53 protein-coding genes and 1 pseudogene (1 of these 54 only partly in view) are annotated in these 55,903 nt (G+C 71.7%); 24 read left to right on the top strand and 30 right to left on the bottom strand.

The window, feature by feature from the left end:
• The 7 genes from ACZ4QV_RS00520 to ACZ4QV_RS00490 all read left to right on the top strand — a co-directional run.
• On the top strand, window positions 1–9 hold the final stretch of the coding sequence (locus ACZ4QV_RS00520) for a type II toxin-antitoxin system antitoxin (protein ID WP_467762546.1). Its footprint begins 234 nt before the window's first position; 9 of the gene's 243 nt are visible here — the last part of the coding sequence; its start codon lies off the left edge, out of view; its stop codon occupies window positions 7–9.
• Window positions 10–226: 217 nt separating this feature from the next.
• Entirely contained in the window at window positions 227–913 is a 687-nt protein-coding gene (locus ACZ4QV_RS00515; protein ID WP_361147196.1) for an ABC transporter ATP-binding protein, read from the top strand.
• A complete protein-coding gene (locus ACZ4QV_RS00510; protein WP_361147199.1) occupies window positions 910–3,327 on the top strand; it encodes an ABC transporter permease in 2,418 nt (805 codons plus the stop codon). The genes ACZ4QV_RS00515 and ACZ4QV_RS00510 overlap by 4 nt, the downstream gene beginning before the upstream one ends.
• A gap of 108 nt (window positions 3,328–3,435) precedes the next feature.
• Window positions 3,436–3,960 (top strand): PadR family transcriptional regulator, encoded by a 525-nt coding sequence (locus tag ACZ4QV_RS00505; RefSeq protein WP_030020700.1) that lies wholly within the window; start codon window positions 3,436–3,438, stop codon window positions 3,958–3,960.
• Window positions 3,957–4,646, top strand: a complete 690-nt coding sequence (locus ACZ4QV_RS00500; RefSeq protein ID WP_361618386.1) for an ABC transporter ATP-binding protein — start codon at window positions 3,957–3,959, stop codon at window positions 4,644–4,646. Before ACZ4QV_RS00505 ends, ACZ4QV_RS00500 begins: the two co-directional genes overlap by 4 nt.
• 64 nt (window positions 4,647–4,710) lie before the next feature.
• The gene (locus ACZ4QV_RS00495) at window positions 4,711–7,158 is read left to right on the top strand and encodes an ABC transporter permease (protein WP_361618383.1); all 2,448 of its coding nucleotides are present in this window, start codon (window positions 4,711–4,713) and stop codon (window positions 7,156–7,158) included.
• Window positions 7,159–7,164: 6 nt separating this feature from the next.
• Window positions 7,165–9,612: an FtsX-like permease family protein gene (locus tag ACZ4QV_RS00490; RefSeq protein ID WP_361618380.1), complete on the top strand. Its 2,448-nt coding sequence runs from the start codon at window positions 7,165–7,167 to the stop codon at window positions 9,610–9,612.
• Between the two features lie 63 nt (window positions 9,613–9,675).
• On the opposite strand, the gene ACZ4QV_RS00485 is transcribed toward ACZ4QV_RS00490, so the two are convergent.
• A complete protein-coding gene (locus tag ACZ4QV_RS00485) occupies window positions 9,676–10,632 on the bottom strand; it encodes a LysR substrate-binding domain-containing protein (protein WP_361147209.1) in 957 nt (318 codons plus the stop codon).
• A gap of 583 nt (window positions 10,633–11,215) precedes the next feature.
• On the bottom strand, window positions 11,216–11,566 hold the full coding sequence (locus tag ACZ4QV_RS00480; protein ID WP_361147212.1) for a histone-like nucleoid-structuring protein Lsr2: 351 nt from the start codon (window positions 11,564–11,566) through the stop codon (window positions 11,216–11,218).
• Between the two features lie 362 nt (window positions 11,567–11,928).
• Here ACZ4QV_RS00480 and ACZ4QV_RS00475 point away from each other — a divergent pair, with 362 nt between their 5' ends.
• From ACZ4QV_RS00475 to ACZ4QV_RS00465, 3 genes are all read left to right on the top strand, one after another.
• Window positions 11,929–12,483, top strand: a complete 555-nt coding sequence (locus ACZ4QV_RS00475; RefSeq protein WP_030020693.1) for a peroxiredoxin — start codon at window positions 11,929–11,931, stop codon at window positions 12,481–12,483.
• A 35-nt stretch (window positions 12,484–12,518) separates the two neighbouring features.
• Window positions 12,519–13,052, top strand: a complete 534-nt coding sequence (locus ACZ4QV_RS00470; RefSeq protein WP_125054480.1) for an alkyl hydroperoxide reductase — start codon at window positions 12,519–12,521, stop codon at window positions 13,050–13,052.
• A gap of 88 nt (window positions 13,053–13,140) precedes the next feature.
• Window positions 13,141–14,856 carry an alpha/beta hydrolase gene (locus tag ACZ4QV_RS00465; protein ID WP_361583085.1) on the top strand — a complete coding sequence of 572 codons (1,716 nt, stop codon included), beginning with the start codon at window positions 13,141–13,143 and terminating at the stop codon, window positions 14,854–14,856.
• Window positions 14,857–14,894: 38 nt separating this feature from the next.
• On the opposite strand, the gene ACZ4QV_RS00460 is transcribed toward ACZ4QV_RS00465, so the two are convergent.
• From ACZ4QV_RS00460 to ACZ4QV_RS00445, 4 genes are all read right to left on the bottom strand, one after another.
• The gene (locus tag ACZ4QV_RS00460; protein WP_361583082.1) at window positions 14,895–16,358 is read right to left on the bottom strand and encodes an AI-2E family transporter; all 1,464 of its coding nucleotides are present in this window, start codon (window positions 16,356–16,358) and stop codon (window positions 14,895–14,897) included.
• A gap of 150 nt (window positions 16,359–16,508) precedes the next feature.
• A complete protein-coding gene (locus ACZ4QV_RS00455; RefSeq protein WP_361147221.1) occupies window positions 16,509–17,210 on the bottom strand; it encodes an aggregation-promoting factor C-terminal-like domain-containing protein in 702 nt (233 codons plus the stop codon).
• Window positions 17,211–17,614: 404 nt separating this feature from the next.
• A complete protein-coding gene (locus tag ACZ4QV_RS00450) occupies window positions 17,615–18,937 on the bottom strand; it encodes a PhoH family protein (RefSeq protein WP_361147224.1) in 1,323 nt (440 codons plus the stop codon).
• Window positions 18,938–19,307: 370 nt separating this feature from the next.
• Window positions 19,308–20,105 (bottom strand): isoprenyl transferase, encoded by a 798-nt coding sequence (locus tag ACZ4QV_RS00445; RefSeq protein ID WP_125045201.1) that lies wholly within the window; start codon window positions 20,103–20,105, stop codon window positions 19,308–19,310.
• A 117-nt stretch (window positions 20,106–20,222) separates the two neighbouring features.
• Here ACZ4QV_RS00445 and mgrA point away from each other — a divergent pair, with 117 nt between their 5' ends.
• Window positions 20,223–21,266: an L-glyceraldehyde 3-phosphate reductase gene (gene mgrA / locus ACZ4QV_RS00440; protein WP_467762428.1), complete on the top strand. Its 1,044-nt coding sequence runs from the start codon at window positions 20,223–20,225 to the stop codon at window positions 21,264–21,266.
• A gap of 235 nt (window positions 21,267–21,501) precedes the next feature.
• Here the strand turns inward: mgrA and ACZ4QV_RS00435 are convergent, their stop codons facing one another.
• Complete coding sequence (locus tag ACZ4QV_RS00435) at window positions 21,502–22,050, bottom strand: A24 family peptidase (protein WP_361147233.1); 549 nt, start codon at window positions 22,048–22,050, stop codon at window positions 21,502–21,504.
• Between the two features lie 239 nt (window positions 22,051–22,289).
• Here ACZ4QV_RS00435 and ACZ4QV_RS00430 point away from each other — a divergent pair, with 239 nt between their 5' ends.
• Window positions 22,290–22,715 carry a DUF192 domain-containing protein gene (locus ACZ4QV_RS00430; protein WP_467762427.1) on the top strand — a complete coding sequence of 142 codons (426 nt, stop codon included), beginning with the start codon at window positions 22,290–22,292 and terminating at the stop codon, window positions 22,713–22,715.
• 413 nt (window positions 22,716–23,128) lie between these two features.
• Here ACZ4QV_RS00430 and ACZ4QV_RS00425 read toward each other — a convergent pair whose 3' ends face one another.
• The 3 genes from ACZ4QV_RS00425 to ACZ4QV_RS00415 are packed head-to-tail and all read right to left on the bottom strand — an operon-like array spanning window position 23,129 to window position 24,381.
• On the bottom strand, window positions 23,129–23,317 hold the full coding sequence (locus ACZ4QV_RS00425) for a DUF397 domain-containing protein (protein WP_361583076.1): 189 nt from the start codon (window positions 23,315–23,317) through the stop codon (window positions 23,129–23,131).
• An 11-nt stretch (window positions 23,318–23,328) separates the two neighbouring features.
• Complete coding sequence (locus ACZ4QV_RS00420) at window positions 23,329–23,517, bottom strand: DUF397 domain-containing protein (protein ID WP_361583073.1); 189 nt, start codon at window positions 23,515–23,517, stop codon at window positions 23,329–23,331.
• Window positions 23,518–23,529: 12 nt separating this feature from the next.
• Entirely contained in the window at window positions 23,530–24,381 is an 852-nt protein-coding gene (locus ACZ4QV_RS00415; protein WP_361583070.1) for a helix-turn-helix domain-containing protein, read from the bottom strand.
• A 264-nt stretch (window positions 24,382–24,645) separates the two neighbouring features.
• Here ACZ4QV_RS00415 and ACZ4QV_RS00410 point away from each other — a divergent pair, with 264 nt between their 5' ends.
• On the top strand, window positions 24,646–24,966 hold the full coding sequence (locus ACZ4QV_RS00410) for an ATP-binding protein (protein ID WP_361583067.1): 321 nt from the start codon (window positions 24,646–24,648) through the stop codon (window positions 24,964–24,966).
• 9 nt (window positions 24,967–24,975) lie between these two features.
• Here the strand turns inward: ACZ4QV_RS00410 and ACZ4QV_RS00405 are convergent, their stop codons facing one another.
• The 14 genes from ACZ4QV_RS00405 to ACZ4QV_RS00340 all read right to left on the bottom strand — a co-directional run bounded on the left by ACZ4QV_RS00405 (window position 24,976) and on the right by ACZ4QV_RS00340 (window position 37,169).
• Entirely contained in the window at window positions 24,976–26,199 is a 1,224-nt protein-coding gene (locus ACZ4QV_RS00405; protein ID WP_361618377.1) for a Cmx/CmrA family chloramphenicol efflux MFS transporter, read from the bottom strand.
• A gap of 95 nt (window positions 26,200–26,294) precedes the next feature.
• Window positions 26,295–26,876 (bottom strand): TetR/AcrR family transcriptional regulator, encoded by a 582-nt coding sequence (locus ACZ4QV_RS00400; protein ID WP_361147248.1) that lies wholly within the window; start codon window positions 26,874–26,876, stop codon window positions 26,295–26,297.
• Window positions 26,877–26,982: 106 nt separating this feature from the next.
• Window positions 26,983–27,612 (bottom strand): OmpA family protein, encoded by a 630-nt coding sequence (locus ACZ4QV_RS00395; protein ID WP_361618374.1) that lies wholly within the window; start codon window positions 27,610–27,612, stop codon window positions 26,983–26,985.
• A 3-nt stretch (window positions 27,613–27,615) separates the two neighbouring features.
• Window positions 27,616–28,197 (bottom strand): hypothetical protein, encoded by a 582-nt coding sequence (locus ACZ4QV_RS00390; RefSeq protein ID WP_361583056.1) that lies wholly within the window; start codon window positions 28,195–28,197, stop codon window positions 27,616–27,618.
• A gap of 32 nt (window positions 28,198–28,229) precedes the next feature.
• On the bottom strand, window positions 28,230–28,940 hold the full coding sequence (locus ACZ4QV_RS00385) for a pilus assembly protein TadG-related protein (protein ID WP_361147427.1): 711 nt from the start codon (window positions 28,938–28,940) through the stop codon (window positions 28,230–28,232).
• Window positions 28,937–29,107: a membrane protein gene (locus ACZ4QV_RS00380; RefSeq protein WP_030020674.1), complete on the bottom strand. Its 171-nt coding sequence runs from the start codon at window positions 29,105–29,107 to the stop codon at window positions 28,937–28,939. Before ACZ4QV_RS00380 ends, ACZ4QV_RS00385 begins: the two co-directional genes overlap by 4 nt.
• A gap of 699 nt (window positions 29,108–29,806) precedes the next feature.
• Entirely contained in the window at window positions 29,807–30,709 is a 903-nt protein-coding gene (locus ACZ4QV_RS00375) for a DUF5936 domain-containing protein (protein WP_361147257.1), read from the bottom strand.
• 57 nt (window positions 30,710–30,766) lie between these two features.
• Window positions 30,767–31,711 carry a type II secretion system F family protein gene (locus tag ACZ4QV_RS00370; RefSeq protein WP_361147259.1) on the bottom strand — a complete coding sequence of 315 codons (945 nt, stop codon included), beginning with the start codon at window positions 31,709–31,711 and terminating at the stop codon, window positions 30,767–30,769.
• A gap of 31 nt (window positions 31,712–31,742) precedes the next feature.
• Window positions 31,743–33,080 carry a CpaF family protein gene (locus ACZ4QV_RS00365; RefSeq protein ID WP_361147262.1) on the bottom strand — a complete coding sequence of 446 codons (1,338 nt, stop codon included), beginning with the start codon at window positions 33,078–33,080 and terminating at the stop codon, window positions 31,743–31,745.
• Window positions 33,077–33,502 (bottom strand): TadE/TadG family type IV pilus assembly protein, encoded by a 426-nt coding sequence (locus ACZ4QV_RS00360; RefSeq protein ID WP_361583051.1) that lies wholly within the window; start codon window positions 33,500–33,502, stop codon window positions 33,077–33,079. The genes ACZ4QV_RS00365 and ACZ4QV_RS00360 overlap by 4 nt, the downstream gene beginning before the upstream one ends.
• On the bottom strand, window positions 33,499–33,882 hold the full coding sequence (locus tag ACZ4QV_RS00355) for a TadE family protein (RefSeq protein WP_361147268.1): 384 nt from the start codon (window positions 33,880–33,882) through the stop codon (window positions 33,499–33,501). Before ACZ4QV_RS00355 ends, ACZ4QV_RS00360 begins: the two co-directional genes overlap by 4 nt.
• Before the next feature lie 3 nt (window positions 33,883–33,885).
• Entirely contained in the window at window positions 33,886–35,253 is a 1,368-nt protein-coding gene (locus ACZ4QV_RS00350; RefSeq protein ID WP_361583048.1) for a CpaE/TadZ family protein, read from the bottom strand.
• A gap of 13 nt (window positions 35,254–35,266) precedes the next feature.
• Window positions 35,267–35,989: a Flp pilus assembly protein CpaB gene (cpaB, locus tag ACZ4QV_RS00345; protein ID WP_361147274.1), complete on the bottom strand. Its 723-nt coding sequence runs from the start codon at window positions 35,987–35,989 to the stop codon at window positions 35,267–35,269.
• Between the two features lie 148 nt (window positions 35,990–36,137).
• A complete protein-coding gene (locus ACZ4QV_RS00340) occupies window positions 36,138–37,169 on the bottom strand; it encodes a hypothetical protein (RefSeq protein ID WP_361618359.1) in 1,032 nt (343 codons plus the stop codon).
• 336 nt (window positions 37,170–37,505) lie between these two features.
• Here ACZ4QV_RS00340 and ACZ4QV_RS00335 point away from each other — a divergent pair.
• A pseudogene (locus ACZ4QV_RS00335) lies at window positions 37,506–38,514 on the top strand (chitinase).
• A gap of 131 nt (window positions 38,515–38,645) precedes the next feature.
• On the opposite strand, the gene ACZ4QV_RS00330 reads toward ACZ4QV_RS00335, so the two are convergent.
• The gene (locus ACZ4QV_RS00330) at window positions 38,646–39,566 is read right to left on the bottom strand and encodes a S1 family peptidase (protein ID WP_361638071.1); all 921 of its coding nucleotides are present in this window, start codon (window positions 39,564–39,566) and stop codon (window positions 38,646–38,648) included.
• Between the two features lie 204 nt (window positions 39,567–39,770).
• On the opposite strand from ACZ4QV_RS00330, the gene ACZ4QV_RS00325 reads away from it, so the two are divergent.
• From ACZ4QV_RS00325 to ACZ4QV_RS00300, 6 genes are all read left to right on the top strand, one after another.
• The gene (locus ACZ4QV_RS00325) at window positions 39,771–41,123 is read left to right on the top strand and encodes a M14 family metallopeptidase (RefSeq protein WP_361618929.1); all 1,353 of its coding nucleotides are present in this window, start codon (window positions 39,771–39,773) and stop codon (window positions 41,121–41,123) included.
• Between the two features lie 368 nt (window positions 41,124–41,491).
• Entirely contained in the window at window positions 41,492–41,824 is a 333-nt protein-coding gene (locus tag ACZ4QV_RS00320) for a hypothetical protein (RefSeq protein ID WP_467762426.1), read from the top strand.
• Window positions 41,824–42,456 (top strand): putative T7SS-secreted protein, encoded by a 633-nt coding sequence (locus tag ACZ4QV_RS00315; RefSeq protein WP_467762425.1) that lies wholly within the window; start codon window positions 41,824–41,826, stop codon window positions 42,454–42,456. Before ACZ4QV_RS00320 ends, ACZ4QV_RS00315 begins: the two co-directional genes overlap by 1 nt.
• A gap of 161 nt (window positions 42,457–42,617) precedes the next feature.
• A complete protein-coding gene (locus tag ACZ4QV_RS00310) occupies window positions 42,618–43,103 on the top strand; it encodes a hypothetical protein (RefSeq protein ID WP_467762424.1) in 486 nt (161 codons plus the stop codon).
• Between the two features lie 34 nt (window positions 43,104–43,137).
• Window positions 43,138–43,842, top strand: a complete 705-nt coding sequence (locus ACZ4QV_RS00305) for a hypothetical protein (protein WP_467762423.1) — start codon at window positions 43,138–43,140, stop codon at window positions 43,840–43,842.
• A gap of 29 nt (window positions 43,843–43,871) precedes the next feature.
• On the top strand, window positions 43,872–44,501 hold the full coding sequence (locus tag ACZ4QV_RS00300) for a hypothetical protein (protein ID WP_467762422.1): 630 nt from the start codon (window positions 43,872–43,874) through the stop codon (window positions 44,499–44,501).
• Window positions 44,502–44,565: 64 nt separating this feature from the next.
• On the opposite strand, the gene ACZ4QV_RS00295 is transcribed toward ACZ4QV_RS00300, so the two are convergent.
• The 4 genes from ACZ4QV_RS00295 to ACZ4QV_RS00280 all read right to left on the bottom strand — a co-directional run bounded on the left by ACZ4QV_RS00295 (window position 44,566) and on the right by ACZ4QV_RS00280 (window position 48,432).
• A complete protein-coding gene (locus tag ACZ4QV_RS00295; RefSeq protein WP_361160127.1) occupies window positions 44,566–46,056 on the bottom strand; it encodes a GntP family permease in 1,491 nt (496 codons plus the stop codon).
• 125 nt (window positions 46,057–46,181) lie between these two features.
• Entirely contained in the window at window positions 46,182–46,592 is a 411-nt protein-coding gene (locus ACZ4QV_RS00290; protein ID WP_467762421.1) for a RidA family protein, read from the bottom strand.
• Window positions 46,589–47,371, bottom strand: a complete 783-nt coding sequence (locus tag ACZ4QV_RS00285) for an IclR family transcriptional regulator (protein ID WP_361583034.1) — start codon at window positions 47,369–47,371, stop codon at window positions 46,589–46,591. Before ACZ4QV_RS00285 ends, ACZ4QV_RS00290 begins: the two co-directional genes overlap by 4 nt.
• Entirely contained in the window at window positions 47,368–48,432 is a 1,065-nt protein-coding gene (locus ACZ4QV_RS00280) for a sugar kinase (RefSeq protein WP_467762545.1), read from the bottom strand. The genes ACZ4QV_RS00285 and ACZ4QV_RS00280 overlap by 4 nt, the downstream gene beginning before the upstream one ends.
• Before the next feature lie 319 nt (window positions 48,433–48,751).
• Here ACZ4QV_RS00280 and ACZ4QV_RS00275 point away from each other — a divergent pair, with 319 nt between their 5' ends.
• Together ACZ4QV_RS00275 and ACZ4QV_RS00270 are read left to right on the top strand one after the other, a co-directional pair.
• Window positions 48,752–50,092 (top strand): amino acid deaminase, encoded by a 1,341-nt coding sequence (locus ACZ4QV_RS00275; protein WP_467762420.1) that lies wholly within the window; start codon window positions 48,752–48,754, stop codon window positions 50,090–50,092.
• 239 nt (window positions 50,093–50,331) lie between these two features.
• Window positions 50,332–51,948 (top strand): N-acyl-D-amino-acid deacylase family protein, encoded by a 1,617-nt coding sequence (locus ACZ4QV_RS00270; protein ID WP_361160140.1) that lies wholly within the window; start codon window positions 50,332–50,334, stop codon window positions 51,946–51,948.
• Here ACZ4QV_RS00270 and ACZ4QV_RS00265 read toward each other — a convergent pair.
• Window positions 51,884–53,743 carry a P-loop NTPase fold protein gene (locus ACZ4QV_RS00265; protein ID WP_361638080.1) on the bottom strand — a complete coding sequence of 620 codons (1,860 nt, stop codon included), beginning with the start codon at window positions 53,741–53,743 and terminating at the stop codon, window positions 51,884–51,886. The two genes, ACZ4QV_RS00270 and ACZ4QV_RS00265, sit on opposite strands and share 65 nt — an antisense overlap.
• A gap of 198 nt (window positions 53,744–53,941) precedes the next feature.
• Between ACZ4QV_RS00265 and ACZ4QV_RS00260 the strand changes: the two genes are divergently transcribed.
• Together ACZ4QV_RS00260 and ACZ4QV_RS00255 are read left to right on the top strand one after the other, a co-directional pair.
• Window positions 53,942–55,153 carry a pyridoxal phosphate-dependent aminotransferase gene (locus ACZ4QV_RS00260; protein ID WP_361160146.1) on the top strand — a complete coding sequence of 404 codons (1,212 nt, stop codon included), beginning with the start codon at window positions 53,942–53,944 and terminating at the stop codon, window positions 55,151–55,153.
• Window positions 55,154–55,276: 123 nt separating this feature from the next.
• On the top strand, window positions 55,277–55,702 hold the full coding sequence (locus ACZ4QV_RS00255; RefSeq protein WP_361583026.1) for an SCO4983 family protein: 426 nt from the start codon (window positions 55,277–55,279) through the stop codon (window positions 55,700–55,702).
• Window positions 55,703–55,903 lie beyond the last annotated feature (201 nt).

Genomic DNA, 55,903 nt, shown 5'->3' with positions numbered 1-55,903 from the left:
GGCGGGTGAGAACGGGGAGCGCCGGAGGTCCGGTCCGCACGCGGGCCGGGCCTCCGGCTGCTCATCGCGTCGGTATACACCACAGGTATACACGCCATGTAGAGTGGCGCTGACGTCCTGCGGGAGCGCCCTGGGAGCCGTGTCCGGCACCCGCCCGCTCCCCGTCGGCGGTGCCCCGGCCCCGCCGCCCGCACCACCCCCTGTCCGCACTTCCGGAGGCCCTCGTATGACCCCGGCCGGTTCCCTGCTCAAGGCCAGCGCGCTGTACAAGGCGTACGGCTCGACCAACGCGCTCGACGGCGCCGAGTTCTCCATCCACCCCGGCGAGGTCGTCGCCGTCATGGGCCCCTCCGGCTCCGGCAAGTCGACCCTGCTGCACTGCCTGGCCGGGATCGTCCGCCCGGACTCCGGCAGCGTCCTCTACGGCTCGCGCGACCTGACGCAGATGAGCGACGCCCAGCGCAGTGCCCTGCGGCGCGCCGACTTCGGCTTCGTCTTCCAGTTCGGACAGCTCGTCCCCGAACTGACCTGCCTGGAGAACGTGGCCCTGCCGCTGCGCCTGAACGGCACCAAGCGCAAGGAGGCCGAGCAGCGGTCCCAGGAGTGGCTGGAGCGGCTGGAGGTCGGCGCGGTGGCGGCCAAGCGGCCCGGCGAGGTCTCCGGCGGCCAGGGCCAGCGCGTCGCGGTGGCCCGCGCACTCGCCGCCCGGCCGCGGGTGATCTTCGCCGACGAGCCCACCGGCGCCCTCGACTCCCTCAACGGCGAACGCGTGATGACCCTGCTGACCGACGCCGCCCGGGACACCAACGCCGCCGTCGTCCTGGTCACCCACGAGGCCCGGGTCGCCGCCTACTCCGACCGCGAGATCGTCGTCCGCGACGGCCAGGCCCGGGAAATGGCGGGCACCGTATGACCGCCGTCGACCACCGCCCCGGCCCCACGGGCCAGGAGGAGTCCCGGGCCAAGGCCCCGGCCGGGCTCGCCGTCTGGTTCCGCGACCTCGTCATGGGGATGCGCTTCGCCGTCGGCAGCGGCCGCGAGGGCTGGACCCGTACGCTGCTGACCGCCGTCGGCGTCGGCCTGGGTGTGGCCCTGCTGCTGGGCGCCTCCTCCGTACCGAGCCTGCTGGGCAACCGCTCCGAGCGGAGCAACGCGCGCAACATCGAATTCAGGGAGCAGCAGGCGCAGCGCTCCGACAGCTCCTTCCTGTTCCACCGCGTGGGCTCCAAGTTCCGCGACAAGAGTGTGGACGGCGTCCTGCTGCGTCCGGAGGGCAGCCACCCCGCACTGCCGCCCGGCGTGGACAAGGTGCCCGGGCCGGGCGAGATGGTCGTCTCCCCCTCGCTGAAGGAGCTGCTGGACTCCCCGGACGGCAAGCTGCTGGACGACCGGCTCCCGTACCGCGTGGTCGGCACCATCGGCGAAGCGGGCCTGATCGGCCCCAGCGAGCACTTCTACTACGCGGGCAGCGACCGGCTCTCCCCGAAGGACAGCGGTACCAACCGCGCCTCCGCCTACGGATGGCAGATCCAGTCCCCCGGCATGGGCCCTATCCTGCTGGTCCTGATCCTGATCGGCTGCGTCGTCCTGCTGATGCCGGTGGCCATCTTCATCGCCACCGCCGTCCGCTTCGGCGGCGAGCGCCGCGACCGGCGGCTGGCCGCGCTGCGCCTGGTGGGCGCGGACAACCACATGGCGCGCCGGATCGCCGCCGGGGAGGCCCTGCTCGGCTCGCTGTTCGGGCTGGCCGTCGGCGCCGGGCTCTTCCTGTTCGGCCGGCAGTTCATCGGCGCGGTCGACATCAGCAGCCTCAACGCCTTCCCCACCGACCTGTCGCCGGTCCCCGCCCTGGCCGTCCTGATCCTGCTGGCCGTACCGGCGTCGGCGGTCGTCGTCACGCTCCTGGCGCTGCGCGGCATCGCCATCGAGCCGCTGGGCGTCGTCCGCAGCGCGGTGCCGCGCCGTCGGCGCCTGTGGTGGCGGCTGCCGATCCCGCTCGTCGGGCTGGCCCTGCTGGCGGTGTTCGGGACGGTCGACAAGAAGACGGAGTCCATCAACTCGTACGCGATCGGCGGCGGCGCGGCGCTGACGCTGCTGGGCCTGACCATGCTGCTGCCCTGGCTGGTGGAGGCGGTCGTGGCGCGTTTCAAGGGCGGCCCGGTCCCCTGGCAGCTTGCCGCCCGCCGGCTCCAGCTGAGCAGCAGCAGCGCGGCCCGCGCGGTCAGCGGCATCACGGTCGCCGTGGCCGGTGCCATCGCCCTGCAGTTGCTCTTCACCGCGGTCGGGGACGACTACACCAAGGAAACCGGACAGGACACCTCCCGTGCGCAGATGCAGGTCATGCTGCCCGCCCGGGACGGTGCCACGACGCAGAAGATGATCGCCGCGTTCGAGCGGACCGAGGGCGTCAGCGGTGTCATCGCCACCGTCGGATCGCGGGTCGCCAGCCCCGGCCCGGAGCGCGGGGAGGGCGGCTATCCGCTGAACACCTCGCTCACGGTCGGCACCTGCGAGACGTTGCAGGAGGTCAGCCGACCGGGCCCGTGCAAGGACGGTGACGTCTTCGTGATCAAGGGCACCGGCCCCGGCGCGTTCGAGGACGAGGACCTGCCCAAGGTCGTCCGTCCCGGTGCCCAGGTGCTGCTCAACGGCTTCGACGACGACGGCAAGATCAAGGGGAAGCCCCGCCGGTGGGCCCTGCCCCGGACGATCCGCCCCGTCCAGGGCCGGCCCGACCCGACGGGCGAGCACGCCACCGGTCTGTTCGCCACCATGGGCGCGGTCGACATCAAGAAGCTGGACGAGCCCACGGCCAGGGCCATGGTGCGGCTGGACCCGTCCGTCCCGGACGCCGCCGAGTACGTCCGGAACACCGCGGCCCGTTTCGACGTGACGGCCAACGTCTTCCAGCTCATGGAGACCACCGACGACCGGCGCTTCGTCAGCGTGCGCAACGGCCTGCTGATCGCCTCCGTCGCCACCATGACGCTGATCGCCGCCAGCATGCTGGTCACCTCTCTGGAGCAGTTGCGCGAACGCCGCCGCCTGCTCTCGGTCCTGGTGGCCTTCGGCACCCGGCGCGGCACCCTCGCCTGGTCCGTGCTGTGGCAGACCGCCGTCCCGATGGTCCTCGGTCTGGCACTCGCGGTGGCCGGCGGCCTCGGGCTCGGTCTGGTGCTGCAGGGCCTGGCGGACAAGACCGGCGTCGCGTGGTCGACGGTATGGCCGCTGCCCCTGTTCGGTGCCGGTCTGATCCTGCTCGTGACGCTGCTCAGCATGCCGCCGCTGTGGCGCATGATGCGCGCGGACGGGCTGCGTACGGAGTGATACGGCGCCACCGGCGTCCCGGGGTCCGCGCGACGGGCCCCGGGGCACCGGCGGCCTGTACACGACGCGTATACACCACGGCTGTAGCGACGAAGTAAGGTGGTCGGCATGTCAATCGGTCATACGCTTCTGGGCCTCCTGGAGTCCGGGCCCCGCCATGGCTACGACCTGAAGCGGGCGTTCGACGAGCACTTCGGCCACGACCGCCCGCTGCACTACGGACAGGTCTACTCGACCATGTCCCGCCTGCTGAAGAACGGCCTCGTCGAGGTCGACGGCGTCGAGGCGGGCGCGGGCCCGGAGCGCAAGCGCTACGCCATCACGGACGCCGGCGTCACCGACGTCGCCCAGTGGCTGGCCCGCCCCGAGAAGCCCGAACCGTACCTCCAGTCCACGCTCTACACGAAGGTGGTGCTGGCCCTGCTCACCGAGCGGGACGCCGCCGAGCTGCTCGACACCCAGCGCACCGAGCACCTGCGCCTGATGCGCGGCCTGACCGAGCGCAAGCGCAAGGGCGACCTCGCCGACCAGCTCATCTGCGACCACGCCCTGTTCCACCTGGAGGCCGACCTGCGCTGGCTGGAGCTGACGGCCGCCCGCCTGGACAAGCTCGCCGCGGTGATCGGCCGGTGACGCCCGCGGGTTCGCTGCTGGCCGCCGAGGCCCTGCACAAGTCGTTCGGACAGACCCAGGCGCTGGACGGGGTGGACTTCTCCATCCACCCCGGCGAGGTCGTCGCCGTCATGGGCCCCTCCGGCTCCGGCAAGTCGACCCTGCTGCACTGCCTGGCGGGCATCGTCCTGCCGGACTCCGGCAGTGTCCGCTACGGCGACCACGAGGTGACGGAGATGAACGACGCCCAGCGCAGCGCCCTGCGCCGCGCCGACTTCGGCTTCGTCTTCCAGTTCGGACAGCTCGTCCCCGAACTGACCTGCCGGGAGAACGTCGCCCTGCCGCTGCGCCTGAACGGCGTCAAGCGCAAGGAGGCCGAGCGGCACGCCCGCGAGTGGCTGGAGCGCCTGGAGGTCGAGGACACCGAGGGCAAGCGGCCCGGCGAGGTCTCCGGCGGCCAGGGCCAGCGCGTCGCGGTGGCCCGCGCACTCGCCGCCCGCCCCCGGGTGATCTTCGCCGACGAACCCACCGGCGCCCTCGACTCCCTCAACGGCGAACGCGTGATGACCCTGCTGACCGACGCCGCCCGGGACACCAACGCCGCCGTCGTCCTGGTCACCCACGAATCCCGGGTCGCCGCCTACTCCGACCGCGAGATCGTCGTCCGCGACGGCAAGGTGAAGGACATGCTGGCGGGCCTGCGGTGAGTTCGCCCGACGCCCCCGCCCCGCCCGGTCCGGGCAGGACCGCGGCCCCGATCGGCACCGCCGGATGACGCTGCTCGGCCCGCGTACCAAGAACGGCGCCGCAGGGTCCGGCGGGCGCGGCGGTCCGTCCGCCGCCCCCGGGGAGCGGGCCGTACCCGGTTCACCTCCCGCCGGGCTCGCCGTCTGGGCCCGCGACCTGGTCACCGGGCTGCGCTTCGCCGCGAGCGGCGGCCGGGAGGGCTGGATCCGTACGGCGCTGACCGCGGTCGGCGTCGGCCTCGGCGTCGCCGTCCTGCTGCTCGGCTCGTCCGTGCCGTCCCTGATCGACTCCTGGCACGGCCGGGAGAAGGCCCGCGAGAACCTGGGCCAGGCCAACCCGCCGCGCCCCGCCGACGACACGCTGCTCTACGCCCACGCCGACACCCGGTACCACCACCGGAACATCCGCGGCCGGCTCGTCGAACCCGACGGGACGCACCCGCCGAAACCGCCGGGCGTCGCCGCGCTCCCCGCCCCGGGGACCATGCTCGTCTCCCCCGGCCTCAAGGAGCTGCTGGACTCGCCCGACGGCGCGGCGCTGCGCGAACGGCTCCCGTACCGCGTCGTGGGCACCATCGGCGACGCCGGACTCCAGGGGCCGGCCGAACTGACCTTCCTCGCGGGCAGCTCCGCGCTGGACGAACGGCTCGGCGCGGAGCGCATCGACCACTTCGGGCTGGAATTCGTCCAGCGCCCGATGCGGGCCCCCGCGGTGGTGCTGGTCATCATGACGTGTGTGGCGCTGCTGACGCCGGTCATGGTCTTCATCGGCACCTCCGTACGGTTCGGCAACGAACGCCGCGAACTGCGGCTCGCCGCGCTGCGCCTGGTCGGCGCCGACATCCGCACGACCCGGCGGATCGCCGCCGGGGAGGCGCTGCTCGGCTCGCTGGCGGGCCTGGTGCTGGGCGCCGGGTTCTTCCTCGGGGGGCGGCAGTTCGCCTCGCTGGTGACCCTGTGGGACATCAACGTCTTCCCGTCGGACATCACCCCGGACCCGGTGCTGGCCGCGCTGATCGCGGTGCTGGTGCCGTCCGCAGCCGTCCTGGTGACGCTGTTCGCGCAGCGCGGGGTGACGGTCGAACCGCTGGGTGTCGTGCGCAGCCGGCCGCCCGTCCGGCGCCGGCTGTGGTGGCGTCCGCTGGTGCCGCTGGCCGGGGCCGGGCTGCTGGTCTCCGTCTCCCGGGACGTCGAGGGGGTGGACAGCCCGCTGAACACCATCCGGCTCGCCACCGGCGCGACCCTGCTGCTGCTCGGCGTCACGGCGCTGCTGCCGTGGCTGGTCGACGCGGTGGTACGGCGGCTGCACGGCGGCCCGGTGCCCTGGCAACTCGCCACCCGGCGGCTCCAGCTCCACAGCGGGGCGGCCACCCGCGCGGTCGCCGGTATCACCGTCGCGGTCGCCGGGGCCATCGCCGTCCACATGACCTTCACCGGCATGCAGGCCGGATTCGCCGAGACCTACGCCCGCAACGGCCGCCCGGTGGTCGAGATGACCGGCGGCACGGAAGGCTGGGAGCAGACCCGGCAGGCGCTCACGGTGCTGCGCGGCACCGAAGGGGTCAGCCGGGTGGACGGCGCGCTCGAATCCTCGGTGTCGGCCGCGGGCGACCGGGGCCGGCTGATGGAGGGCAGCGACTTCCGCATGGTGGACGGCGTGTTCGCCACCGTCGCCGACTGCGCCGGACTGGCCCGGCTCGCCGAGCTCGGCTCCTGCCGGGACGGTGACGTCTTCCGCACCGACAACCTGCCGGACGACACCTTCGCCACGCCGGGCGCCCGGCTCAACCTCGACCCGCCCGAGGGCTTCCGCCCCACCCGCCCGCCGCAGTTGTGGACGCTGCCCGCCACGACCCGTACCGTGCGCGCGAAGCCCGCCGACGACGGCCTGCCCGCCCGCGGCATCCTGATCACCCCGGCCGCGGTGGACGTGCACCGGATGTACCGTCCCCTGCTGCACCTGACGGTCCGCTACGACCCCGCCGCACCGGACGCGGTGGAGCACATCCGTACCGCGGCGGCGCGCATCAACCCGTCGATGGCCGTGGTCTCGCTGGCCGAGAACCGGCACGACGGGCAGTACGACAGCCTGCGCACCGGCCTGTTCCTCGGCGCGGTGGTCACCCTGCTGCTGATCGGCGCGGGCCTGGTGATCTCCACCGTGGAGCAGTTGCACGAGCACCGGCGGCTGCTGTCGGTGCTGGACGCGTTCGGCACCCGGCGCCGCACGCTGGGCTGGTCCGTCCTGTGGCAGACCGCGATCCCCGTCGCGCTGGGCCTGGTGCTCGCCGTCGGGGGCGGGCTGGCGCTGGGCACGCTGCTGCTCTGGATGATCGACAGCGCGGTGTTCGTGGACTGGCCGGTGGTGGCGGCGATGGCGGGCGCCGGGGCCGGGGTGATCCTGCTGGTGACGGCGGCCAGCCTGCCGCCGCTGTGGCGCATGATGCGGCCGGACGGCCTACGGACGGAGTGAACACAGGTGGACAAGTCCCGACGGCACCTGGTCGGGCGCTGGTGCCGTGATCTGGGCATGGGCGTACGGTTCGCGATCGCCGGCGGCCGGGAGGGCTGGATCCGTACGGCGCTGACCGCGGTCGGCGTGGGGCTGGGGGTGGCGGTCCTGCTGATCGCCGCCGCCGTCCCGCACGCCGTGTCCACCGCCGTCGCCCGCGACAAGGCCCGCTCCGACACGTTCGGCTCCTCCTCCACCGCCGTCACCGACCGCACGCTGCTGGTCGCCCGGACCGACACCGCCTACCAGGGCCGGTCCGTCCGCGGGCGCCTGGTGCGTCCGGACGGGGACCGGCCCGCCACCCCGCCCGGTGTGCCGCGCCTTCCGGGGCCCGGCGAGATGGTCGTCTCGCCCGCGCTCGCGGACCTGCTGGCCTCCTCGGACGGCGTGGACCTGCGCGACCGTTTCCGAGGCGTCCGTACGGTGGGGCGGATCGGCGCCGAGGGCCTGACCGGTCCGGACGAGCTGGCGTACTACCAGGGGTCGGACCGGCTCACCGGCGTCCGCGCGGGCACCACGCGGATCGCCTCCTTCGGCGGCGGCCCCGACACCGCCTTCCCCGACACCAATCCCCAGCTCCTCCTGGCGATCCTCGTCGGCAGCGTGGCCCTGCTGGTACCCGTGGCCGTGTTCGTCGCCGCCGCCGTGCGCTTCGGCGGGGAGCGCCGGGACCGGCGGCTGGCGGCCCTGCGGCTGGTGGGCACCGACCGCGCCACCACCCGGCGGATCGCGGCCGGCGAGGCGCTGGCCGGGGCGCTGCTGGGCCTGCTCACCGGTGCCGTCGTCTTCCTGGCCGCCCGGTACCCGCTGTCGGGCATACGGGTGCTGGACTTCGGGGTCTTCCCTTCCGACGTCGTACCGGACTGGCGGCTGGCCGCCCTCGTCGCGCTGGCCGTACCCGCCTGCTCGGCGGGTGTCGCCCTGCTGACGATGCGCCGGATCGCGGTCGAACCGCTCGGGGTGACCCGCTCGGCACCGCCGGTGCGGCGGCGCCTGTGGTGGCGGCTGCTGCTGCCCGTCGCGGGGGTCGCGCTGCTGTGGCCCATGACGGTCGGCCACACGGCGATGGTGGGCGTATGGGTCGCGGCCCAGGTGGTCGCGGGCACCTCGCTGCTCCTGCTGGGCGTCGCGGCGCTGCTGCCGTGGCTGCTGGACGCGGTGGTCTCCCGGATCGGCGCGGGCGGCGGGCCGTCGTGGCAGCTGGCCGTGCGGCGGCTCCAGTTGAGCACGACCGCGGCGGCCCGCTCGGTCAGCGGCATCACCGTGGCGGTCGCCGGAGCCGTCGCGGTGCAGCTCCTGCTGGCCGACGTCCAGGCCGACAACGGCCTGCCGGACCCGTTCCCGCCACCCCGCGAGCACCAGATGGTGGTCGCGGCCCGGGACGGGGAGCTGCCGGTGGCCGATGCGCCCGGGATGTACGACCGGTTGCGGGAGACCACGGGCGTGCGGAGCGTGTACGGCGCGCTGCTCAGCGAAGCGGGCCCCTTGCCGTCCGAGGGGCACCGTGCGCCCGCGGAGGACGGCCCGGACGTGGTGCCCGATCCGGCGCCCTACCGGCTGGTCGTGGCCGACTGCGACGCGCTGCGCCGGATGGTCCGTACCGACCGGTGCGCCGACGGCGACGCGTTCTACGCCCCTCCCGAAGCCGTCCGGGAGGACGGCACGGGAACCGGTCTGCCCGTCTCCGACACACCGCCGGTTCCGCGCCCCGGCACCCGGCTGGCCATCTCCCCGGACGCCGGAAGCCGCCCGGCCGCCTGGACGGTTCCGGACACCGTACGCACCGTCGACGCGCTCCCCAGCTTCTTCTCCCTGCACGCGGCCAACCTCCTCGCGACGCCCGGCGCCCTGGACCCCGCGCTGCTGCGGTCCCCCTCCGTCGAGGCCGAGGTCCACCTCGACCCTGACCGGCCGGAGGCCGTCGAGTACGTACGCAACACGGCGGCGCGGATCGACCCCCGCCTGAACGCCATGCCGCTGTGGGACTCCTCCACCAGGAGCAGCGAGCGGGAACCCGAGCTGTACGACATCGTCCGCGCGGCGCTCCAGGCCGGTGCGATGGCGGTGCTGTGCCTCATCGGGGCGGGCCTGCTCATCTCCGTACTGGAGCAACTGCGCGAGCGCAGACTGCTGTTGTCGGCCCTGGACGCCTTCGGCACGCCGCGCCGCACGCTCGGCCGGTCGGTGCTGTGGCAGGCCGCCATACCCGTCGTCCTCGGCCTGGCCCTCGCGATCGGCTGCGGACTGGCCGCCGGCCTCCTGCTGGTGCACCTGGTGGGCAAGCCGATGCTGCCGGACTGGCCGGGCATCGCCGTCCTCACCGGTACGGCCGGGGCGGTGATCCTCGCGGTGACCGCGCTCAGCCTGCCGCTGCTGTGGCGGCTGATGCGGCCGGACGGGCTGCGTACGGAGTAGGCAGAACGCCGGGCCGGGGCGGATCGGCGGGCCGGCCGCCGTACGGCCGGCCCGCCGGCCGGCTCACTCCACGATCCGTACCGGGAGCCCCTTCATCGCCTCGCGCAGCGCCGCCGCGAACTCCTCGAACTCGCCCTGGCGCGCCGCGCCCGACCGCATGGCCAGCGCGATCCGCCGGGACGGCGCCGGGTCGGCGAAGTACCCGGTCGTCAACTGGTCGTTGCGGGCCGTCTCGACGCGCAGCGCGGTGCGCGGCAGCAGTGTGACGCCCAGCCCGCCCGCTACCAGTTGGACCAGCGTCGACAGCCCGGCCGCGCTGGTGGTCACCGGCGCGCCCTCGTCGCGGCCCGCCTCCCGGCAGATGTCCAGCGCCTGGTCGCGCAGGCAGTGCCCCTCGTCCAGCAGCAGCAGGTCCATGTCCTTGAGCGCCTCGCGCGGGATGTCGCCGCGCCCGCCCAGCCAGTGGTCCGTCGGCGCGACCAGCACGAAGTCCTCGTCGAACAGCGGGAGTTCGGTGACGGTCGGGGCGCCCAGCGGCACGGCGAGCAGCAGCAGGTCCAGCCGTCCCTGCTGGAGGCCGTCCAGCAGGGACCCGGTCTGCTCCTCGTGGACCTGGAGCTCCAGGTCGGGGTACGTGTCGTGCACCAGGCGCAGGACGGTCGGCAGCAGGTACGGGGCGACGGTCGGGATCACCCCGAGCCGCAGCACACCGGTGAACGGCGCGCGGGCCGCCTCCGCCTCCTCCATCAGGTCACCGACCGCTTCCAGGACGGTACGGGCGCGGGCGGCGACCCGCTCCCCGGCGGGCGAGAGCAGTACCCTGCGGGTCGTACGCTCCAGCAACTGCACCCCGAGGGCCTCCTCCAGGGCCGACACGGCACCGGACAGGGCGGGCTGGCTCATGCCGATCTCCGCCGCGGCCTCCCGGAAGTGCAGGTGCTCGGCCACGGCGGCGAAGGCCCGCAGTTGCGCCAGGCTGGGCTGCCGCGGCCGGGTCCCGGGATTCGTGGGGGATGCCACCGATAGCCACCTCCGATCAGAGTGATCCAGTCTAATCGCGGGACAGGCGCCTCCCCGGGGAAGGACTTTTCGGCGGAAGCGGCGGACGGGTCCGGGGGTGCGTGGCCGGAGTAATGCCCCGCCGGGTTACCTGCGGGTTTCGGCGCGGGTGTCCGCGGGCACCTTCCGGAAGGCGCGCGGAGCGCATATCGGGGCCGGGAATCCCGTCATCGTATTTCGGCGATCGTCCGCGGGATTGCGGACCGGCCGCCCGGTCGGATTCTCCGGCCCAGGCAGCGTTTTCCTCGCGGGGCGGCGCACGCCTCACACGGGCACCCGACGTCGGCCGGACCGCGGATACGACTCCGGAGGGATACCGCTCCGGACGGATACGGCGCCGGAAGGATTCACCCCGTTCCCGACGGCCGGGCCGCCGGATTTCCGACAGCCGCGATCAGTCACGATCAGCCGCCGTCCGGACGGCGACAGCCGACGCCGAAAATCCGGCACACCGGCTGCCACCAGCACCGTTCACCAGGCCAGGGGCCTGGACCGGCCGAAATCCGTCCGCCGTCACGACGTCTTCGGCCGGTGTGGGCGACGCCTACTTGGCGGCGTTCTGGTACGCCTCACGGATATCGGCGGACACCCGGCCGCGCTCGTTCACCTCGTAGCCGTTCTCCTTGGCCCAGGCGCGGATCTTCGCAGTCTCCCCCGAACCCGAAGCCGACGCGGAGCCGCTCGCCTTGCGCGCCCCGGCACCCGCCTTCACCCGCCCGGTACGGCGGCCGGCCTTCAGGAAGGGACCGATCGCCTCCAGCAGCTTGTCGTAGCTGTCCGGGGCGAGGTCGACCTCGTAAGCAATACCGTCGACCGCGAGCGAGTGCGTGGCGACCTCCGTGGATTCTTCCCCGGTGAGGTCATCCGTGTAAATAGTGACGATCTTCTGTGCCATGCGGGTGATTGTACGTCTCGCGGCTCGCACGGGGACCATTCTTTGGTGAGGTGCGTGAACCGGGGAACATCGTTTCGGAGATAGCCGGTGGATTCCCCGGAATCCCGCCCCTTTTCGACCGATCCGGCATTGTTGTGCACGGCCACGCATACCTCACGGGCGACCCGGTCCGCCAGAGGGACAGGTCACTCCCGCCCGGACCTCCGCCGCCCGGACATGGAGCGCCCACTGATAGCCAGCCCCGATCAACACTTCATGATCTGGCTATTTCCCCGATCAATGACCCCTGTGGCAGTGTAGGGAACCGTCCAACCCCTCGCGTAAGCCCTGTTTCAGGACTTACGGCACACGAAGGAGAGCCTGTGCTCACTGTCGGTGACAAGTTCCCCGAGTTCGATCTGACCGCCTGCGTGTCGCTGGAGAGCGGCAAGGAGTTCGACCAGATCAACCACAAGACCTACGAAGGCAAGTGGAAGATCGTCTTCGCCTGGCCCAAGGACTTCACCTTCGTGTGCCCCACGGAGATCGCTGCCTTCGGCAAGCTGAACGACGAGTTCGCCGACCGCGACGCCCAGATCCTCGGCTTCTCCGGTGACTCCGAGTTCGTGCACCACGCCTGGCGCAAGGACCACCCGGACCTGACCGACCTGCCCTTCCCGATGCTGGCCGACTCCAAGCACGAGCTGATGCGCGCGCTCGGCATCGAGGGCGAGGACGGCTTCGCGCAGCGTGCCGTCTTCATCGTGGACCAGAACAACGAGATCCAGTTCACCATGGTGACCGCCGGTTCCGTCGGCCGTAACCCCAAGGAGGTCCTGCGGGTCCTCGACGCGCTGCAGACCGACGAGCTGTGCCCCTGCAACTGGAGCAAGGGCGACGAGACCCTCGACCCGGTCGCGCTGCTCTCGGGCGAGTGAAGCGCGGCTAGCAGCGAACCGGAAGGAGATCCGTCATGGCTCTCGATGAACTGAAGTCCGCCGTTCCGGACTTCGCCAAGGACCTGAAGCTGAACCTCGGTTCGGTGATCGGCAACAGCGAGCTGCCCAAGCAGCAGCTCTGGGGCACCGTCCTGGCCTGCGCGATCGCCTCGCGCTCGCCGAAGGTGCTGCGCGAGCTGGAGCCGGAGGCCAAGGCCAACCTCTCCGCCGAGGCGTACGCCGCGGCCAAGTCCGCCGCCGCCATCATGGCGATGAACAACGTGTTCTACCGGACCCGGCACCTGCTGTCGGACCCGGAGTACGGCACGATGCGCGCCGGCCTGCGGATGAACGTCATCGGCAACCCGGGCGTGGAGAAGGTCGACTTCGAGCTGTGGTCGCTGGCCGTCTCGGCCATCAACGGCTGCGGCATGTGCCTGGACTCGCACGAGCAGGTGCTGCGCAAGGCGGGCGTGGACCGCGAGACGATCCTTGAGGCCATCAAGATCGCTTCCGTCCTCCAGGCCGTCGGTGCCACCCTCGACTCCGAGGCCACCCTCGCCGAATAAGTGAACCGGAGGCGCCCCGGGCGCCCGGCCGGCACGACAGAGCCCCGCGGACCACGTGTCCGCGGGGCTCTGCGCATAATGAGAGCACATGTCCGTTCTGCACCTTGTCGTCCGTTGGCTCAGACGCCCTTACCGGGACGCCCCGGACCCCGCATGGATCGTCCGCCGCTGGCCCGACCTCACCGCCTGCTGCGCCGCGGCGCTCTTCTTCTGGCTCTCCCTCACCCCGTCGCTGCTCCCCCGCCCCTGGTACCTCCAGGGCCTGATCGGCGGCATCACCGCCGCCGTCGGCTACACCGCGGGAGCCGCGGCGAGCGCCCTCTTCCGCGCCCTGTGCCGGTACCGCCCGGCCGAACGCACCCGCGCCCGCTGCTGGCTGGCCTTCCACGTCCTGGTCATCGCGCTGTCCACGGCGGCCGTTTCCTGGAGCGCCCACGCCCAGCGCCGCCTCCGCCGTCTCCAGGAGGTCGAGCCCTCCCTGGTCTGGCACACGCCGATGATCATCCTGATCGCGGCGGCGGTCTGCGCGCTGTTCGTCCTCCTCGCCCGCTGCGTACGGCTGGTGGCCCGCCGGCTCGCCCGGTTCTTCGGCCGCTGGGTGCCGCGCCCGGTCGCGTACGTGATCGGTGCGGCGCTGACCGCCCTGCTGGTCACCGTCGGCTCCAAGGACGTCCTGTACGAGCGCGGCTTCATCGACATCGTCGACCGGATCTCCAAGGCCGCGAACCTGAGCACCGCCGACGGCATCACCCAGCCCGCCTCCGCGTACGTCTCCGGCGGTCCCACCTCCGTCGTCGACTGGGAGGAACTGGGTGCCGAGGGCCGCAACTTCATCGGCTCGGTCCCCCGCAAGCAGGACATCGCGGCGTTCACCGGCCGGCCCGCCAAGGACCCGGTACGCGTGTACGTCGGCGAGCAGGAGGGCGGCGACGCGCACTTCCGGCGCACCGCCGACCTCGCCGTACAGGAACTGGAGCGCACCGGCGGCTTCGACCGCAAGGTGCTGGCCCTGCTGGGCACCACGGGCAGCGGCTGGGTGGACCCGCGGATGCCGGAGCCGCTGGAGTACATGTACGGCGGTGACTCCGCGATCGTCGCCACCCAGTACTCGTACCTGCCGTCCTGGATCTCCTTCCTCGTCGACAAGGAGAAGGCGGCGCGGGACGCCCGCGCGGTGTTCGACGCGGTGTACGCGAAGTGGTCCGCGCTGCCCGCCGACGACCGCCCCAAGCTGGTGGTCGGCGGCGAGAGCCTCGGTACGTACGCGACCGAGGCGGGGTTCGACGGCCTGGACGACCTGCTCGGCAAGGTGGACGGCGCGCTGCTGGCCGGGCCGCCCAACGTCAGCCCTGTCTGGCGCGAGGTGACCGCCGGGCGCGACCCCGGCAGTCCGGTATGGCGTCCGGTCTACGACCACGGGCGGCACGTCCGCTTCGCGCAGTACCCCGAACGCGATCTCCGGCGCCCCGGCGGCCCGTGGGAGCACCCCCGGGTGGTCTATCTCCAGAACGCCTCGGACCCGGTGGTGTGGTGGTCCCCCGACCTGCTCTTCCACCGTCCCGCCTGGCTGGACCGCCCGCTCGGTCCGGACGTCACCGGCGAGATGCGCTTCTGGCCGGTCGTCACCTTCTGGCAGACCACCGTCGACCTGGCGGTCTCCTTCGGCGCGCCGCCGCCGCACGGCCACCGCTACGGCACCGGCGCGGTGGACGGCTGGGCGGCGGTCGTCCCGCCACCGGGCTGGACCGACCGGGACACGGCCCGGCTACGGGCGTACGAGGGTACGAAGGACGCCCCGTACTGAGCGGGCGGCCGCCCCGGGCACCCGGGGCCCGGCGTCCGTCAGTCCTGCGGTGCGCTCCCCTTCGGCGGGGTCGGCGCGACGCCCAGCGCCGTGGCACCGTGCGGCGGTGGCGCCATCCTCAGTGCCTGCTCCCGTGAGTACGAGCGCAGATAGCCGACGACCGTGTTGGTGACCGCGACCAGCGGGACCGCGACCACCGCGCCGCCGATGCCGGCGACCAGACCGCCCGCGGCCACCGACAGGATGACGGCGAGCGGGTGGACCCGTACCGCGCGGCCCAGGATGAACGGCTGGAGGATGTGGCCCTCGATCTGCTGCACCGCCAGGACGACCGCGAGCACCATCAGCGCGGCGAAGACGCCCTGCGTCACCAGCGCGACCACGCACGCCAGCGCGCCCGAGACGACCGCGCCCACCAGCGGGATGAAGGCGAACAGGAAGATGAAGACGGCGAGCGGCACGGCCAGCGGCACGTCGAGGAAGTAGATGCCGATGCCGATGAAGATGGCGTCGATCAGCGCCACTATCACCGTCCCGCGGACATAGGCGGTCAAGGTGCGCCAGGCGCGCGGCCCGGCGCCCGCCACGCCTTCGCGCGCCGCGCTCGGTACGAGCTTGAGCACCCAGTTCCAGATGCGCCGGCCGTCGTACAGCAGGAAGAGCGTGGTGAACATCGCCAGCAGGATGCCGGTGAGCACCTCCAGGACGACCGTGACGCCCTCCAGGCCGGCCGAGGTGATCGCCTCCGTGTTGGCGCCGACGGCGTCCTGGAGGTTCTTGGCGATGTTGTTGATCTGGTCCTCGGTGACATGGAACGGGCTGTTGAGGAGCCAGCCCTTGAGCTCGGTGATGCCCTCCTGGATACGGCTGGACACCGAGTCGATGTTGTCCTGAACCTGCCATACGACGAACCACCCGACCAGGCCCATGATGACGAACCCGGCGATGAACGTGAGCGCCGTGGCGAGCCCCCGCGGCACGCCCCGGCGCTTGAGCCAGGCGACGGTCGGCTGGAGCAGCGCGGTGATCAGCAGCGCGGCGACGAACGCCAGCACGACGAGCTGGATGGAGGTGATGACCTTGGCCAGTACCCAGATGGCCGCGGCCAGGATCAGCAGCCGCCAGCTCGCCTCGGCCGCGACCCGCACGCCCCACGGCACCGCGGCCACCGGGTCGGGCCGGGGTGCGACGGCGGGTGCGTAGGTCGGCGGGGCCGGCACCGAGTCGGGCGGGCGGTGCGCGTCCTCCGGCGTGTCCGACGGCGTGTCCGCCGCGCCGTGCGCGCCGGGCGGCCCGCCGTCCCGCTGCGCGCCGGTGTACGCACCGGCGTACGTGTCGCCGTGCGCCGCCCGGGGACCGGTCGCGTGCCCGGCGCTCCTCAGCTCTTCCGGGTCGTTCTCCTCTGCCGCGGCCTCCGCGCGGCGGCGCTGGTCCTCCAGCCGCTGCGCGATCCGCGTCAGACCGGCGCCGAGGCCGCCGACCCACTGAGGCAATCTGGACATGTCGCTTCCTCTTCCCCTCCCGCCCCCCGGTGCTGTCAGGACGACGTTACCGGTGCGGGACGCACGAAACCCCCGACGCCGTCGCGGCCGGGGGTTTCGCGTACGAAGCGGAGAGGCGGACCACCTTACGCGGTGATCCGCCGCCACGTTCTAGTACCAGTGGTTGTTCTGCCAGAAGCCCCAGGCACCACAGGGGCTGTTGTAGCGGCTGTTCATGTAGTTCAGCCCCCACTTGATCTGGGTGGCCGGGTTGGTCCGCCAGTCGGAGCCCGCGGAGGCCATCTTCGTGCCGGGCAGCGCCTGGACCAGGCCGTAGGCGCCGGAGGAGGCGTTGGTGGCGCGGTAGTTCCAGCCGGACTCGTGGTCCACGATGTTGCTGAAGCACTGGAACTGGTCGGCCGGCAGCATCTGCCGCGCGATGGCCTGCGTCTCGGCGATCGAGTACGACGCCTTGGCGGTGAAGGTGGACGCGTCGCGCGCGGCGGAGCGGGAGGCTTCCTTCTCCTTCTCGCGCTCCTTGGCGTCCTTCTCGGCCTTCGCCTTCTTGTCGGCCGCGTCCTTCTTGTCCTGCGCGTCCTGGGCGGCGGCCTTGCGGGCCGACTCCTGCGCGGACTTCAGCGCGGCGGCGTCCGCCTGGGTGGACGCCTCGTCCGCCTGCTGCGTAAGGGAGGCCGTCTGCACCTGGGCCTGGAGGCCCGCGGGTACGTCGGCGATCGTCGCGTCGGCCGCGGCGGCCTCGGTGTGGGCGACCGGGCCCTGCTCCTGGCCTGACGCGACACCGACAACGGCGCCGACGGTGGTGACCGCGGTGGCGGAGGCCACGGCGAATCCCCGGACCGAAATCCGGCTCACACGCTTTCCTTCCAGCATCGTCCGCATAGGTGACCTCGCGGACGCAATCGTGCCCCTGACGCTGGCCTCCCCTTGTTCCGCCCCCGATTGAGCGGCGGGAACGGCTGGTCACGGGAGGCACGGGCCCGGTACGTCCCCCTCGGGGGCCGCGTGGTGCTCGGGCGGCATACGGCGACGCTATGCAGTTCTGGGGTTCCGCACCGCTGGGGGTGCTGGTGTGCCGTATGCGGGGCCTGACAGGACCCAGACTCTGCCCGAACCGGACGCGCGGAATCAATTCATCGTTGCGTGTGAAAGCTCACACCCCGTTTGCCCCGCACGATCTGCGGAAAACCCCGCGCGACACGGCGCCGCCCGGCTAAGCTCCTGCGCTCCTGCCGGGCGGCGCCGTACTCCACAAAGGGTCAGATCCTGCCGTCCTCCAGCATTTCGGTCACCAGGGCCGCGATCGGCGACCGCTCCGAGCGGGTGAGGGTGACGTGCGCGAACAGCGGATGGCCCTTCAGCTTCTCGACGACCGCCACCACCCCGTCGTACCGGCCGACCCGCAGGTTGTCGCGCTGCGCGACGTCATGGGTGAGCACCACGCGCGAGTTGGCGCCGATCCGGGACAGCACCGTCAGCAGGACGTTGCGTTCCAGCGACTGGGCCTCGTCGACGATGACGAACGCGTCGTGCAGCGACCGGCCGCGGATGTGGGTCAGCGGCAGCACCTCCAACATGCCGCGGCCCACCACCTCTTCGATGACGTCCGAGGTGGTCACCGCCGACAGCGTGTCGAAGACGGCCTGGGCCCACGGGCTCATCTTCTCCGCCTCGGTGCCCGGCAGATAGCCCAGTTCCTGCCCGCCGACCGCGTACAGCGGACGGAAGACCATCACCTTGCGGTGCTGCTGCCGCTCCAGCACCGCCTCCAGGCCCGCGCACAGCGCCAGCGCCGACTTGCCCGTACCGGCCCGCCCGCCCATCGAGACGATGCCGACCTCCGGGTCCAGCAGCAGGTCGAGCGCGACCCGCTGTTCGGCGCTGCGGCCGTGGATGCCGAACGCCTCCCGGTCGCCGCGCACCAGCCGTACGCTGCCGTCCGCCGTGACCCGGCCGAGCGCCTTGCCCCGTTCGGACTGGAGCACGAGCCCGGTGTGCACGGGCAGCTCGGCGGCCTCGGGCAGATGAGTGGTCTCCTCGGCGAAGAGGCCGTCGATCTGCTCCGCCGTCGCGGTCAGCTCCGCCATGCCCGTCCAGCCGGAGTCCGTGATGGCCAGTTCGGCGCGGTACTCCTCCGCCAGCAGACCCACCGCGGACGCCTTGATGCGCAGCGGCAGGTCCTTGGAGACGACCGTGACGTCGTAGCCCTCGGCCTGGAGGTTGCGGGCCACCGCGAGGATGCGCGAGTCGTTGTCGCCCAGGCGGAAGCCGGCCGGCAGCACCCCGGGGTCGGCGTGGTTCAGCTCGACCCGGAGGGAGCCGCCCAGGTCCCCGATGGGGATGGGGGCGTCCAGCCGTCCGTGCCGTACCCGGTACTCGTCCAGCAGGCGCAGCGCCTGCCGGGCGAAGTAGCCGAGTTCCGGATGATGCCTCTTCGCCTCCAGTTCGGTGACCACGACGACCGGCAGCACGACTTCGTGCTCGTCGAAGCGGGACATGGAGCCTGGATCCGCCAGCAGCACGCTGGTGTCGAGGACATAGGTGCGCCGGCCGTTCTCACGGCGCTGCTTGCTGTTCACCACGGGTGGACGTACCCCCTCGGATGAGGTCGGGGTGCGACGGCGTCGCGGAAGTGGAGCCGCCACGCCGTCAGGCGGCGGGCGACGGGACCGGGCTCGGGCCACGCTGCACGGGCCGAACGCCGGCCCTCCGCGTCGTCCGTGCGGTCCGCACGGTCGTCCGTGATGTGCAAAGGGCCTCCCGGGCGGACGGCCCCGTGCCGTCCGCTGAGATACGGCATCCGATGACTGGTACTGCCGGATACCGACCTGGAAGGGATATTCCCGCGAACGTGCGCACCCATGCAATGGCATATGACGCACGGTCGGTGAACGCTTGGTTACGGGTCTGGCGCGGGAGCACTCCCGCGCCGGAAGGGGCAGCTCAGTTGGCCTAAAACCCGTAACGCCGGTGACGGGCGGCGTAGTCGCGCAGGGCGCGCAGGAAGTCCACCTTGCGGAAGGCCGGCCAGAAGACCTCGCAGAAGTAGTACTCCGAGTGGGCGCTCTGCCAGAGCATGAAGCCGGACAGCCGCTGCTCGCCGCTGGTGCGGATCACCAGGTCCGGGTCCGGCTGGCCGCGGGTGTAGAGGTGCTCGGAGATCAGGTCGATGTCGACGATGTCGGCCAGTTCCTCGAAGGAGGTGCCGCGCTCGGCGTGCTCCAGGAGCAGCGAGCGCACCGCGTCCGCGATCTCCTGCCGGCCGCCGTAGCCGACGGCGACGTTGACCAGGATGCCGGTGTGGTCGGCGGTGGCCTGCTCGGCCTCCTTGAGCACCTTCTGCGTGCCGTCCGGCAGCAGGTCGCGGTTGCCGACGTGGTGGACCCGCCAGCGGCCGTCGGCGGCCAGGCCGCGCACGGTGTTCTCGATGATCCCCAGCAGCGGGGTCAGTTCCTTCTCGGGCCGGTCGAGGTTGTCCGTCGACAGCAGCCACAGGGTGACGACCTCCACGTCGGTCTCGGCGCACCAGCCCAGCAGCTCGCTGATCTTTTCGGCGCCGGCCTGGTGGCCCTGCACGGTGGTACGGCCGTCGGCCCGCGCCCAGCGGCGGTTGCCGTCGAGGATGACGCCGATGTGCTTGGGGACCTGGTCATGGTCGAGGCGGCCTTCGACCCGGCGGGCGTAGAGCCTGTAGACGAGGTTGCGCAACGCGGGCGGGTACGGGATGCGCACCCCGGAAGATCGCAGCATGTGTGGTCAAGCCCCTCCGTGCAAATGGCGGTCGCCCCCGTCGCCTCAAGTCGGCAACTTTACGTCGGGGACGTCCCGGCGGCCCAATCAGGTGTGTCACAACTCCGTGATAAGGAGATGACCATGACTGATGCCTCTGTCCACATTGCCGCGAATACGCGCTACGACTCCATGGAGTACCGCCGCACCGGCCGCAGTGGTCTCAAACTCCCCGCCGTCTCCCTGGGCCTGTGGCACAACTTCGGCGACGACCGGGCCCTGGCGTCCCAGCGGGCGATCCTGCGCCGCGCCTTCGACCTGGGCGTGACCCACTTCGACCTGGCGAACAACTACGGGCCGCCGCCCGGCTCGGCCGAGCTGAACTTCGGAAAGATCTTCGCTCAGGACTTCCGGCCCTACCGCGACGAGATCGTCCTCTCCACCAAGGCCGGATATCTCATGCACCCCGGGCCGTACGGCGAATGGGGTTCGCGCAAATATCTCCTCTCGTCGCTGGATGCCTCACTGAAGCGGATGGGTGTCGATTACGTCGACATCTTCTATTCGCACCGTTTCGACCCGGACACCCCGCTGGAGGAGACGATGGGCGCCCTGGCGTCCGCCGTCCAGCAGGGCAAGGCGCTGTACGTGGGCGTCTCGTCCTACTCCGCCGAGCAGACCCGCGAAGCCGCCCGCCTCCTGCGGGAGATGGGCGTCCGACCGCTGATCCACCAGCCCTCGTACTCGATGATCAACCGGTGGACCGAGGACGACGCCCTCCTGGACACCCTGGAGGCGGAAGGCATGGGCTGCATCTCCTTCGCCCCCCTCGCCCAGGGCCTGCTGACCGACAAGTACCTGGAGGGCATCCCGGAGGGCTCGCGCGCGTCGCAGGGCAAGTCGCTCGATCCCGGCCTGCTCTCGGACGACGTACGGCGGCGACTGCGCGGCCTGAACGAGATCGCGGCGCGCCGCGGCCAGTCCCTGGCCCAGCTGGCGCTCTCCTGGGTGCTGCGGGACGAGCGGATGACCTCGGCGCTGATCGGGGCGAGCAGCGTGGCGCAGTTGGAGGCCAATGTGGCGGCGGTCGGCGCGCCGAAGATCACGGACGCGGAATTGTCCGAGATCGAGGAGTTCGCGAAGTCGACCGACGGTGTGAACATCTGGGCCAAGCGCGGCTGATTCTGTTCGGCCCCTGACGCTTCGCGGGGCGTTCCCCACGCTCCGCAGAGACGTTCGCACGATCCGTGTACGAAACCGGGCCGGTCATGATCATGGCGGGATCCGGACCCGGACACAAAAAGCGGGCCGGTCCGTGGGGGGGATACGGACCGGCCCGAGGGGGGGTTTCCACCATAACCCCGAAGAGGGGGTGCTCAGTGCAACTTCATGCGGAACGGCGCGCCCGGTTTCTGGATCAAGGCGCCGCCGCGGCCCCCAGAAGCACCCCGAGAAGGGCCCCGACGATCATGAAAGGGCCGTACGGCATGGCCGGTTCGGGCCCATCGTTCCGGGCTTCCGCGCCCCTGGCGCGCCGCAGCAACAACCCGCACCCGTAGAGCGCGCCGAGCAGCAACCCCAGGAATGCGCCAGTGATCAGAATTGCCCAGCCGTACCACCCAAGAGTGACCCCCAACCCGATCGCCAGCTTGACGTCACCCAGCCCCATTCCCGCAGGATTGACCAAATATAGGACGAAATAAAACCCCCCGAGCCCAAACCCGCCGAGCAGCGCCCCACCCCACACCCCCGCTCCTCCCCCGCCCAGCGCGACAAGCCCCAGCATCGCCACGAGGCCGGCCGCCAACGGCAGCGTCAGCACATCGGGCAGCCGCCGCACCCGCCAGTCCACGGCCGCGAGCAGCACCGCCACGGGAACCACCGCGAGCCAGACCACCAGCTCGGGCCGCGCACCGACGGCCGCGGCGAGCAGCGCACACACCACCGCCGTGACCAGGACGGTCACCCCCGCCCCAGCCCCGTACGCCCCGCACGCACGGCAGCGCCCCGGCCCCACCCACCCGCGCAGCGGCCCATCGATCGACCGCCCGCACGGACACCGGTCACGCCAGTCCTCCCCCGGCTCGACAGCCAGCCGATAAGCGGGCCGCGGCACGAGCAGCCCGACCGCGCCCCCGTACCCGGCGGCGAGAACCATCAGCATCACAGCCACACGGCCGACCCTAAGCTGATAAAACGCTCCCCATGCCCCGCTGGCAGAACGGATCAGGAACGCTCCGCTTCGTACAGTCCGACGCCGGAGAAACGACGCGCGCGCAAGAAGCACCCCCCGAAGCGGCCGAGCCGTCCACCCCCATGACCACCCTGACCGTCCCCCTGGAAATCGCCGCCTCCTACCGCGCCCGCACCCGCGGCCTGCTGGGCCGCGACGCCTTCGAAGGCGCCCTGCTGCTCACCCCGGCGAGCGGCGTGCACACCTTCCGCATGCGCTTCCCCCTCGACATCGCGTACCTCACCCGCGACTTCACCGTCCTCGCCGTACGCACCATGCGGCCCGGACGCCTCGGCCTCCCCCGCCTCCGCGCCCGCCACGTACTGGAGGCGGAAGCCGGCGCGATGGCCCGCTGGGGCCTGCACCCCGGCACCCGCCTCACGATCGACACCCCCTGACCCTCCAGCCCGCCCTTCCAGCCGACCCTCCGGCCCGCCCTTCGCCCGCCCGACAGTTCGGCACCGCCCGGACGCCGCATCAGCTGGTGGCTCGTCTCCCTGCCGCGGACCGGCCTCTCCCAGGGCAGGAGCAGGCAGGCAGGCCCGCGCGATGCGCTTCCAGCTGATCGCGTGTGAGCGGTGCGAAAACGACCATAGGGCACATACCCGCATATGTACTATCTTCCAGCCCTAACTTGCCCCCCTCCGCCCCGCAATTACCCCTTCCAGTCGGCATCCCCGCCCCCCGACCCCGGAAACAGCGCCCTCAGCCCGTCAACACGAACATGACCGCGCCACTCCGACCCGCACGACACACCCTCCGGTACGCCCGTACGACAATTCGCGCACCGCCCGTGCCGGTCACCGCGGCCTCACCGGCCGATCACGTCACTCCGAACGGACCGCACCAGCCCACCAAGTACAACGGGACTGACGGTGACGACCACGAAAGGCTCGTCGCTCTCCCGAAGAAGCACCGCATCTTCCGGGCCCACGGCCAGCTCAAGACAGTTGTTGCCTTCACTGCTGTAGGTCGACTTCTGCCAGACGAGGGAGGACATGGGTACGCACCTCACTTCCCCACCGCACCGGCCCGCACGAAACGGATAAAGCGCATCAGCGCCGCCGGATTGGTTGTCACCTGCACCAGAGGCTCCTCACTCTCGCGGATGAGCACCGCCTCACCGGACGGCGCCGCAACTTCGACGCAGTTGCTCGCGTTGCCGCTGTACGAAGACTTCTGCCAGTTGGGTATGGGCACGTTCGCGTCCTCTCAGAGGTCGTTGACGATGGTGTGAATGACGTCCCGTGAAGCAGACTCGTCGAGCGCCATGGCTTCGAAGCGCCGCATGAACGTGCGGTACCTGTCCAGCTGGGCATCCGCGTACTCGAACACCGCCCCGTGCTCGGTGTCGAGCTGCACCGTGTCCAACTGCGGGACCTGCCCCTCCGCGTAGGTCACCGTCTGCCCCGCACCCGGGAAGATTCCCGCCGAGAACGGAATCACCAGCACCGTGATCCCCTCCCGCTCGCTCATGGCGACGATGTGTTCGAGCTGCTTTCGCGTAAGGGAGTGCCCGCCGAACTCCATCCGCAACGCGGCCTCGTGAATGATTGCCGTGTACGGCACCGGAGAGTCCCGGTACAGGACCTCCTGCCGCTTGATCCGATGGGACACGAGATGCTCCACATGCGGCGGAGAGGGCTCGGGGACGTTCTGCAAGAAGGTCAGGCGAGCATAGTCAGCCGTCTGCAACAGGCCCGGCAGGTGCGAAACTTGCGCGGTTCGTATGGCAGCCGCGTTCTGCTCCATCTCCGCGAGGTCGAGCAGACCCGGAAGCAACGTCTCCCGGTAGTCCTCCCACCAGCCACGCTTCCCGCCGGCCGCCATGACGGCAAGCGCCTCCACGAGTGCGGCGTCGGCACAACCGTAAGCTCGCGCCAGGGCGCGCACGCGCTCGGCACTCACACCGATACGCGCCACTTCGATGTTGCTGACTCGCGACTGCCCCAGCCCGGTCAAGGCGCCGGCCTCCGTGGCACTCAACCCGGCTCGCTCACGCAGCTTTCGCAGCTCGCCTCCTAGCCGCCGCTGTCGAACGGTCGGCGCTTCCCTGGCAGGCATACGGACCCAACCTTCCCGGTTCATGAGAGCGCCAAATCTACAATGGGGTACTGAAGTACACGAGTTACGTGGACTACAGAACCCGGCGTGCGCTACCTTCCGTATCGGATCAACTACTTCTCGCAGTAGTGGGGATGCGCATGCCCCTGCACGCAGACACCCCCCCTCCGGCACCCCGCCTACCGTCACGGCAACTGGGAGTACAGCCTTCGGCTCCCCCACAGCCCGCTCAGTCCCGGCGTCGCTCGCGGAACCGTGCGACTCGTGCTGGACCGGTACTCGCTCGACGAACTCGGTGACCGGGCACAGCTCCTGGCCTCGGAACTGGCCACGAACTGTTATCTGCACGCACCCGGACCGGCGCGGCTTCGGCTCTCCTGGGAGGACGGCGTGGTGCGGATGAGCATGTGGGACACCGGCCGCACCCTGCCCGGCATCGCCGAACGCCCGGCACCGGCCAGGGCCGGCGCCGGGCACGGCCTGCGGCTCGTGGGGGCATGCTCCGACGACTGGGGCTGGTATGCGCTCGACCCGAACCGTCTCGGCGTGGACGGCAAGATCGTGTGGTGCGAGCTGTACCGCTGACCGTACCGTTCAGTCGGCCGCCGCCAGCGCCTCCCGCCGGGCATCCACCGCGCCCGGCGTCCGCCCCGTCACCGCACGAGCCTCCGTACGGCGCTGAAGAACCGCCGCCCAGAGCGCAGCCCCCAGGGCCGCCGCGCCCACCGCCGCCCCCACCCAGGCCACCGACACGAAACCGAAACCCGCGTCGATCGTCAGGCCGCCCAGCATCGGGGTGAGGGTGATGCCGACGTTGAAGGCGGAGGTGTTGACCGCGGGGGCCAGGGTCGGGGCGTTCGGGGCGAGGGTGAAGACGCGGGACTGGACCACCGGGTTGGTGACATAGCCGGTCAGGCCGAGGGCGAAGACGAGGGCGATGGTCACGGCCAGGTTCGCGGCCGTCAGGGCGAGCAGCGCGGAGGCTGCGGCCAGTCCGCCGATGCCGAGGAAGAGGGTACGGAGCGGGTGGCGGTCGGCGGTGCGTCCGCCGAGGGTCATACCGAGGAGCCCGCCGACCCCGTACAGCGCGAGGACGGCCGGGACCAGGCTCGCCGGCAGACCGCTCACCTCGGTCAGCAGGGGCGCGAGATAGCTGAAGGTGACGATGGCGGCGCCGAAGCTCAGGGTGGTGACGAGGTAGGAGACCCACAGGGCGGGCCGGGTCATGGCCTTGAGTTCGCGGCGTACGGACGGAAGTTGGCCCTGGTCAGGGCGGCCGGCGGGCAGTGCGGCCAGCAGGGAGACCAGGCTGGCGGCGGTCAGGGCGACCACGCCCCAGAAGGCCGCGCGCCAACCGGCGTGCTGACTCAGCACCGTGCCGGCCGGTACGCCGACGATCGTGGCGAGGGTGAGCCCGGTGCCGACGACCGACAGCGCCTTGCCCTTGGCGTCGGCGGGCACCAGACTCACCGCCGCCGCGGCGGCCACCGCCCAGAAGCCCGCGTACGCGAAGGCGCTGACGACCCGCGTCGCGAACAGCACCCCGTACCCCGGGGCCAGCGCGCCGACCACGTGCCCGGCCACGAAGACGAGCTGGAAGGCGATCAGCGCGGTGCGGCGCGGCAGGCGCAGGGTGCCGATGGCGAGGACGGGTGCGCCCACCACCATGCCGATGGCGAACGCGGACACCAGCAGCCCGGCGTCGGGGATGGAGACGCCGAGGTCGGCGGCCACGTTGGGCAGCAGTCCGGCGAGCATGAACTCGGAGGTTCCCTGGGCGAAGATTCCCAGCCCGAGGAGATAGACGGATATGGGCATGACGTGCTTACTCCCGTTGAAGGTTATGTATTGGTCAGTCCAAAACGAAGCCAAAAGAAGGCGGCCCGGTCGGGCCGCGCGTGCGGGGCGCCACGTCACAGCGCGGCCATGAAGCCCTCCACGACCCCTTCGAGCGCCACGCGGCCGACCCCGCAGCGCGCCGAGACGCGCAGGCCGCCGACGGCCGCGATGACCAGGTGGGCGAGGGCGCGCGCGTCCTTGCCCGCGTCGATGTCGCCGTCCCGCTGTCCGGCCGCGATCGCGGCGCGGATCGCCTCCAGCCGCAGCCGGTAGTCCCGCGCCAGCTCGCCCGCGACCTCCTCGTCGCGGGCCGCGATCTCGATGGCGGTGTTCACGACCAGGCACCCGCGCCGGGTGCTGTCGCTGTCGCACTCCTCGTCCACGACGCGCCGGAGGTGCGTACGGATCTTCTCCCGCACCGGCAGGTCGCTGTCCAGCAGCGCGAACAGCTCACCGTTCCGTTCCGCCATGAAGCGGTCCAGCGCACGCCCGAAAAGGTCGTGCTTGCTCTTGAACGTGTTGTAGATGCTGCTGCGCCCGAGGCCGGTCGCCTCGCACAGATCCTGCGTGGACGTGGCCTCGTAGCCGGCGGCTCGGAACGCGTCCATCGCGGCACCGACCGCCCGCTCCTCGTCGAACTTCCTGGGGCGGGGCATGGGGAGGACATTACCGGTATTGGATCGGTCGGTCCAATACCTTGTTCGGCCTGCCGCCGGACGTCGCAGGTGGTCGGCCGGGTGGCCGGTGCCGCAGCGCCGGCCTCTACTCCCCCGTACGCGGAAAGCTCACCTCGACGCGCCGGTTCTTCTTGCGGCCGTCCTCCGTGGCGTTGTCGGCGATCGGGTACTGCTCGCCGTAGCCGCGGATCTGGAACGTGGCCGCGGCGCCGAGGCCCTCGGCCAGTTCGCGCTGGACCACGTTGGCGCGTTCCTTGGACAGGACCAGGCCGTGCGCGTCCGAGCCCAGGTTGTCGGTGAAACCGAAGACGCGCAGGTTCGTGGCGTGCTGTTTCTTGATCTCGGCGGCGATGGTGCCGATGCGGGACAGCGCGTCGGGGGAGAGTTCGGCGCTGTCCTTGGCGAAGAGGACCTCGGCCTGGAGGGCGAAGGTCACGTTGGAGTTGGTGTCCTGCCGCCGCTCGGCGCCGTCGTCGGTCTCGACGATGGACTTGATGTTGAGCACCTCGGCGGGGGCGAGGGTCGCGCCCTGGACCATGCGGAGGTCGGGGTCCTTCGGGTCGATCCTCACGGGTGCGGTGGTGTCCTCGGAGACGCCGGGCGGGTCGTCGGCGTGGGCGGCCGGCGGGGCCGGGGTGAAGGTGAGCAGGAGGGCGGTGGCCGCGGTGACGGCGGCCCGGGCGGTGCGGGTTCCGGCCGTGGTCGGGGTGGTCATGGGTCAGTCCGAGATCGAGACGGTGGCGGGCGGCATGGTCGGCAGTTGGAAGTCGACCTCGGTCACCTTCGCGGGCGGGGCCGGGAACTGCGCGAAGACGGGCCGGCTCTCGCCCGGTTTCAGGCCGCTCAGCCCGGTGGTGCACAGACACTCGCCCTCGGTGTCCCGCAGCACCAGGTAGCGCTTCTTGCCGGCCTTGTCGACCAGGGCGGCGCCGGAGACGGAGGAGCGGGAGCGCATGCCGGTCTCGTTGGAGCGCCAGTTGATCGCGTTGAAGATCTTGGTGCCGTTGTTGGTGACGGTGCCGCTGACCGTGACGAAGCCGCCGGTGTCCCGGACCGCGGAGTGCAGGGTGACGACCACTCCGTCCGGGCCCTTCACCTCACCGATGACCTGCCGGGAGTCGGCGGCCGGGGTGCCGCGCCCGGTGTCCTTCGGGGCGGTGGCCCGCGTGGACGGCTTGCCGCCGGCCGCGCCGCTGCCGCCGTCCTCCCCGCCGCAGCCGCCGACGACGAGAGCGAGGCCCGCGGCGATCGCCGCGGCGGCGACTCTCCTGGTGGCCTTCGAAGGGCGCCCAGTGTCCATGGATGCGATTCCCTCTGCTCGTCGTCGGCTGGTCATTCGGCAAGGCGTACGGAGAACAGGTCAGTGGCTTCCGGCAGGTCGCGGAGGTCGGCCGGGTCGACGGTCCACTCCTTGCCGTCCTCGCAGGTGAGGTGCACGACGGGGGGACCGGCGGGTGGATCGCCGGCCGGGGGGTCACCGCCTGGCGGGTCGTCGGCGGGCGGATCGCCGCCGTCGCCCCGGCCGGGCCCGTCGCCCTCCCCCGGCGCCGGTGTCGGGTCCGGCTCCGGCCCCGGCGTGCAGCGCGGTTCGACCACTGCCCTGGCCCGTGCCGAAGCGTGGGTGTTCTCGGTCCCGGGGATCACCGAACGGCCCACGGTTCTCCGGGTGTCGGCCTCGACGGCGAACGACGTGGGGTACGAGCCGGCCGTGCACGTCGCGTCGGCGTCGTTGCGGCCGGCGAACCACTGGGCGTTCGCGCACGCTTCGGCGCCGGGGACGCCGCGGCCGCCGAGGAGGTCCTGCCAGGGCGCGCCCGTGCGGATCGCGTCGAGGAGTTCCGTGCTCAGCCGGTCCCGGTACTTCTGTCCGGCGGCCAGCGCGGCCGCGTCGGCCGCGGTCTGCGCGGAGTTGCGCGTCGCGGCGGCCTGCCCGACCGCGAAGAACGCGAAGGCGAGCAGGAGCAGGCCGGCCACGGCCACGATGTACAGGGGAAACGCCTGGCCGGCGTCTCCGGTCCGGCGGCGGGACGCCGCCCGGGTCAGATCCCCACGACCTCGGAGATCTTGTTGGAGATGGCCGTCGCGATCTGACTGCCGAAGTCCGTGGTCGACAGGACGAGCACGATCGCCACGACCACGGCGATGATGCCCAGGTACTCGATCGAGGTCTGCCCCCGGTCGTCTCCCTTTCCCCACAACCGCTTCGCCATCGTCTTCCCCTCCATGGGCGGCCGGGCCGCTCCGGTCCGGATGGTCTGCCCCCGTGATGCCGGCCCGCGCGTACACGTCGTACGGAGGAGCGCCGTACGGGCGAGAGCCGTACGGGCACACACCGAACACGCGCACACCGGACGTGAGCACGCTACGCACACGCATGCTCGCGACACGAGAAAAGTACGCCGGAACACCGGTCCCGGAACAGGGCGTCCGCCCGCATTCCTTTCCTGCGGGGGCGGGTTGAAGCATCGACCGGTGGTGCCTGGCGGCGGTTTCGCCCAGCTCGTCCGGTAAGAGGGGTTTTCTCGGAGCGGCTGGATCATCCGGCGCATCTGGACCATCCGGCGCGTACGGATCTTCCGGTACAGCCGGATCTTCCGGTACGCCCGTCCCGTCCGACGGCATCCTTTCCACCCCCGCCCGTCCTCGTCGGCAGTGCCGTTGCCACCCGTCCCGGCGGGCCCGGCGGTGCGGCCGGGGCCGGGGAACACATGGATGCCGACTGTCCCACATACCGTTGCGTACGCGAAGGGTGTTTGCCCAACAGGAGCCGATTCGAGACGCGTAAGAGGGAAGCGGGGAAGGGGAGTTGACCGTCCCGCCATACGAGCTGTCCGGGCCGTGCAGGCAGGTCGCACGGGCCGGCCGGGCCGTACCGGCCGCCCGGCCCACCCCGCCCCGGCCGGCGCACGTCAGTCGCCCATCAGCGAGCCGAAGTCGGTGCCGGAGCCGAGGAAGAAGCCCGCGACGAGCAGGATCATCGTGGCGGGGACCATGAACGTGGTGACCACCATGGTCGCCTTGGGCACCGCGCGGGCGGCGCGGCGCCGGGCGTTCTGCGCGTCCGTGCGGCGCATGTCGTCGGCGATCTGGATGAGGGTGTCGACGATCGGGGAGCCGAGTTCCTCGCCCTGCTGGAGCGCGGTGACGAACTGGGCCACCTGCTCGGAGTCGTTGCGTCTGCGCAGTTCCTCGAACGCCTCGCGGCGGCTGACGCCCATGTCCAGTTGCCGCAGGGTGATCCGCAGCTCGTCGGCCCACGGACCTTCGTACTTGTCGGCCACCCGGTCCAGGGCCTGCCGGAAGCCCAGCCCGGCGCTGACCACGACGGCCAGGACGTCGAGGAAGTCGGGCAACGTGCGTTCGATGGTGTCCTTGCGTTGGCGAATCGCGGCCCAGATGCCGACCTCGTTCCAGAACAGGCCGAAGGCGACGAGGAGGAGGGCGAGCAGGTACTGGGAGCGCAGCAGCATGACGAGCGCGCCGCCGAAGCCGAGGAAGCCGTACACCGCGCGGCGGGCGGCGTAGCGGTCCACGGTCAGGCCGCCGGGGTTGCCCGCCTGATCGATGCGCCTGCGCACCTTGGCCACCCGCTTCTCGCCCATCAGACGTAGGACGAGGGGCGCGTACCGCATCCCCGCCCGGTCCACCGCCGACCCGACGACGGTGGTGCGGGTCGAGCCGACCTCCAGGGCGACGGCGATGTCCGGGGGCAGTCTGGCCTCGCGGCGGTAGAGGGCGACGCCGTAGCAGATGCCCGCCACGGAGAGGGCGAGCGCGAGGGCGAGGAGCAGTCCGGTCGTTCCGATTCCCATGGGTGGGCGCCTTCGAGGTGGGTCGGGGGTGCGGGCGGGGGCGGCCGGGGCCGGCCGTCAGACGTCGATCTTGGAGATACGGCGGATCACGAAGAAGCCGACGGCGTACAGCACGAAGGCCACGACCACCGCGGCCTGGCCCGGGAACGTGGCCGTCATCCGGTCGATGGCCCCGGGCGCGATGCGGTTCATCAGCAGCAGCGTGCCCAGGCCGAGGAACGGCACGACGTACGCCGTGACGACGACCTGGGAGAGCTGGGTGCGCACCTCGCGCCGGGTCTCCTTGCGCTCCTCCAGGGTCTTGGTGAGGTTGCGCAGCGAGCCGACGACCGTGCCGCCCGCGCGGTTGGACAGCACCAGGGTGGTGACGAGGACGACGAGTTCGCGGGAGGGCAGGCGGGCGGCGAGTTCGTCCAGGGCCTCGTCGAGGGAGTGGCCGACGGCCAGCTTGTCGGAGACCTTGGCCAGTTCCTCCCCGGCGGGCGCCTCCAGTTCCTCGGCCGCCATGCCCAGGGCCGTACGCAGTGCCAGCCCGGCCTGGGTGGCGTTGGCGAGGATGCGGGACAGCTCGGGCAGTTGGTTGATGAACTTCTCGATACGTTTCTGCCGCTGCCAGTTGAGGAAGGCGTACGCCGACCAGACGGCCGCCAGGGCCGCGATCGGACCGAAGAAGGGCGCCAGAACCGCCTGCGCGACGATCCAGACCCCGGCGACCACGGCGAGCAGAGCGACGAAGAACTCGCCGGGGGTCACGTCCAGGCCGGTGGCGGCCAGCCGCAGTTCCAGGCCGCGCCCGAGCCGGGTGGCGCGCAGCCGGCGGTCGACGGCGGCGAAGCGGCGGCCGTGGCCGGGCCGGGGCAGGCCGTGGTCGTCGGAGAGCCGGTCGACGAGGGCCAGGTGCCGTTCGCGTCCGGTCGCGTACAGCCGCAGGCCCACGACGGCCAGCACCGCGCAGAGCAGGGTGACGCCGAGGGTGAGCAGGGCGATGTCGTCCAAGGGCATGGGCGCGGTTCCGTCCTCCAGTGGTGGGCCGCTACGAGGCTTCCCGGGTGGCGAGCTGGTCGGCGGTGGCCGCGACGCCGAAGGCCGGGGGTACGGGTTCGTCGGCGAGGTGGAGGCGTTCGGCGACGCGGCGCGGCAGCGGGTGGTAGCGGAAGCGGCCGCGTACGGTGCGGTCGGCGCCGCTCGGCTCGGCCTCGAAGCGGCAGACGGTGGCGAGGCGGTAGTCGGCGTGGCCGTGCGAGTCGAGGATGGCGATCTCGCCGATGCGGCGGGAGCCGTCGGCGTGCCGGGTGATCTGGACGAGGCAGTCGACGGCGCTGTTGATCTGGTCGCGCAGCGCCTCGAAGGGCACTTTCACGTCGGACATGGACGCGAGTGTCTGGAGGCGCATCAGGGCGTCCTCGGCGCTGTTGGCGTGCACGGTGGCGAGCGAGCCGTCGTGGCCGGTGGACATCGCCTGGAGCATGTCGAGGGTCTCGCCGCCGCGGACCTCGCCGACGATGATGCGGTCGGGGCGCATGCGCAGGGAGTTGCGTACCAGGTCGCGGATGGTGATCCGGCCCTTGCCCTCCACGTTGGGCGGCCGGGACTCCAGGCGGATCACGTGGTTCTGCTGGAGCTGGAGTTCGGCGGCGTCCTCGACGGTGATGATGCGCTCGCCCTCGGGGATGAGGCCGGAGAGGGCGTTGAGCAGGGTGGTCTTGCCGGCGCCGGTGGGGCCGGAGACGACGACGTTGAACTTGGCTCGGACCAGCCCGCCCAGCAGCATCACCATCTGGTCGTCGAGCGTGCCCATGCCGATGAGTTCGGGCAGCGTGTACGCGCGGGGGAAGCGGCGGATGGTGAGGGTGGCGCCGTTCAGGGCGAGCGGCGGGATGATGACGTTGACGCGCTCGCCGGAGGGGAGCCGCGCGTCGACCATCGGATTGGACTCGTCCACCCGGCGGTTGACGGTGGAGACGATGCGTTCGATCGTCTGCATGAGCTGTTCGTGGGAGGCGAAGCGGACGGGGACCAGCTCCACCCGGCCGTGCCGCTCGACGTACACCTGGTCGGGCCCGTTGACCATGATCTCGGTGACCGAGGCGTCTTCGAGGAGCGGTTCCAGGACGCCCAGGCCGAGCGCCTCGTCCACCACGCGGCGGATGAGCTGGGCGCGTTCGGCGGTGGACAGGACCGGGCCCTCGCGGCTGATGATGTGGCCGAGGACGCGCTCCAGGCGGGTGCGGCGTTCGGCGGCGGCCAGCGCCGACATCTCGGCGAGGTCGATCTCCTCCAGCAGCTTGGCGCGGTAGACGGCGACGAGGTGACCGTCCTCGCGGCCCGCCGGGGGTACCTCCGGCGCGGCGATACGGGCTCTGAGGCTCATGGGGCGGTGGTTCCTCCGGGTTCGGCGGGCAGGGCCATGGTGGCGCTGCGGGTGGCGGTCCCGAACGTGACACCGGGGATGACGGAGGGGATCTTGACCGTCGCGGTCGCCTCCACCTCGCCGCCGCCCTCGGTCGCCTGGACGCCGGCGTCCGCGCCGACCCAGTCGCTCATGGCCGCCTTGCCCGCCTCCTCCGGGGTCGTCTTCCGGTCGGCCTCGTCGAGGGTGGCCGTGCGGGCGGCGGCGCGCGCTCCCGTACCGGCCTGCTGGACGGCGTACGCGGCCAGGCCGAGCTGGATCACGGCGAGGGCGATGACCAGCAGGATCGGCAGGAAACCGAGGAATTCGACGGAGACCTGGCCGCGGTCGTCGCGCCGACGGCGCGGCCTTCGCCGTCCCGGGACACGCACCGTCTCCGTCACGCCCCCTCCTCGTCCGCCGCGCCCGCCGTGCCCACGACGCGCCACGGGAAGTTCACCGCGCCGGGGAAGAGCACCGGCACCTGGAGCGCCACCCGCGCCTTCCACAGGCCGCCCTCGGGCGTGCACGAGATCCGGGCGTCGCCCGCCCACGCGCCGGGCAGGTCCTTCTCGGCCGCCGCCACGCACGCCGCCGGGCCGCCCGTCTCGGTCGCGGTGCCCGCCCGGGCGCCCTTGTCCGCCGAGTTGGCGGCGAGCGTGAACGTGTAGCCGACGAGCACGAACTGCCAGAGCAGGACGAGGACGGCCAGGATCAGCGGAGCCAGCCCGAGGAATTCGACGGAGACCTGGCCGCGGTCGTCGCCCGGCCGTGGTCGGCGCATCCCTCAGCCCTCCTCGTACGGTCCGGCCGGGCCGAAGGCCCCCGCGGCCCCCGGCACTCCCGGCTCCCCGGCTGCGGGCCCGGCCGTCAGCGCCTTGCGTCGCCGGCCGGTCAGCGACGTACGGGCGCGGTGGCTGCCCCGCCCCTGCCGGGCCGCGGCCGGCGCGTCGACCAGGCCCAGCTCCCCGGCGAGGGCCCACAGCGCCTGCCGGACCGTGGACCGGGCGTCCAGGTCCTGCATCCGGCCGGCGTCGACGTACGGCTGGAGCTCCTTGAAGGCGGCCGGTACGGGGGTCCGGGCGACCCGGGTGCCGGTGGCCTTGCCGACCAGCGGTGGCTGGATCTCGGTGTGACGGGTGAGGCGGTTGACGACGGTCGTGGTGTCCTCCGCCTTGCGGATCTGGAGCCGGTCCCACAGCCGTACGAGGCGCTTGGCGGCCCGTACACAGACCACGTCCGGTGTCGTCACGAGCAGTGCCGTGTCGGAGAGTTCGACGGCGGCGGCGCTGGCGGACTGCATCTGGGAGCCGCAGTCCACCACCACCAGCTCGTAGCGCGAGCGCAGCGCCGCCAGGACCGTACGGGCGGCCCGGTCGTCCACCTCCTCACCGCGCTCGCCCTCCTCCGGGGCCAGCAGCAGGCCCAGTCCGGTGTGGTGGGCGTGCACGGCGTCCTGGAGGACGCGTACGGAGATGTCCTGGATGTCCGCGAGGTCGACGATCGACCGGCGGAACTGGACGTCCAGGTAGGAGGCCACGTCACCGGACTGGAGGTCCATGTCGACCAGCGCGACGCTGCGCCCTGCGGCGCGCGCGGCGAGCGCGAGCTGCACGGCGGTGACCGTCGTACCGACACCGCCCTTGGCGCCGGTGACGGTGACGAGCGTGCCCGCCGGTCCGAGCGCCGCTTCCTGCCCGCCGCCCAGGTGGACCCGTACGCCGGCTGCCCACTGGGCCGCGGCCTGCACCCGGGCCGCCAGTTCGTCGTAGCCGAGCGGCAGGCCGACGATGCCGCGCGCGCCCGCGTCCATGGCGGCGGCGAACAGGGCCGGGCCCGCGTCGGTGGTGATCAGCACGACGCCGACGGCGGGGAAGCGCAGCGCGATGTCGCGGATCAGCTCCAGCGCGGGCACCGGGCCGATGCGCTCGTGGACGAGGACGACCTCGGGCAGCTCGTCCACCGCGGACGGCGGCCCCGGCCGGTCGGGGGAGCCGGCGGCGGCCCGGGAGACGGCCTGGTCCAGCGCGTTGACCAGGGCGGTGGAGTCGGCGACCGGCGCGCCGGGCTCGGCGCCCGGCAACTGGCTGAGCAGCGACGACACGGCTCGGGCTGCGTCGGGTTCGCCGACCGCCGGGAGGATGCGGATGGTCACCAGGGCCTCCGGGTCATTTGTCGCCGTCGAGCGTGTAGGTGCGCTCCGCGGGCGGGATGTCGGCCTCGGTGCCGGGGGCGACGAGGGCGAGCCGTACGTGGGTGGCGAAGGACTCCGCGTAGGCGACGCGCTGGGCGTCCTGGGTGTTCAGCGCGAAGGTGATCGGTACGGCGTCGGTGGCGCGGCGGGTGCTGGAGGAGCGGGTGTCGCCGGGGTCCCTGTGCTCCAGCGGGGTGAGCTTGCCCCGGTCGATGACCTGGGCGTTCGCCACGATCACCTTGGAGACGGGCCGGTCCTGGGAGCGTTTGCCCTCGAAGGTGGCGTAGATGTTCACCCGGGCCCCTGGGTTGATCTTCCCGGCCACGCCGGTGGCCGCGTCGATCATGATGGCGATCTCCTGCTGGCCCGGCTTGAGCGCCGGGCGGTCGACGACCATGTCGTCCTGGAGCAGCGAGCCCTTGTGCAGCGGTGTCACGGTGATCTTCCCGCGGACCCGGGCCAGGTCGGTGACGGCGGTGGACGGCAGCCAGCGCTCCGGTATCTCCACCTTCTCGAACTGACCTGGGTCGAGCGCCTGGTAGGCGGGCACGTCCGCCTTCAGCCGGTACGCGGTGCGCTCGGGGCCGACCTTGGACTCCACCTCGCGTATCACCGACAGCACGCCGACGAACGCGCCGAGCGCGCAGAGGACCGACAGGAGCAGCAGGATCACTCCGCGGCGCTGGCGTGAGTTCATGGGTGCGGGACCTCGTCGGGATCGGTGCGGGCGGGGGCGGAAGTGGGGGCGGCGGCCCGGTCCGGGCGGGGCGGTCACGGACGGTGGGGCCGTCTCGCGCCGGGCGGTCCGCACGGGCGAACCGGTACCGGGGCCGGTACGGGACGGATCAGCGTGACCGTACGGCCGTCCGCCGTCCCGGCTCCGGGCCCGGGACACCGCCCGGCGACACCGGTGCCAGGCCCCGGCGCCGCAGGAGGGAGGAGGCGGGCGTGGCGGAGTCCTCCGGTGCGGCGCCCGGTCCGTTTCCGGTGCGGGGCCGCGCGGCCCCGCCCGTACGGCGCCCGGTGTCCGCCGCCGCACCCGGTACGGCGGTCGGCGCACAGCAGAACGCGCACCGGTCGCCGATGAGTTCGAGACCGCACCAGCGGCACTCCTCTCTCCGTACGGACGCCACGAGCTGATAGAGCACCGAGAGATCCGGAATGGCCGCCGCGAACTCGGCGGCCTTGGGCGTGCCCCACCACACCGCCGACTCGGCGGGCAGCGGCACCTCGTGCGTCCCCTGCACCTGCCAGGAGCGCGCCAGGACACCGCCGACCCACTCGCCGGACACCTGGCCGCGCGCCCAGACGAGGCGGGTGGCGAAGCCGGGTGCGCGCAGGCCGGCTTCGGCGGCCCGTTCGGCGTGCCGGTCGAGGCGGATCAGGTGCGGCTCCGGGTTGGCGAGTACCGCGAAGTACGCGCCGGGCACCCAGGAGCGCAGGTGGGAGCGGAGGTCCGTCGCCACCCTGTCGAGGCGGGCCACGCTGCCCAGCAGGGCGCCCGCGTGCACGTAGTGCGCCAGCAGGCGGGCGGCACAGGCGAGCAGCCCGGGGCTGAAGTCGCACAGCGACAACTGCCGGAGCTGCTGGGCCAGCACGGCCAATCCGAGCGGCGGCAGGTCCATCGGCAGGATCGCGAACCGGTCGCTCTCCAGGACCGCGCGCAGGGTGTGCAGCCGGCGGACGTGTTCCGGCGGGCAGGCGGTGGAGTGGAGGGCCACGAGGTGGCCGTGGTGCTCCAGCACCGCGCCCAGCTCGTTGAGCGCCTCGTCCAGCGGCTGGGTGTGCGGGGACCGGACGACGACGGCGGCCGGGGTCTGCCGGTCGGTGGCGGGCAGCGCCAGATCGGCGCTGGTGACTGCAATCGCGGTCGGCACGTCGCGTCCCCCACTGCGCTGCTGGCGCTGTCGGCACTGTTGGCGCTGTCGGCACTGCTGTTGGCTCAGCACCTTATCCACGAGTTCCGCCCGGGAGAACACGTTCTGGGGTACTGGGCGTCCGACTTGGCGTCTCCTCGCCCGCCCGCGCCGCTCCCCGCTCCCCGTTCTCCGGGGAATTCCCGGTTCCGCGCGACCTCTTGACACGCACATTGGTCTGGACCACGTTGTACGCCAGCACGAAGCACCACACACAACATCAGCACCACAGCAGCTCAGGGACCCCTGAACGCGCAGCAGCACCACCCAGCCCAACTCCCCCCCACGGAGGCACCAGTGGTACGCGCACGATCAGGAAGAGCAGCACGTGCCGGACGTCCCGCACGGCGCGCCGTCAGAGCCCTGGCGGGACTGGCCGCCGCGGCACTGACCTCGACCGGCCTCGTCGCGGCGGGCGCCCCGCCCCGCACCGGAGCACGCCGTCACCGGTTACTGGCAGAACTTCGACAACGGCGCCACGGTCCAGAAGCTCAAGGACGTCCCGGACGCCTACGACATCATCGCGGTCTCCTTCGCCGAGGCGACGAGCGTGCCCGGCGGCCTGGACTTCCACCTCGATCCGGCGGTCGGCTACGCATCCGCCGACGCCTTCAAGGCGGACATCAGGGCCAAGCAGGCCGCCGGCAAGTCGGTGATCATCTCGGTCGGCGGCGAGAAGGGCGCGGTGTCCGTCAGCGACGACGCCTCCGCGAAGAACTTCGCCGACTCCCTCGGCAGGCTCATGGACGTGTACGGCTTCGACGGCGTCGACATCGACCTGGAGAACGGCCTCGACTCGACCTACATGACCAAGGCGCTCAAGGCCGTGCACGCCCAGCACAGCGACATCGTGGTCACCATGGCGCCGCAGACGATCGACATGCAGTCGCCGCAGAACGAGTACTTCAGGACGGCCCTGAACATCAAGGACTTCCTCACGGTCGTCACCACGCAGTACTACAACAGCGGCTCGATGAACGGCTGTGACGGCAAGGTGTACTCGCAGGGCACGGTGGACTTCCTCACCTCGCTCGCCTGCGTCCAACTGGAAGGCGGGCTCGCTCCGTCGCAGGTCGGCATCGGCGTCCCGGCGTCGTCCCGTGCGGCGGGCGGCGGGTACGCGCCGCCGTCCGTGGTCAACGCGGCGCTGGACTGTCTGACGCAGGGCAAGAACTGCGGCTCGTTCAAGCCGTCGAAGACCTACCCGGGGCTGCGGGGCGCGATGGCCTGGTCCACGAACTGGGACGCCGCGAACGGCGGCGCGTTCGCGGGCCAGGTGGGGGCGCACGTGCACGGTCTGCCGTAACCGGCCGTACGTATCCGGCGGACGGCCGGCCGCGCGGTGCCCGGAGCACCGCGCGGCCGGCTCACGTCCTGCGGGCTATTCGTGCCTCCCCGCCATCACGGCTGTCACGGCTGTCATAGCTGTCACGGCTGTCACGGCTTCGGCAGCACGCACCCAGCCCGCCCCAGGTCCAGCTTGTTGCCGGTCCCGAAGCACTTGGGGACGGTGTAGATCTGCTGGGCGTAGTTGATGCCCTTGCGTACGGTGACCTTGCCGTTCTCGTCGATCTCGCACGGGTTGTTCATCGTGCAGCGGCCGCCGTTCTCGTTGCCCGTGTTGTTGATCGCGGTGACCTTGCCGGTGGCGTTGTCGATGACCGGTGAGCCGGACGTACCGCCGATCGTCTTGCAGGCCGGGGTGTAGCGGACCGAGTCCTTCATCACATATCCGCCCTCCTTCAACTGCGGGACGAACCCGTCGATGTTGCAGGAGTACGTCTTCTTCCAGTAGCCGGACACGACGGTGATGCCGGCGCCCTTGACCGGGTGGCTGGTGGCGATGTCCAGCGCCTTGATGCCGTAACGCTGCTTTATCTGGGCGTAGGTGGAGGAGAGTTCGTAGAAGGACACGTCGGTGTCGGTCATCGTGCCGTAGACGACCTTGGTGGCACGTACGGTGCCGAGGTTGCCGGCCGAGGCGTTCAGCACGGTGAAGCTGCGGCTGGAGGGCTGGTCGACGACGACCTCGCCCGGCTCGGGCATGCCGCTCTCCAGGCAGTGGCCGTTGGACATGACCAGTGCCGGGTCGTTGTCGGTCGAGGTGGGCATCCGGACGATCGAACCCGAGCAGTTGCTGAGCGCGACCGTACCCGCGAAGTTCACGGCCTTGGGCTTGGCCTGCGCCGCGGCCTGGGCGGTCTGCACCGGCTGGAGCTGCGGCGCCACCGCGGTCCGGGCCGCACCCCGGTCCGCCGCGTCCGCCGTCGTGGCGGCGCCGGCCGTGCCGGTGGCGCCGATGAGCGCCGTGGCGCTCAGGACGGCCGTGGCCAGGGCGCCGACGAGAGGTCTGTTCATGTGGGGGTCCTCTCACACTGGTGAGTCCGGCGTGGCGCCGGACTTGTCGTGCGCATTGTTGGTGCGGCACAGGCCGCTGGCAAGAATCTTCCGGAAACCCGCGCGAAATTGGCGTGTTTGTGTCAACGCAAAGCATTGACCGAGCCATGCCAAGGCAAAACACTGGCGCCGTCGCCAGCCTCACACCCCCACGGAGGTCACTCCATGCGACCACGGTTACGCGGCAGACGGACCACCGTCCTCACCGCGCTCGTCTCCCTCGCGCTGGCCGCACCCCTCGCCGCCCGCGCGGAGGACTCCCCTCGTCAGCCCACTCCCACCAGGACCGCCGCGGCCGGCACCACGGCGGCCGACACCGGCACACCCCGCCAGTACGAGATCACCGGCCTCGCCACCGCGGCCCAGCGCAGCGCCCTCGCCTCGACGGGCGTGTCCATCGACGAGGTGCACGGCCGCACCGTCGTCATCACCGCGGACACCGCGCAGGCCGCCCTCGTACGCAAGCTCGGCCACCGGCTGCGGGCGCTGCCCGCGCCCCCTTCGGGCACCGGCGACCGCATCAAGGACTTCCCCTCCGGCTACGGCAAGTACCACAACAACGCCGAGGCCACCGCCGAGATCAACGCGCTCGTCGCCAAGTACCCGGCCCTGCTCGGCAAGCGCGTCATCGGCAAGACCTACGAAGGCCGCGACATCCTCGCCCTCAAGCTCAGCAAGAACGTCGCCCAGGACGAGAACGAACCCGAGGTCCTCTTCACCGCGCACCAGCACGCGCGCGAACACCTCACCGTCGAGATGGCCCTCTACCTGCTCAACGACTACACGTCCAAGTACGGCAGCGACCCGCGCGTCACCAAGATGCTCGACTCCCGCGAGATCTGGATCATCCCGGACGTGAATCCGGACGGCGGCGCCTACGACATCGCCACCGGCTCCTTCCGCAGTTGGCGCAAGAACCGCCAGCCCAACAGCGGCTCCGCGAACGTCGGCACCGACCTGAACCGCAACTGGGACTTCAAGTGGGGCTGCTGCGGCGGCTCCTCGGGCAGCACCGGCTCCGAGACCTACCGCGGCCGGGCCCCCGCCTCCGCACCGGAGGTCAAGGTCGTCGCCGACTTCGTCCGCAGCCGGATCGTCGGCGGCGTCCAGCAGATCAAGACCGCCATCGACTTCCACACGTACAGCGAACTGGTCCTGTGGCCGTACGGCTACACCTACAACGACACCGCCCCCGGCATGACCCAGGACGACCGCGACGCCTTCGCCGCCGTCGGCAAGTCCATGGCCGCCAGCAACGGCTACACCCCCGAGCAGTCCAGCGACCTCTACATCACCGACGGCTCCATCGACGACTGGCTCTGGGGCGACCAGAAGATCTTCGGCTACACCTTCGAGATGTACCCCTCCTCGGCGGGCCAGGGCGGCTTCTACCCCCGCGACTCCGTCATCGCCCGCGAAACCTCCCGCAACCGCGACGCGGTCCTGCAACTCCTGGAGAACAGCGACTGCATGTACCGCTCGATCGGCAAGGAGGCGCAGTACTGCAAGACGAACTGAGCCGAAAAGTCCGTCCGCCGGGCCTGCGGTCGTCACCGTGGGCCCGGCCCGCCGTGCGGTCCGCACTTCGACTGCCGACGCTTGGCCGACACTTGTACGATTGCGCAAGCGTTCCCATTCCCGTCCTGCGTTCCGGCGCACCACGACAAGTCCGGCTATACCGACCCTTTACCCCGGCGCGAGCATCCCCGGAACAAGATCAATAAAGCCTGGCCGGGCTTTGAATTCGCCGCAATGTAAGGTGCCCCTACGGCGAATACACCGGTCTCGATTCACCTTCGCGTGCGTTGACACGGAAATTCACCCTTTGTCCGCATCGAGGCGATGTCCGGATCGTGGCGGTGTCCGGCTAGGGAGTTCCGCGTTCCATGGGGGAGCATTTCGCAATCGACACGGACCAGCTGGGGACCTTTCTCAAGACCCTCGAAGACTGCGTCCGGGAACTGAACGAGGCCCGCTCGGCCCTCTCCCACGTACGGGCCGACCAGATCGGCACCGGACGCCTGGACGAGGCGTGCGACGGGTTCCAGGACCGCTGGAAGTACGGGTCCGAGCAGACCAAGAAGATGATCGACGCGATAAGCGAGGGCGTGAAGTCCAACAAGAAGGGCTACGAAGAGGTCGAGAAGGCACTCGAAGCGGCCCTCAAGGAAATCACGCAGAAAGCGACCTCGGCCGGGCAGGGGGGAAGGGGCAGGTAATGGCAGCGAATCCCTACGTGCACCTCGGCTGGAACCCCGTACCCGGCGTCCCTTCCGAAGTCACCGCGCTCCAGCAGAAAGTCACCAGGGCGGCCGCTGCGCTGCGCACCTGTCACCACCAGATCCAGCAGCTCATCGGTGAGAGCAGTTACTGGCAGGGCGAGGCGGCCAAGGCATTCCGCGAGGCACTGGACGGGGAACTGCCGACCTACATCAAAAATGCCGCCCGCTCCCTGGAGAAAGCGTCCACGCAACTGAAGGTCTGGGACGGCGATCTGACGTCCAATCGAGACCTGGCACGCAAGTACGACGACGAGGCGGGCGAGCGCAAGGCCACCGCCGACCGGGCCGCCGCACACCGCTCCAAGGCCGCGGAGCACCCCGACCTCAAGCTGGCCGGGCAGCAGTTCCCCTCCCAGGCCGAGGCGGACGCGGCCGAACAGCGGCTGCGAGCGGCCGAGCGCAACCTCAACGAGGCGACCACCGCGCTCAACAACGCCAACAGCTCCTACAACGACGTCATCAGCAAGGCCGAGCGGCTGGAGACCACCCACGCCGACCAGGCCGAGACGGTCGCCAAGGAGCTCGACGGCGCCACCGACAAGCTCGCCCCAACGGAACCGGCTGGCTGAGCAAGGCCGTCAACGCGATCTGGGACGGCATCAAGGCCGTCGGCGCGTTCCTGTACGAGCACGCCGGCACCATCGGCGCCATCGCCGGGCTGCTGGCGCTCTTCCCCACCCCGCTGACGCCGCTCTTCGCCGGTATCGCGGTGGTGGCCAGCGCCGCGTCCATGACCAAGAACCTCTCCGACCCCGAGTTCAGGGCCGCGCTGGCGGGCGAGAAGGGTGGCTGGGACACCTTCGCCGCCTACGCCTCGCTGGCCGGTGACACCGTTGGGATGATCCCCGGCGTGGGCGCGCTCGGGCGCGCCGGCAAGGAAGTCTTCGAGGCGTCCGTGACGGCCGAGCGGTGGGGCGTGGCGGTCTCCCGCTCGGAGCAGGTGTCCGGGTTCGCCAAGGAGATCGTGCCCGCCTTCTCCGGCAAGGCGACGACGGCCGCCGAGGACGGCGCCGCCGCGTTCGGCGCGGGCGGCAGGGAGGCCGCGAAGCGCGTCACGGAGATCAGTGCCAACGGCGTCAACGTCACCGCCAACCTCGCGTCGTCCGCCGAGAGCCTGGGCTGGCTGCCGAAGGAAGGCGCCGGCCACAACACCGCCGAGAGCACGAAGGCCGCCGCGACCCTGCACGGCATCGCCGGATTGGTGGGCATCGCGTGACCCGCCCCGACCAGCACCGGAAGGCGGGCACCACATGAACGGCGCCTTGGCCGAACCGGCAGCCGAGTCCCGCCCCGCCTTCTGGTACGGACTGCCCGAGGGCTACGTTCGGGTGGACCTCCATCCGTCGCTGGAACGCGTCGAGTACCTGACCGCCCAGGTACGCGCGCTGCCCGACGACGTACGCGGGCGTGCCGAGGGCGCGTTCCGCTTCTACGCGGGCATCCTGACCTTGCTGAACGACCAGGAGGTGCAGGGCTGTGCGATCGGCCTGCACCCGGACGGCGCGGGCGGCATCGCGTTCTCCGTCCTGACCGTGTCCACCGTCCCGTCCACCGGGGTCGACCCGAAGCTCGTACTCGCCGGCCTCCTGGGCGCACCCGGCGACCGGCCGCCCGGTGAGACCCTCACTCCGGTCGAACTCCCCTGCGGCCTGGGCTTTCTCTCCGAGGCCGAGCGGCGCACGACGGCCCCGGGCAGGTCGCCGGAAGACGCCGACGACCCGCCGGAGGGCACGGTCTGGCAGGGCACGGTGGCTGTGACCGGCACCGGCACGCCCGACATCATCGTGGTGCAACTGGTGACCGCCACCGTGGAACTGGCCGACGATTACCGCGACGTCCTGCTCGGTACGGCGGCCACCTTGACCTTCACCGACCCGACGCGCGCGGAGGGGCCCGAGGAGGGCCCCGCCGGGCAGGATTCCGCCGGCGGCACCGTACGCGACATCTTCGGCTGAGCCGCCCCGAAAAGCCCCGAGGAGACACGTTGACCGACGCATCCCGTGCCACGGCTCCGCCCGTCCCGCCCGCCCCCGTGGACATCGAGCGTGTCCTCAGGCGTGCCACCGGGCGGTTGCTCGGGGACCTTGCCCTGCGGCTGGTGATCATCGCCGTACTGGTCGCCGTACCCACCGTGCTGACCCGGACCGGAACCTGGGACTCCCCCTTCCTGAGCCCGATCGCCGTCGTCGCGGTCTTCCTCGCCTTCTTCACCTTCTACCGCTTCGTGTTCGACATCCGGCTCGGCAAGTTGCGAGCGGTGCTCCGCACCTACCCCCTGGAGTACCGGCCGCGCGTGGCGAGGAAGGAGGCGGACACCTGGACCAAGTACGGCACCGCCTTCACTCTGAAGATCAGTGGCGGCGGCCAGGGCCCGGCGCCGTGGGTCCGGGCGGTGAACGTCATCGGGCGCCGCCGGTGGCCGAAGGAAGCCGAGAACGGCGCGTGGGTCGCGGGCGACCTCGCCTTCGGCGGCATCCTCGTCGTACCCGGCACCGAGGAAGCCCTGTTTCTGGAGATCGCCAAGCGGGACAAGGCGGCGCGCGCCCGCGAGGAGGCCGGCCCGGACCGCCTCGCGCGTGCGCAGCAGGCCGGCCTCGTACGCAAGCGCGGGTAGACCAGCGGCTCCGTCGCCCCGCCCCGCGCCCTTTCCACCCGGGAGAGCTGGCACTTGACGTGCCTTACACCACCAGACTCACCACCGCCGCCACCGCGAACCCCACCACCGACAGCACCGTCTCCAGCACCGTCCACGACTTCAGTGTGTCGCGTTCGGAGATGCCGAAGTACTTGGCGACCATCCAGAAGCCGCCGTCGTTGACGTGGGAGGCGAAGATCGAACCGGCCGAGATGGCCATGATGATCAGGGCGAGGTGGGGCTGGGAGAGGTGCTGGCCGTCGACCAGGGGGAGGACGATGCCGGCGGTCGTCACGATGGCGACCGTCGCCGATCCCTGGGCCACGCGGAGGACGACGGAGACCAGCCAGGCGAGCAGGATGACGGGCAGGCCGACGTTGTGGAAGGTGTCGGAGAGGGCGTCGGCCACGCCGCTGCCCTTGAGGACGGCGCCGAAGATGCCGCCCGCGCCGACCACCAGCAGGATGTTGCCCACCGGCTTGAGGGAGGCGGTGGAGACGGTTTCCAGGGACTTGCGGGACCAGCCGCGGCGGATGCCGAGGAGGTAGTACGCGAGGAGCAGGGCGATCGTCAGGGCCACGAAGGGGTTGCCGAAGAATTCGACGACCGAGCGGAGGGTGGAGGGGGAAAGGGCGATCGAGGAGAAGGTGGCGAGGAGGATGAGGACGAGGGGGGTGCCGATGATGGTGAGGACGGTGCCGAGGGCCACCGGCTTCTCGTGGGGCTGGACGCCTGCCGCGGACTGCTCGGCGATCACCGCTGCGCGGGCCTCCTCCGCGGCCTCGACCATGTCCTGCGGTACGGGGACGAAGAGGCGCTTGCCGATCCACGCGGCGTAGGCCCATGCGGCCAGGACGGCGGGGATGCCGCAGACGATGCCCATGAGGATGATCCAGCCGAGGTCCACCTTGAACAGGCCGGCGGCGGCTACCGGGCCGGGGTGCGGAGGCAGGAAGGCGTGGGTCATGGAGAGGCCGGCGAGGAGGGGCATGCAGTAGAGGAGGATGCTTTTGCCGCTTCGCTTGGCTGCCGCGTAGACGATGGGGGCGAGGACGAAGATGCCCACGTCGAAGAAGACCGGGATGCCGAAGATCAGGCCGGTCAGGCCCATCGCCAGGGGGGCTCGGCGTTCGCCGAAGAGGCCGAGCAGGCGCGCGCTCAGGACTTCCGCGCCGCCGGAGACTTCGAGGATCGCGCCGAGCATGGTGCCCAGGCCGATGATGATGGCGACGTGGCCCAGGATGCCGCCCATGCCGCTCTCGATGAGGGAGGGGAGGGACGACTTCTGGACGGTGCCGAAGAGTTCGGTGACCGAGAGGCCGGCTGCCAGACCTACGGCTATGGAGACGCCCAGCAGCGCCACGAAGGGCTGGAGGCGGACTTTGATGATGAGGAAGAGGAGCAGGAGGATTCCGAGGGCGGCGACCGTGAGGAGGCCGGGGGTACCCGGTATGAGGGCCAGCAGACCGCCGGTGTGGGGTGGGGCCGGTGGTGCGGCGGGGGCCGCGGCAGCGGCGAGGGAAGCGTGGACCATGTGACGACTCCGTTGTCAGACAGGGTGGTTCCAGGCAGGGGGGACCGCGGCACGGCGCCCCGGGCGGGTGGGGCGCCGTGCCGTGCGGCGGGTTCAGCGGCGGTAACGGCAAGGGGAGGCCCCGGTCAGCCCAGTACCGCGAGGGCGTCGATCTCGATGAGGAGACCCTTGGGGAGGCCGACGTACACCGTCGTACGGGCGGCCGGCGCCTCCTTGAGGCCCTCGGCCTCGAAATAGGCGTTGTAGATCTCGTTCATCTCGGCGAAGTGGTCGACGTCGGTGAGGTAGACGCGCATCATCATGACGTCGTCCCAGCTCGCGTCGCCCTCTTCGAGGATCGCCTTGACGTTGGCGAAGGTCTGGAGGGTCTGCTCGCGCAGGGTGGGGCCGGCCGGGGTGGGGGCCTGGCCCTCGACGGCGGGCAGGAAGCCGACCTGGCCGGCGACCTGGAGGATGTTGCCCTTCTTGACGCCGTGGGAGAACTTGGCGGGCGGGGTGGTGTGGGTGGCCGGGGTGAGGGCGGTCTTCTCGGTCATGGTCGGGCTTCCTTCTGGTCTTGCGTGTCGGGTACGCGGGTGTTTCCGGAGTACTCCCGGCTGATGGCGTCCGCGGTGCGGCGTACCAGCGGGAGCAGGGTGAGGAGTTCCTCGGCCGTGACGACGACATTCGGCGCGGAGACCGACATGGCGGCGACGAGCCGGCCGTCCGCGCCGCGGATGGGGGCCCCGACGCAGTTGATGGACTCCTCGTGGCCGCCGAGGTCGGTGGCCCAGCCCTGTTCGCGCACCTTGGCCAGCTCGGCCAGGAATGCCTGAGCGTGGGGTGTCGAACGGGACGTGTAGAGGGGGTAGTCGAGCTTTTCGGCGAGCGCGCGGCGCTCGGGCTCGGGCAGGTCGGCCAGCAGCAGCTTGGCGACGGCCGCGACGGTGATGGCGACCGGCTTGCCGATGCGCGAGTACATCCGTACGGGATAGCGGCTCTCGACCTTGTCGATGTAGAGGACCTCGTTCTCCTCGTACACGGCGAGGTGCACCGTGTGCCCGCACTGCTCGTTCAGTTCGACGAGGTGCGGGTGGGCGATCTCGCGGACGTCGAGGTTCTCCACGGCCTGCTGGGCGAGGGCGAAGAGCCGGGCGCCGAGGCGGTAGCGCTGGTCGCCCTGGCGGTAGACCATGCCGTGTTCATGGAGTGTGCGCAGCAGGCGCAGGGCGGTGGACTTGTGCACGCCGAGACGGCCCGCCACCTGTTCGAGGTTGGCCGGGCCTTCCGCCAGCAGGGGCAGGATGCTCAGTGCGCGGTCGACTGTCTGACTCATGGGGTACGGACCTCCACCCGTGGGTTGTGCACCCCGTGGCTGGTGGTGTCGCTGCTGCGGTCAGTGGGTGCGTCACCGTCGGTGGTCCAGCCGGGGCCGAGTCGCAGTCTCCCCCAGGCGGCGGGGTCGAGGCCCGCAAGGTGGTCGGCGAGGTCGCGGGACGGGGGCGGGCCGACGTCTCCGGGGACGGTGAGGGAGGCCGCGGCCATCAGGTGGCCGTGCCGGAGGCGGGCGAAGAGGGGCAGGTCGCGGAGGGTGGCGGAGAGGAATCCGGCGGCGAAGGCGTCTCCGGCGCCGACGGGGGCGACGACGTCGACGGTGAGGGCGGGGGCGTGGGTGACCGTGTCGGTGCCGTCGGCCCGGCGGGCGTACGCGGTGGCCCCGTCGGCGCCCTGCTTGACGACGAGGACGGCGGGCTCGGGCAGGGCGTCGCGTACGGCGTCGGGTCCGTGCAGGTCCCAGGCGGCCGCGGCCTCGTCCTCGCCGACGAAGACCAGGTCGCAGCGGCGGGCGAGGTCGAGGAGGAGTTCGGGGCCGCGTACGGTGCGGTCGCGCCAGAGGCCGACGCGGTAGTTCACGTCGAAGGAGACGAGCGGGCGGCCGGGAGCCGGCGCGGTGAGGGCGCGCAGCACGTCGAGGCAACTGTCGGAGAGGGCTGCCGTGATGCCGGTGAGGTGCAGGACGCGGGTGTCGCGCAGGGCGTCGGCGTCGAGCAGCTCGGGGGACATGGCGGAGGCGGCGGATCCGGCGCGGTAGTACGCCACCTCGGCCTCGCCCGCTCCGGTCTCCGTACCGGTGGCGCGTTCTCCGGCGGTGCGGAAGTAGACGCCGGTGGGGCGGACCGGGTCGCGCTGGACGTGGGAGACGTCCACGCCGCAGGCGGCGACGGCGTCGCGGACGTGGTCGCCGAAGCCGTCGGTGCCGAGGCGGGAGATCCAGCGGGTGCGGTGGCCGGTGCGGGCGAGGGCGCAGGCGACGTTGGACTCGGCGCCGCCGACGCCGCGCTCGAAGGAGGGCACGTCGGCGAGTCGCCCGGGCCGGGTGGGCATGAAGGTGACCATGGTTTCGCCGAGGCAGACGACATCGGCGCCCGGCCGGGCGGGCGCGGTCGCGTCCGCCGCGTCGTTCCGGGCGGGCGCGGTACCGCCTGGCGCGTCGTCGCGGGCGGGCGCGGTGCCGTCCGTCGCGTCGTTGCCGTCGGCGCTGACGTTGCTGGACGTGGTCACGATTTCCTGCACTCCTTTGCGTACGGGCCGTGTTGAGCCGTTCCGCGACGTGTTACGCACCATTGACCCGGCGATGGCTCGGATGTTAGACAGCAGTAAGCGATATGCGCAATGGGTGTTGCATATAGTGCAACAAGAACTTGAGGAGGCCCCCATGGCCGCCGCGCCCCACGCCGACCGCAGCGCCACCGGCGCCGCACCCGGCGCCGACGCAGCCACCGCCGAGCGGCACGCGAGGACCCTCGCGGACGAACGGGTCGACCACCGTTTCAAGGGGCTTCCCCCGGATGCCGCGGGCCGTACCGTCGGCGAGCTGGCGGCCGACCGCCGGAACCTGTTCACCGGCGGCTTCACCACCCCCGTCCTCGCCCTGTCCGCCGAGTCGCTGGAACACAACCTGGCGCTGATGGAGACCTACGCCGACCGGCACGGCCTGGCCTTCGCCCCGCACGGCAAGACCTCCATGGCCCCGCAGCTCTTCGCCCGCCAGCTCGCGCACGGCGCCTGGGGCATCACCGCCGCCGTCCCCCACCAGGCCCGCGTCTACCGCGCCTACGGCATCCAGCGGATCTTCCTCGCCAACGAGGTGGTCGACGCCGCCGCGCTGCGCTGGCTCGCCGCCGAACTGGACACCGACCCCGGCTTCCACTGCGTCTGCTACGTCGACTCGCTGCGCGGCATCGAGCTGATGGACGCCGCCCTGCGCGAGGCGGGCGCGACCCGTCCGGTGGACGTGGTCGTCGAGCTGGCCGCGGGCGAGGGCGCCCGTACCGGCGTGCGGACCGACGAGGAGTGCGTCGAACTGGCCGACGCCGTGGCGGGCGTGGACACCCTGCGCCTGGTCGGCATCGCCGGGTACGAGGGCGAGGTGCCCGACGCCACGCACGAGCGGGTGACGGCCTGGCTGCGCCGCCTCCTCGCGCTCACCGTCGCCTTCGACCGCTCCGGACGCTTCGCCGACCTGGACGAGATCGTGCTCAGCGCGGGCGGCAGCGCCTGGTTCGACGCGGTCGCCGAGGTGTTCGACGAGGCACCCGAGCTGTCCCGGCCGCTGCTGAAGCTGCTGCGCTCCGGCGCGTACGTCTCGCACGACGACGGCCACTACCGCCGCCTGACGCCCTTCAACCGGGTCCCGGACGAGGGCGCCCTGCAGCCCGCCTTCCGGCTCTGGTCCCAGGTCGTCTCCCGCCCGACGCCGGAGCAGGCGTTCCTGAACGCGGGCAAGCGCGACGCGGCGTACGACCTCGACCTGCCGCAGGCCCAGGTCGTACGGTCCGGCCGGGACGGCACCGTACGGCCCGCGGACGGCGTCACCGTCACCCAACTGTCCGACCAGCACGCCTGGGTCAGCACGGAGCGGGCCGGTGACCTGGAGGTCGGCGACTGGGTCGGGCTGGGTCTGTCGCACCCGTGCACGTCCTTCGACAAGTGGCAGCTGATCCCGGTGGCCGAGGCGGACGGCACGGTCGTGGACTACGTCCGTACGTTCTTCTGACGGAACCCGTACGACGGCCCTCCCCTTGAGGGCCGCGAGACTTCGGCGCGGGGCACCACCCCCGAGTCCCGTGCCGAACGCCGGGGGCACCCCCCGCCCCCGGCCGGCGCGCCCACCCCCGGGCGCGCCCGGGTCCCGCTCCGGCTCATCCCCCCGATGCCGGAGCGGGGCCCGTACGCCATGGCCGCGCGGCGCGGCCCGGCTCGAGGCCTTTGTTCGACAGGAAAGGCAGTTCGGTCATGGACACCGTGGTCCGCGACGTACGCGTCATCGACGGCACCGGCACCCCCTCCTACCGGGCGGACGTCGCCCTCGCCGACGGCCGGATCGCCGAGATACGCCGGGAGACGGACTCCGGGCCGCGCCCCGGCGCCGCCCGCGTGCTGGACGGCGCGGGCCTGGCCCTCTCCCCCGGCTTCATCGACATGCACGCGCACAGCGACCTCGCGCTGCTGCGCGACCCGGCGCACGAGGCGAAGGCGGCACAGGGCGTCACCCTCGAAGTGATCGGCCAGGACGGCCTGTCGTACGCACCGGTCGACGACCGTACGCTCGCCGAGGTCCGCGCGCAGATCACCGGCTGGAACGGGGACGGCTCGGACATCGACTTCAGTTGGCGCACGGTCGGCGAGTACCTGGACCGCCTCGACCACGGCTTCGACGGCCAGGGCATCGCCGTCAACGCCGCGTACCTGATCCCGCAGGGCACGGTCCGGATGCTCGCCCTCGGCTGGGACGACCGCGCGGCCACGCCCGGCGAGACCGCCCGGATGCAGCAGCTCGTCGCCGAGGGCCTGGAGCAGGGCGCCGTCGGCCTGTCCTCCGGCCTCACCTACACCCCCGGCATGTACGCGGACGACGCCGAACTCACCGAACTCTGCCGGGTCGTGGCCCGCTACGGCGGCTACTACTGCCCGCACCACCGCTCGTACGGCGCGGGCGCGCTGGGCGCGTACGAGGAGATGGTCGGCCTGACCCGCCAGGCGGGCTGCGCCCTGCACCTCGCCCACGCCACCATGAACTTCGGCGTGAACAAGGGCCGCGCCCCCGAACTCCTCGCCCTCCTGGACCGCGCCCTGGAGTCCGGCGCGGACATCACCCTCGACACGTATCCGTACACGCCTGGCTGTACGACGCTGGTCGCCATGCTGCCGAGCTGGGCGAGCGAGGGCGGGCCCGACGCGATCCTGGACCGGCTGCGGGACGACGCGGCCGCCGAGCGCATCCGGCACGTCATGGAGGTGGAGGGCGCGGACGGCTGCCACGGCGTGCCGATCGAGTGGGACACCATCGAGATCTCCGGCGTCTCCCACCCGGCGCTGGCGGGGTACGTCGGCCGGACGGTGGCCGAGTCGGCGCGGGAGCGCGGCGAGGAGCCGTGGACGACGGCCCGGCGGCTGCTGGTCGAGGACCGGCTCGGCTCGACGATCCTCCAGCACGTCGGCCATGAGGAGAACGTCCGCGCGATCATGCGCCACCGGGTGCACACCGGCGGCAGCGACGGCATCCTCCAGGGCCACAAGCCGCACCCGCGGGCGTACGGCACGTTCCCGAAGTACCTGGGTACGTACGTACGGGAGCTGGGTGTGCTGTCGCTGGAGGAGTGCGTCGCGCATCTGACCTCGCGCGCCGCCGCCCGGCTGCGGCTGCCCGACCGCGGCCTGGTCCGCGAGGGCTACCGCGCCGACCTGGTCCTCTTCGACCCGGAAACGGTCGGCGCCGGGTCCACCTTCGAGACGCCGCGGGTGCTGCCGGCCGGCATCCCGCACGTCCTGATCGACGGGCGGTTCGTCATCGAGGACGGGCGGCGGACGGATGTGCTGGCGGGGCGGTCGGTGCGGCGAACGCGCTCCTGACCAGCCGTAACAGCTCGTCGCCGTCGGCCGCGACGCCCAGTGCGCCCAGCGCGCGGGCGGTGTCCTGGCGGGCGGGTGTGACCCGTCCTGCGTAGAAGACGACCGGGCCGGTGTAGCGCTGTTCCCGGCGCAGCGCCTCCACGTGGGTGAATCCGGCCCGGCCGTCCGAGCCCCGGGCGATGTCGGAGATGATCAATGACGGTGTCCGGGCGGCGATGGCGGCGTCGGCGGACCGGGAGTCGACGGCGGTCTCCACGGTCGCCCCTTCCCCCCGGAACCAGGCGGCCAGGGTGACGTTGTTCTCGGGATGGTCGTCGACCCAGAGGATCGTGCGGCTGGTGAAGGGCTCAACGGCGGCCGCGGGCCGGGGCGACCCGTAGTCGATCGCGCCGGGGTCCGGCCCGTACACACCACCCCGTACGGACGGCACGTCGGTCACCGGGTCCGGCCCTCGCCGCGGCAGCGTCACCATCGACGGCGCGCCCTCGCGCAGCCTGCGCACCAGCTCCTCGGCACGCGGCAGGCCGAGCAGGCCGTCGAGCAGGGAGTTGAAGCCGGGATCGGCGACCATGTCGGGGAAGACCGTGGGCAGTTCGCGCTCCAGGCGTTGCAGCGCCGCACGGGGATTCCCCGGGTCGCGCGCCACATCACGCTGCTCCAGGAAGGCGTTCACCATCGGGCGTTCCTGCTCGGGGACGGCCCCCGGAGCCCGCAGCAGCGTCCGCACCCGCCGGTACGTACAGAAGTCCGCGATCACATCCCCGCCGTCGGCCCTCGGCGGGCTGGTCATCATCCGGTAGAAGTCGGCGTAGAAGTACTGGATCAGCAACGTGCGGAGGACGGCCTCCGGCGGGTGGTCCGCCCACATCGGGTTGAGGGTGGCCTCCAGGACGAAGCCGTTGACCAGCCGTTTGATGCGGCGCGGGTTACGGGCCGAGCGTTCGGCGAGCAGTTCGACCAGCGGCTCGTCCAGCAGCCGCTCGATACCGGCGGTGCGCGCGCACCACCCGATGTACTCCTGCACGCCCTGACCGCCGGCCACCGGGATGCGGTAAGTGGTCTGGAAGATCTTCTCCATGAAGGCGGCCCCGGCCGGCGACAGGTCGCGCAGCAAGCCGCTCGGGCCCAGCGCCGAACGGTCGCAGCCGATGACGAACGCCAGCCCCGGTACGTCCAGGTAGACCTTGACCGCCTCGCACACCGCGAGCACCGTCTCCTCGGAGCAGCGGTCCAGGTCGTCGATGAAGACGACCAGCATCCGTCGCGGTGAATACTCCGCGTTCTCGGCCCACTCCTGGGCCAGGTCGCGGATCGCGTCGCGCATCCCGTTGCGGGCCTGGGAGTTGACGGACAGGTTGCTCCACAGCTCGTCGACCAGCCCGGCGGCGCCCAGCGGACCGGCCACGAGGGCCGCCAGCGCCCGTAGGACGCGCAGTAGCGCCCGCTGTTCGGAGGCCCGGTGCAGCGCGCGCCGCAGCAGTCTGCGGTCGAAGCGCATCAGCACCGACTTGATGAGCCCTTCCAGGGCGTCGGCGCCGGTCGAGGTCCAGGCGTTGTACCAGACGGTGTGCACCTCGGGCACCGACGACAGCTCCGCGTCCACCAAGCGCATCAGGCTGCTCTTGCCCATCCCCCACCCGGCGTCGACGGCGAGGGTGAACGGGGTGGAGGCGCGGGAGGCGACCAGCAGGCCGGCGAGCTGCCGGGCGGCCTGCCCCGAGCCGAGCAGGTCGGTGCCGGCGGTGTCCACCGGCTCGTCGTTGAGCAGCGCGAGCCGTTGTTCCGATGCCACCATGCCGCCCCCGTGGTCGTCCGCTCACCGCGCCGGAGCGTACCGCTGATGCGCCGGGCGCGGGGGCCGTTCGCGCACGCCCCTCGGCGGCGCGTGGGGCGCCCGCTCCGTCACGGCGGGTGAGCAACCCCACACCACCAGGTGTCCAGGGTGAACTAAAACACCAGGCGGGGCGTGTTACGCGCCCGTATGGTGGCTGGCATGCAGGTGATCCAGTCAACGAAGCTCGCCAACGTCTGCTACGAGATCCGGGGCCCGGTCCTTGAGGAGGCGATGCGGCTCGAAGCAGCGGGACACCGCATCCTCAAGCTCAACACCGGCAATCCGGCGGCGTTCGGATTCGAGTGCCCGCCGGAAATCCTGGAGGACATCCTCCGTACGGTCGGCACCGCCCACGGCTACGGCGACGCGAAGGGGCTGCTCTCCGCCCGCCGCGCGGTGATGCAGCACTACCAGACCAAGGGCATCGAGCTGTCGGTCGACGACGTCTACCTCGGCAACGGCGTCTCCGAGCTGATCCAGATGTCCATGCAGGCGCTGCTGGACGACGGCGACGAGGTGCTCGTACCGGCTCCGGACTACCCGCTGTGGACCGCCTCGGTCTCGCTGTCCGGCGGTACGGCGGTGCACTACCGCTGCGACGAGCAGGCGGACTGGATGCCGGACCTGGCCGACATCGAGCGCAAGGTCACCGACCGCACCAAGGCCATCGTCGTCATCAACCCGAACAACCCGACGGGTGCCGTGTACGACGACGAGCTGCTGCGCGGCATCGCCGAGATCGCCCGCCGGCACAACCTGATCGTCTGTGCCGACGAGATCTACGACAAGATCCTCTACGACGGCGTCACCCACACCCCGTTCGCCGCGCTCGCCCCCGACCTGCTGACCCTGACCTTCAACGGGCTCTCCAAGTCCTACCGGGTGGCGGGCTACCGCAGCGGCTGGATGGCGGTCTGCGGCCCGAAGGCGCACGCGGCCTCGTACATCGAGGGGCTGACGATCCTCGCCAACATGCGACTCTGCGCCAACATGCCCGCGCAGCACGCCGTGGCCACCGCCCTCGGCGGACACCAGTCGATCAACGACCTGGTGCTGCCGGGCGGGCGCCTGGTGGAGCAGCGGGACACCGCGTACGACCTGCTCACCCAGATCCCGGGCGTCACCTGCACCCGGCCCAAGGGCGCGCTGTACGCCTTCCCGCGGCTGGACCCGAAGGTCTACAAGATCAAGGACGACCGGCAGATGGTGCTGGACCTGCTGCGCGCCGAGAAGATCATGATTGTGCACGGTACGGGCTTCAACTGGCCGGAGCCGGACCACTTCCGCCTGGTCACACTGCCGAACAAGGACGATCTGACGGACGCGGTGACCCGCATCGGCAGGTTCCTGGACGGCTACGGGCAGTACTGAGCTCGGGCCGGTAGCGCGCCCCGGGGAATGTCACCCGTACGCGGACTGTACGGATCACAACTTTAGACACTGTCTAAGCTAGGATGGTCTCCTAGCCGTTGAGCGTTGCCAGGAGGCCGTCCCATGTACGAACCGATCCGCACCAAGTCGGTCCACTCCATGGCCGCCGACCAGGAGGTCCCGCACCGTTCCCGCACGGAGGAACTGGACATCCGGCTCGCCGGTCATCTGACCGCGCTGCTCACCGTCACCGACGAGCTGCGCGCCACCGTTGCCGACCCCGCCCTGGACGACGCCGCCGAGCGCATCGCCGAGCAGGTGACGCGGCTGCGCGGCGGGGTCCACCCGCTGCGTGCCGCGCCGACCGGCGGCGGCGACCCGGCCCGCGCGCCCCGGCTGCACCGGCGGGCCCGGATGCTGGCCGGGAGCGCCCTGGCCGTCGCCACCTCGCGGGCCGACGCCGCTGCCGCCGCGCTCGCGGCGGAGCGTATGGAGATCCATGAGGCCCGTGAGGCCGATGGGGCGGTGCCGGAGCTGGCCACGGCCTGAGCCGGCCCGATCCCAGCCGGCCCGAGCCGGGTACGGGCGTGACGGCGGCGGGCCGCCAGCCGCGGAAACGAGACGGGCGGGGGGGGGGGGTGGGGGGCCGGGCCCCCCCCCGCCCCCCCGGGGGGCGGGGGGGCGCCCGGGGCGCCCCCCCGCGCCCCCCCCGGGGGCGCCCGCCGGGGGGTCGGGCCCCCCCGACCGACG

The sequence above is a fragment of the Streptomyces sp. NPDC026394 genome (assembly GCF_055567735.1).
This window is presented reverse-complemented; position numbering and strand designations above follow the sequence as displayed.

Bases quoted from the DNA above. Each gene is read 5' to 3' on its own strand.
- ACZ4QV_RS00515 (WP_361147196.1), top strand. From the start codon at position 227: ATGACCCCGGCCGGTTCCCTGCTCAAGGCCAGCGCGCTGTACAAGGCG.
- ACZ4QV_RS00510 (WP_361147199.1), top strand. From the start codon at position 910: ATGACCGCCGTCGACCACCGCCCCGGCCCCACGGGCCAGGAGGAGTCC.
- ACZ4QV_RS00505 (WP_030020700.1), top strand. From the start codon at position 3,436: ATGTCAATCGGTCATACGCTTCTGGGCCTCCTGGAGTCCGGGCCCCGC.
- ACZ4QV_RS00495 (WP_361618383.1), top strand. From the start codon at position 4,711: ATGACGCTGCTCGGCCCGCGTACCAAGAACGGCGCCGCAGGGTCCGGC.
- ACZ4QV_RS00480 (WP_361147212.1), bottom strand. From the start codon at position 11,566: ATGGCACAGAAGATCGTCACTATTTACACGGATGACCTCACCGGGGAA.
- ACZ4QV_RS00470 (WP_125054480.1), top strand. From the start codon at position 12,519: ATGGCTCTCGATGAACTGAAGTCCGCCGTTCCGGACTTCGCCAAGGAC.
- ACZ4QV_RS00465 (WP_361583085.1), top strand. From the start codon at position 13,141: ATGTCCGTTCTGCACCTTGTCGTCCGTTGGCTCAGACGCCCTTACCGG.
- ACZ4QV_RS00460 (WP_361583082.1), bottom strand. From the start codon at position 16,358: ATGTCCAGATTGCCTCAGTGGGTCGGCGGCCTCGGCGCCGGTCTGACG.
- ACZ4QV_RS00445 (WP_125045201.1), bottom strand. From the start codon at position 20,105: ATGCTGCGATCTTCCGGGGTGCGCATCCCGTACCCGCCCGCGTTGCGC.
- mgrA (WP_467762428.1), top strand. From the start codon at position 20,223: ATGACCATGACTGATGCCTCTGTCCACATTGCCGCGAATACGCGCTAC.
- ACZ4QV_RS00430 (WP_467762427.1), top strand. From the start codon at position 22,290: ATGCCCCGCTGGCAGAACGGATCAGGAACGCTCCGCTTCGTACAGTCC.
- ACZ4QV_RS00425 (WP_361583076.1), bottom strand. From the start codon at position 23,317: ATGTCCTCCCTCGTCTGGCAGAAGTCGACCTACAGCAGTGAAGGCAAC.
- ACZ4QV_RS00415 (WP_361583070.1), bottom strand. From the start codon at position 24,381: ATGCCTGCCAGGGAAGCGCCGACCGTTCGACAGCGGCGGCTAGGAGGC.
- ACZ4QV_RS00405 (WP_361618377.1), bottom strand. From the start codon at position 26,199: ATGCCCATATCCGTCTATCTCCTCGGGCTGGGAATCTTCGCCCAGGGA.
- ACZ4QV_RS00400 (WP_361147248.1), bottom strand. From the start codon at position 26,876: ATGCCCCGCCCCAGGAAGTTCGACGAGGAGCGGGCGGTCGGTGCCGCG.
- ACZ4QV_RS00395 (WP_361618374.1), bottom strand. From the start codon at position 27,612: ATGACCACCCCGACCACGGCCGGAACCCGCACCGCCCGGGCCGCCGTC.
- ACZ4QV_RS00390 (WP_361583056.1), bottom strand. From the start codon at position 28,197: ATGGACACTGGGCGCCCTTCGAAGGCCACCAGGAGAGTCGCCGCCGCG.
- ACZ4QV_RS00380 (WP_030020674.1), bottom strand. From the start codon at position 29,107: ATGGCGAAGCGGTTGTGGGGAAAGGGAGACGACCGGGGGCAGACCTCG.
- ACZ4QV_RS00375 (WP_361147257.1), bottom strand. From the start codon at position 30,709: ATGGGAATCGGAACGACCGGACTGCTCCTCGCCCTCGCGCTCGCCCTC.
- ACZ4QV_RS00370 (WP_361147259.1), bottom strand. From the start codon at position 31,711: ATGCCCTTGGACGACATCGCCCTGCTCACCCTCGGCGTCACCCTGCTC.
- ACZ4QV_RS00365 (WP_361147262.1), bottom strand. From the start codon at position 33,080: ATGAGCCTCAGAGCCCGTATCGCCGCGCCGGAGGTACCCCCGGCGGGC.
- ACZ4QV_RS00355 (WP_361147268.1), bottom strand. From the start codon at position 33,882: ATGCGCCGACCACGGCCGGGCGACGACCGCGGCCAGGTCTCCGTCGAA.
- cpaB (WP_361147274.1), bottom strand. From the start codon at position 35,989: ATGAACTCACGCCAGCGCCGCGGAGTGATCCTGCTGCTCCTGTCGGTC.
- ACZ4QV_RS00330 (WP_361638071.1), bottom strand. From the start codon at position 39,566: ATGAACAGACCTCTCGTCGGCGCCCTGGCCACGGCCGTCCTGAGCGCC.
- ACZ4QV_RS00325 (WP_361618929.1), top strand. From the start codon at position 39,771: ATGCGACCACGGTTACGCGGCAGACGGACCACCGTCCTCACCGCGCTC.
- ACZ4QV_RS00320 (WP_467762426.1), top strand. From the start codon at position 41,492: ATGGGGGAGCATTTCGCAATCGACACGGACCAGCTGGGGACCTTTCTC.
- ACZ4QV_RS00315 (WP_467762425.1), top strand. From the start codon at position 41,824: ATGGCAGCGAATCCCTACGTGCACCTCGGCTGGAACCCCGTACCCGGC.
- ACZ4QV_RS00310 (WP_467762424.1), top strand. From the start codon at position 42,618: ATGACCAAGAACCTCTCCGACCCCGAGTTCAGGGCCGCGCTGGCGGGC.
- ACZ4QV_RS00305 (WP_467762423.1), top strand. From the start codon at position 43,138: ATGAACGGCGCCTTGGCCGAACCGGCAGCCGAGTCCCGCCCCGCCTTC.
- ACZ4QV_RS00295 (WP_361160127.1), bottom strand. From the start codon at position 46,056: ATGGTCCACGCTTCCCTCGCCGCTGCCGCGGCCCCCGCCGCACCACCG.
- ACZ4QV_RS00290 (WP_467762421.1), bottom strand. From the start codon at position 46,592: ATGACCGAGAAGACCGCCCTCACCCCGGCCACCCACACCACCCCGCCC.
- ACZ4QV_RS00285 (WP_361583034.1), bottom strand. From the start codon at position 47,371: ATGAGTCAGACAGTCGACCGCGCACTGAGCATCCTGCCCCTGCTGGCG.
- ACZ4QV_RS00280 (WP_467762545.1), bottom strand. From the start codon at position 48,432: ATGGTCACCTTCATGCCCACCCGGCCCGGGCGACTCGCCGACGTGCCC.
- ACZ4QV_RS00275 (WP_467762420.1), top strand. From the start codon at position 48,752: ATGGCCGCCGCGCCCCACGCCGACCGCAGCGCCACCGGCGCCGCACCC.
- ACZ4QV_RS00270 (WP_361160140.1), top strand. From the start codon at position 50,332: ATGGACACCGTGGTCCGCGACGTACGCGTCATCGACGGCACCGGCACC.
- ACZ4QV_RS00265 (WP_361638080.1), bottom strand. From the start codon at position 53,743: ATGGTGGCATCGGAACAACGGCTCGCGCTGCTCAACGACGAGCCGGTG.
- ACZ4QV_RS00260 (WP_361160146.1), top strand. From the start codon at position 53,942: ATGCAGGTGATCCAGTCAACGAAGCTCGCCAACGTCTGCTACGAGATC.
- ACZ4QV_RS00255 (WP_361583026.1), top strand. From the start codon at position 55,277: ATGTACGAACCGATCCGCACCAAGTCGGTCCACTCCATGGCCGCCGAC.